Source organism: Streptomyces sp. NPDC041108 (genome assembly GCF_055592645.1).
Genome location: NZ_JBVIYK010000009.1, coordinates 225,843 through 282,606 on the forward strand (window position 1 = coordinate 225,843; position 56,764 = coordinate 282,606).

Genomic DNA, 56,764 nt, shown 5'->3' on the forward strand with positions numbered 1-56,764 from the left:
GCGCCCTCGGCGTGGAGGGCGAGGTCGCCGCGGTGGGCGCGCTGGGTGACCAGGAGGCAGAAGTCGAGGGCGGGGCCGCTGACCAGGTCGGTCGCCTCCTCGGGGCCGTACGTCCACAGCTCGCCGCCGGGGCTGGTGAGTTCGACGCGGAACTCCTCGAACGGCGGGGTGAGCCCGTGCACGCCGAAGGCGAAGTCGCGGGTGCGGATGCCGAGCCGGGTGATGTGGCGGAGCCGGTCGCCGGGGGCGATCCGGGGGACCCCGAGTGCGTCGGCGACGTCCAGTCCGTGGGCCCAGGTCTCCATGAGGCGGGCGGTCGCCATGGAGGCGGTGGACATGGGCGGGCCGTACCAGGGGAACCGCGCGCCCTCGGGTGCCGTGCGCAGGGCGTCCTCCAGGGCCGCGCGGCCGGCACGCCAGTCCGCAACCAGCCGCTCGGGTGGTTTCCCGGCCCCCTCCTCCGCGCCGCTGTCCACGAAGTCGCCGGGCGCCGTCAGCGCGCTCTCGACCTCACGGGCGAAGGCGGCCTGGTCGGTCACGGCCAGCACGGAGGAGTGGTCCGTCCAGGCGAGGTGGGCGATCTGGTGGGCGACGGTCCAGCCGGGGGCCGGCGTCGGGAGCGCCCACTGCTGTGGGCTCAACTCGGCCACGAGCAGGTCGAGTTGCTTGCTCTCGGCATGGAGGTCGTCGATCACGGGCGTTGGGTCGGCCATGGGGGGAGCATGGCAGCGAGGCCATAAACAATCAAGCGTGCTTGCATTTTTGAGGGGCAAGGCGAGGAGAAAGGCGCGGGCGTAAGCTGCAAAAAGGCCGAGATGCATGACTTAGTCCATTGCTGTGCACTTCAAAGTCACTCATACTGAACGATACGGCTCTCCGGCCCTGCTCCCCGCTCCGCACGCCCCGCTCTTCTTGGACGGCCCCCGTGACGCTCCCCCGCGCTGACCAGTCCGCCGCCGCCGTGCCCTCGCCACCGGCCGGCCTCGCCACCGGCGACACCCGCGCTTCGCGCGCTCCCGGCGGTCTGGGTGCCCTCGGGCCCGTCGGGCTGGTGCTGGCCGGCGGGATCTCGGTGCAGTTCGGCGGGGCGCTGGCGGTGACGCTGATGCCGCGGGCCGGGGCGCTCGGGGTGGTGACGCTGCGGCTCGCGGTGGCCGCGGTGGTGATGCTCGTGGTCTGCCGCCCCCGGCTGCGCGGGCACTCGCGCACCGACTGGGGCACGGTGGTCGTCTTCGGCGCCACCATGGCCGCGATGAACGGCCTCTTCTACCAGTCCGTCGCCCGCATCCCGCTCGGCCCCGCCGTCACCCTGGAGGTGCTCGGCCCGCTGGCGCTCTCCGTCCTCGCCTCCCGCCGGGCCGTGAACCTGGTGTGGGCCGGACTCGCCCTCTGCGGCGTCTTCCTCCTGGGCGGCGGAGGGGACTTCGGCGCCCTCGACCCGCTCGGCGTCGCCTTCGCCCTCGCCGCCGGGTTGATGTGGGCCCTGTACATCCTCTTCAGCGCGCGTACGGGCAGGAGGTTCCCGCAGGCCGACGGGCTGGCGCTGGCCATGGCCGTCGCGGCGGTGCTGTTCCTGCCGCTCGGCGTCGTCGAGTCGGGGGCGCGGCTCCTCGACCCGACGACGCTCGCCCTCGGCTCCGCCGTCGCCGTGCTCTCCTCCGTCCTCCCCTACACCCTTGAACTCCTCGCCCTGCGCCGCCTGCCCGCGTCCACCTTCGCGGTCCTGATGAGCCTGGAGCCCGCGATCGCCGCCACCGCCGGTTTCCTGATCCTCGACCAGGCCCTCGCCGCCACCGAGGCCCTCGCGATCGCGCTGGTCATCGGGGCGAGCATGGGGGCGGTGCGGACTCAGGTGGGGCGGGGGAAGGCGGGGCGGGGGAAGGCGGGGCGGGGGAAGGCGGGGCGGGGGAAGGCGGGGGTTCCGGGGTGAGGCGGACGAGACCGCACGCCGCACAGGACGGCCGCGCTGCCGGTTCGGGCAAAACTCGTTCGGGTCACTCGGGCGTGAACTCGTACTCCAGCTCGTAGAGATGGCCCGCCTTCACCATCACGGTCGCCTCGATCGGACGATCGTCGTCGCTGAAGACGACCCGAAGGGTACGCAGCACCGGCAGACTGCTCGGCAGATTCAAGGCCCGGTACTGGTCCTGGGTCGGAATTCTCGCGGAGACACGGTCGACGCTGCGGCGAGGCGGATGCCCCAGTGCCGCGAAGAGGGTGGGGGTACCGCCCTTGATCTTGCGTCGACCCATCAACTCCGTACCCCGGGCGATGCCCAACGGGTAGTAGGACCTGACGAGTTCGGCGGGCTCGTCGTCGATCACGAGCAGCTGGCTGCGGAGCAGGGCGGGTTCGCCCTCCGCAAGACCGAGGACCGCCCGGACGTCGGCGGGTGGACGGCACTCCACGACATGCAACAGGTCGCTGCGCGCTTTCGTACCGTGCTTGGCCGCCTCGTCCAGCCAACGGCAGGGACTCCCGGGCGCGGTCGGCGCCATGAGAACGGCGGGCCGCACTGCACGCTGCCGATGTTCGCGTACGGTGACCGCCGCTCCGGCCCGCCCCACGGCCAAGCCTTCGTCCTTGAGGAGTTGCAGTGCCTTCTGCACTGTGGCGTTGGAGGCGTCGAAGCGGGTCTTCAAGTGGGTGGTGGAGGGCAGTTTCGCTCCGGGCGGGAACTCACCGCTCATGATGTCGTCACGCAGGTCGGCGGCGATGCGCTCATGAAGGGATCGGCGGTCGGTGGCGTCGGGTTCAGCCTTGGGCATCGTCAACCGATCCCGTTGTCGACAGCGATTTCGTAGCGCAGTCGCTGGCTCAGCGCAGGCATGACCATACGGTCGACCTGGAGCGGTCGGCCATTTCGGTCGATGGTCACCCTGGTGAGTCGGAGCACCGGTTCGTCCGGTGCGGTCAGGAGTATTTCCCGCTCCTCGTCGTCCGGGTTGTCGGCGATCACGTCCTCGCGGACGACGGCGCCGACGTGGCCGAGCCGCGCGAGCAGAGTGACGGCCCCGCCGGGAATCTTGGCCGTTCCGGCGAGACCGGTACCGCGAGCGATGCCGACCGGGTAGTAGGTGTCGGTGAGTTCGTTCGGCCGGTCGTCGAGGAGGATCAGACGGCGGCGTACGACGACCGCCTCACCCTCGGCCAGACCGAGCAGCCGCGCCACGTCTGCGGGCGCCGCCACCTCACCGGCGTGCAGAATCCGCTGGGTGCCCCGGCGCCCCTGGGCCGCCGCGTCCGCACCCCAGGCGTCACCCTGCCCCTCCTCCCGTGGCGTCAGATACGGCATAGATGTGCTGACCCACCTGTAGGCGCCCATCGCGTCCTCCCGATCGACTGACGTGCCCACGGACCTTGCCGGTTTACACGGTAAGCGACTGAGTTCGTATGACTTACCGTCGAAACCTCTCTACTATTCCCGAATAGCGGTAAGGCTGTCCGCATGAATGCCCCAGAACAAAGGCATTGCCCCTCCGCTGCCCTGAAAACGAAGTCGGGCAGCGACACCCCTCGACGGCACATCACCGGAGTGCGCCTGTGAGGAACACCGACTGTGTTCCGGCAACCGCGACGTCAGACGTCCTGGCGCCGCCGACTGGGAACACCCCTTGCTGTCCTTGCGCTGTGGCTGCGACTGCCACGCAGGACGATCCGCTTCGGCACAGAAAGCCCCCGCGACGGGTGGAGCCGTCCGGGGGTGTGGTCATCGATGATCCGTGATGGGTGCCAATGACATGACCGACCTTATCGGACGCCTTCTCGCCTGGGCCGGCTTGCTCTCGAAGCCGAGCGGCAGACACCGTGCCGCTCCTGGCCCGCGTTCCCGGCCGATCGCCGCACCTCCCATCCTCGACACCTCACTGCCCGCCCACCGCAGCCCTTACGGCCTCCACGACATCCTCGACGGCACCACCACCATCGCCGTACGCCTCTACGTCACCGCCCATGAGCAACGGCAGCGGCGCCGCGAACTCGCCATGGCGGCCATGGGGTTCGACATGCCCGGTCCGTACTGGATCCATGGGACGGAGGTCGCGTGAGGGAACCGGGAGCGGAAGTCGGCACCGAAGCGTTCCAGCGATCTGAAGGCGAGGTGCGGCTGCTCCCCTGGACCGGCATCGAGGGCAAGCCGTGCTATCTCGTCAGCGACGGCCGCGGCGGACCGATCTCACGCCTCGCCGACACCACCGAATCCATCCAGCTCGGCATGGCCTCGGAACTCCTCGCCCATGCCCGAGGCATGCTGCCGAACGCCCTGCCCGGTGAACTCGGATTCCTGGCCGCCAGGTTGACCGAGGCTCTCGCCGACGCACTCCGAGTCGCCGAGAGCCGTGGCCAGCGCTTGGGTTCTTGAACTCGGACGACGCGTGCAGATCTGTCGAGTCCGGTGACTGCGGCGCTGTTCGTCGCGGTCACCGGGCACTGTTGTATAACCGCTCTGTGATCTACCACGTCGTCTCCCTGGATGCCTGGAACGCCCACCCCGACCAGCCGTACGCCCCCGCCTCGCTCCCGGCGGACGGGTTCGTGCACTGTTCTCCCGACGAGGCGACGACCCTGGCCGTCGTCAACGCCTTCTACCGGGACGCGCCCGAGCCGCTGCACGTGCTCGTCCTCGACGAGGAACGCCTGGCCGCCAGGGTGGAGTTCGAGGCGGCCGCCCCCGCTCCACCGCCGGGGGTCGGGGCGGACGTCCTGTTCCCCCATGTGTTCGGGCCCCTCGACCGCGACGCCGTCGTACGGGTCCTGGAGATTCGGTGGGACGCGGAGGGGCGGGCGGCGGGGCTCGGGGTGGGGGGCCCGGGGAGCTGAGGTATCTCCGGCGACCCGGCCGACCGTTCAGGGCGCGGTGCCCGTCGGGGGGAGGAACAACAGGCTGTCCCCGGAATGGAGGACCGCCAAGACGCCCGCCGCCGCGAGGACGGCGGCCAGGACGGGAGACAGGCCGGCCACCCACCGGCGACCGGGGCCGAGGGTGGGGAGGAGGGCCGCGGGGAGCGCGAGCAGGAGCAGGAGCAGGGCGAGCTGGGACAAGGGGTTGGTGGTGTAGAGGGCGGCTGCTTGGAGGGGGTGGTCCCAGGAGGGCAGGTGGCGCGCCCACATGACGGCTCCGGCGAGCGCGGCGGACAGCGGCGCTGCATACAGGGCGTCACCGAGGCCGGACGCTCCTTCGAGGGCGAGCAGGGCGGCCAGAGTGGCGAGTCCCGCGCAGGTCGCCGCCCAGCAGTCGAACTGGGTGGCGGACATGGAATCGCCCTGGGACAGCACCGGTTCGTACGCCCACCGAGCGGCCACCGCCGCGCCGGCTGCCGCAGCCACCGTCCACACCACGTACCGACCCGCCGTGGCCGCGGCGCCGGGCAGCAGGAGTGCCCGGTCGGCCCGCAGGGCGAGCCAGAGCGCGAACAGAGCGACAGCAGCCAGTCCCCACGCGGTGGAATCCGCCGAGGATGAGTACATGCCGCTGAGCGCGAGCGCGTCGACCGCCTTCCGCCAGCCGGTCACGTGGAGAAAGACGGCGCTTTCCTGCGCGATCCGCAGGGCGCCGGTGAACAGGACGAGGTTGACGCCGAGCGCTGCGCCCCATCCCCACCGTGAGCCGGGCGCGGCGCCGCCGCGACGGACCCACAGTCGGGCGAGAGCCGAACTCAGCGCACCCGCGCCCGCCACTGCACACGGCAGCGTCACGATCAGCGGCCACCTGCCTGAGGAACCGGCCCCGCTGAGGCCGGTGCTCTGCAACTGCGCCACGAGCCCCACAGGCGTGCTCGCTGCCAGGGCGAGCAGGGCTCCTCGGGGGAACGGCCCGGCACCGCGGTCGGCCGGAGTGCCGCGCCACACCGCGATGCCCCATCCGACCGACAGCAGCGATCCGGTGACCAGGGCGCTGAGCAGCTGCGCGGGCCTGCCGGTCAGCGATGTGCCGGTGAACCCGGCCTGAGCCAGATCGGCCACCGCGTTCATGACGATCGCGCTGAGCAGGCCGGTGATCGTGACGTCGAGCAGTGACACGGGAAGCGGCAGGCGCGCCTGCCGCACGGCGGCCAGTCGCCGGGCCGCCGTGGGGTGGGTCGCACGGGCGCGGTCCATCCACGACAGTGCCGGCGACGGCTGCCCGGTGAGCAGGGACTCCAAGGGCTCGTGAGTCCGGCCCCGCAGCGAGCGCAGGTCTGCTTCGTGCTCGCGCGAGCGCAGCACGTGTTGGGAGACCAGAGCGGCGGCGGTGAGCAGCAGCAGGGCCCGGCCACCGTACTCTCCCCAGAAGGACGTGCCGAGCACGGCGAACGTCCCCCGGTTGTCCTGGTACCGGTCCTGTACCGCGATGGTGACCGCCGGCACCAGCAGAACCGGCGCGAGCGCCCACCACACGCCGCGGGTCAGCCACACCAGGGTGACATCTCCCGCGGCCACATGTGCCAGCTCGTGCCGGAGGATCGCGTCGGCCTGCGCGGGCGGCAGGTCCCGTACCCCACGGGGCAGGACGATCCTGGTCCGACCCGGTCGGCCCGCGGTGAACGCTTCCTCAAGCCACACCGATCCCCACACCACGTCGGGCACCCGTCGGATGCCCATCTCCGACGCGGCCAGAGCCGCGCGGTGCTGCCACTCAGCCGGTGCCTTCACCAGCGGACCCGCCCGCCGCATCAACCGTCGGGGCAGCACCCACAGACTCGCCACCCCCAGGAGCAGCACCACGAACGACCCCGACAACGACACCAGGGCGAGTCGCTGCTGCACCGGCCGGGTGCAGTCCTGGACGTAGGTGTTGCGCGCGAAGTCCTGGCCAAGGCCCTGGCCGGGCACGGCCCGGATGGCCTCGTCGATACAGCGCAAGGTGGCCGACGCCCACGAGGTCCCCAGGAGTTGGTTGTGCATGATCTGCCCGGCGAAGGCGCCGGCGAGCAGCAGGACGGCCACCAGCAGCAGGTACCGGGCACCGGCCGGGGAGGTGACACCGGGCCAGTGCTGCGAGGTCGGGGGGCGGTCGGTGGGGGAGGGCGACGGTGCGGGAGGTCCGGAAGCTGCGACATCGGTCATAGGGCCTGGTCACCCCGTTGCCGTAGGACGTCCAGGATCGTGTCGGCAAGATCACGGGCCTTGGCCTCGTCCATGCGCATCCCCGCGGCCCAGGCTGTCAGCAGCGTGCGCAGTGCCCGTTCCTCGTCCGGGTCGAGCCCGGACGTGGGCGCCGTGTCGGTCACCACCGCCGCATCTGCCGCAGCTGTCTCCCCGTCCTGCGGAATCACCGGGGCCGCCGTGTGCGCGCGGCGTTGTTCGAGCAGACGGGTGAGCTTGCGGCGGGTGGCGTCGCTGATGACGTCGAGTGCGCCGTTGGCGGCCCGTTCGGCCACGACCCCCACCAGCAACGACACCAACGGCAACACGTAGGGGATGGCCGACTGCAGGACGACGCCGCTGCCCACCTTGGGCCTCAGCCGACGGGACCGCAGGAGGCCGTGGGGGTCCTTGCGGAAATCCGCCAGCATCGGGTCGAACTCGGCCCCGTCCTCGGGATGGGCCGAGTCGAACACCTCACGGCTGAACCGGGTGAACACCTCCCAGCCCCGCACGCTGTTCACGTCCGCATGGTCATCCGGCAACGGAATGCAGATCGTCGGCTGTTCGGCCCTACGCCATCGGAACACGATGCCCCCACTGGTTGCCCGTCAGCCCCCTTCCGGGCGCGACGGCGAATTTCGCGACAACGTAGCGACACGGACACCACCAGTGACGGCATTTCGGCAGAACTGCACCTGTAGCGGGCCTCCGCAGGGCAAGGGCCGGACCTGGCGCTCCTTGCGCATACCTCACACGCACGCGGTGACAGGCGTGACTGTTTGCTCTCCCGGCTGCGGGGAGATCTCGAAACCTCGGAGCAGTGGGTGCGGGGGCAGGTGCGCACGCTGGTGGAGCGGGTGTGCGCGTCCACGGACACACGGAGCCTCCCTCGGCGTGGGACACCCGGCACTGACCGCACGGCGTGGCGACCAGCCCGGGACAGGGGGCGAACGTCCCGCATCACCGGGCGCCCGCCCGGTGGCTCGGAGCGGCTCGGTGCTGCAGGAGCTGTTTCACCCGCGCTCCTCGTCCAGCCCTTCCGCCAGCACCTCCGCCAGGTGCAGCCCCCGTCTGCCCGCCAGCTGCTCCAGCTGTGTCCGGCACGAGAAGCCGTCCGCCAGGACGAGCGCGTCGTCGGACGCGTCCCGTACCGCCGGGAGGAGCTGGTCCTCCGCGCAGGCGACGGAGACCTCGTAGTGCCCCTTCTCGAAGCCGAAGTTGCCGGCGAGGCCGCAGCAGCCTCCGCTGAGGTCGCCGGTGAGACCGGCGGCGGTGCGCAGGCGGCGGTCGGGGGCGTCGCCCAGGACCGCGTGCTGGTGGCAGTGGGTCTGGCCGACGACCGGGCGGCCGATGACGGGCGGGGTCCAGTGCGGGGCGTGGCGTTCGAGCGCCTCCGCGAAGGTGAGGACCGAGGCGGCGAGCCGGTGGGCCCGGGGGTCGTCGGGGAGCAGTTCGGGCAGGTCGGTGCGGAGCGTCGCCGCGCAGCTCGGTTCGAGGACGACGACGGGCAGGGCAGGGGGAGTGGGTCCCCGGTCCTCGTCCGGCGGTCGACGCCGCGCCGCCGGGCTCGTGGGCGCGTCGAGCACGTCCAGCGTGTCGAGGGTGCGGCGCAGCACCGCGCGGGCCCGGTCGAGCTGGCCCGTCGAGATGTAGGTCAGCCCGCAGCAGACCCGGCCCGCGCGCGTCGCGAACGGCGGCCGGGGGAGCCGTGCCCGGGTGAGGGCGGCCTCCTCGCCTCCGGCCTCCCGTCGGATCGCGTCCGACCGCCGTGCCCGGGCGGGCCCCCTCCTCGTCGACGGCGCCGGCGGCACGATCACTCGCAGACCGGCCGCCTCCAGCACCTTCAGCGCCGCCTGCCCCACGGACGGCGAGAGGTGTTCCGTAAAGGTGTCGGTCCACAGGAGGACGGTGGTGGGTCCGGCCGGTGCCGCGCGCTCCTCGTCCGCCGGCTCCGGCCTCCTCCGCTCCCCGGGCGACCGCTCGTACCACCGCGTGAACGGCACCCTCGCGAGCCGGGGCAGCTCCCGCTCCCGCGCGATCCCGCCCAGCCGTTTCGCGAGCGCGGCCACGGGGCGCACACCGGCGAGGAGGTTGACCAGTGCGGCCGTGCGCGTGCGTGCGACCAGGCCGAGCCAGAGCGGCAGCCGGCCCATCGTGTGGTGGGCGGCCGGGCGGCGGCGGCCGGCGTAGTGGTGGTGGAGGAACTCCGCCTTGTACGTGGCCATGTCGACGCCGACCGGGCAGTCGGAGCGGCAGCCCTTGCAGGAGAGGCAGAGGTCGAGAGCGTCCCGGACCTCCGGTGAGCGCCAGCCGTCGGTGACCACCTCGCCGGCCAGCATCTCGTGCAGCAGGCGGGCCCGGCCCCGGGTGGAGTGCTCCTCCTCGCCTGTCGCGCGGAATGAGGGGCACATGACGGCTCCGGACGCCGGACTCACCTCGGTCGTCCGGCACTTGGCGACGCCCACGCAGCGCCGGACCGCCGCCGAGAAGTCCCCGCCGTCGTCCGGGTAGGCGAACTCCACCGGCACGGGTGTACGCGGCAGGACCGCGAAGCGCAGGTTCGCGTCGAGGGGGGCCGGGCGGACGAGCATGCCGGGGTTGAGGAGGTCGTCGGGGTCCCAGATCCCCTTCACCCGCTCGAACAGCCGGACCATCTCGGGCCCGTACATCGTCGGCAGGAGTTCGGCGCGGGCCTGGCCGTCGCCGTGTTCGCCGGAGAGGGAGCCGCCGTGCGAGGTGACCATTTCGGCCATTTGCTCGGAGAACCGGCGGAAGCGGGCGATGCCCGCCGGGGTCAGCAGGTCGAAGTCGACACGGACGTGGATGCAGCCGTCGCCGAAGTGGCCGTAGGGCGTGCCCCGCAGGTCGTGTGCGCGCAGCAGGCCCCGGAAGTCCTTCAGGTAGGCGCCGAGCCGGGCCGGTGGCACCGCGCAGTCCTCCCAGCCCGGCCACGCCTCCGTGCCGTCGGGCATCCGGGTCGCCGTACCGCTCGCGTCCTCGCGGACGCGCCACAGCGCGCGCTGGGCGGCGGGGTCCGTCACCACGAGCGCGCCGGCGGCCTCGGCCGCACGGACGATCGCGGCGGCGTGCGCCCGCGCCTCGGCGGGCGTGGCGCCCCCCGTCTCCACGAACAGCCAGGCCCCGCCCGCTGGGAGGCCGGCCGTCCCCGGCGGGACGAGGTCCGCGGCCATGCCCTCCACCGTGAGCGGGCGATGCGGCAGCAGGCCGGGGGCCGCCTCCGCCGCCGCGCTCTCGTCGGCGTACGCCAGGACGGCCAGGGCACGCGCGCGGGGTGCCTCGACGAGACGTACGACCGCTTCCGTGAGCACGCCGAGCGTGCCCTCGGAGCCGCAGAAGGAGCGGGCCACGTCCGAGCCGTTCTCCGGGAGGAGGGCGTCGAGGGCGTAGCCGGAGATACGGCGGGGGAGGTCGGGGAAGCCGGTGCGCAGGCGGGCCAGTTCTCGCTCCACCAGCGGGCGCAGGCCGGCCGGCGCGCCCGCCCAGCCCTGCCCGAGCCGCCGCGCCTCGCCCCTGGCGTCGGTCACCGACAGTGCGCGCACGCTGTCGGCCGTCGTGCCCCAGGCGACCGAGTGCGAGCCGCAGGAGTTGTTGCCGATCATGCCGCCGAGGGTGCAGCGGCTGTGGGTGGAGGGGTCGGGGCCGAAGCGGAGGCCGTGCGGGGCCGCGGCCTCCTGGAGCCGGTCCAGGACCAGGCCCGGCTGGACGACCGCCGTGCGCGCCCGGGGGTCGAGGGAGACCAGTCGGTTCATGTGGCGGGTGAAGTCCAGCACCACGCCCGTGCCCGTGGCCTGCCCGGCGATCGAGGTGCCGCCGCCGCGTGCGACGACCGGGACACGGTGCTCCCTGCACACGGACAGGACGGCCGCCACGTCGTCCGTGTCCCGGGGCGCGACCACGCCCAGCGGCACCCGCCGGTAGTTGGACGCGTCCATGGTCATCAGCGCGCGTGCCGTCACGCCGAAGGCGGCCTCGCCGCGCACGCCGGCCGCCCGCAGCGCGGCCGGCAGCGCGGCCCGCAGTGCCGCCGCGTCCGCGTCACCTGCCGTGTCCCGCGCGGCCGCGCCTCCCCCGCCCGTCCTGCCCCCGAGTTCCGTCATGCGTCCCAGGATGCACCCGACCACTGACAGTGACGGTGAGGCGACGGCGTGACGGGCGGAAAGGCGGCGCGCCGCTCACCGGGGACGTTGGCTTGATTCCGGAGAGCTAACCGGAAACCGGCCAACCCCCGTCACGAACTCCCATATAGTGACGCCCAATTGAGCACCAGACGTCGCTTCTCGTTCAGGGACCGACCGAGTTACCGAATCCAGGAACCGACTGAGTTACCGAGTTCAGAACCGACCGAGGACACCAGCCGATGACCGCGCCCAGCTCCCCTCGCTCACCAGGCGAACGCCCCGCCCCGCGCTCAGTCCTTCCCCTTCCCCTGGTGACCGCCCTGCTCTCCGTGACCGCCGCCGGGGCCGCGGTCGCGGTGGCGCCCCAGTCCGTGCGCCTGCCCCTCGCCGGGGGCGCCGGCGCGGCGGTGCTGCTGCTCACGGCCGCCGTCGCGGTCGCCGTGCACGCGCGCGTGTCGGTGCGCCTGCTGCGTCACCGGCTGAACGCCGTCTCCCAGGAGGCCGGTCTGCTGCTGCGGGAACGGGCGCGGACGGCCGAGGAGTTCGCGCAGGAACGAGGGCGGCTGACCGAGGAGTTCGTCCAGGAGCGGGCGCGGATCGCGGCCGAGTTCGCCCGGGAGCGGGTACGGCTGACGACGGAGTCCGAGCGCGAGCGCGCACGGCTGTCCGACGAACGGGACCGTACGGCGGAGGAGATCACCCAGGAGCGGGCTCTGCTCGCGGAACGCGCCAGACAGGCCGAGACCGAGCGGTCCGCCCTCCTCGCCGTCACCGCCAACGTGGCCGGCCGGATGCAGGCCCTCGCCACCGGCACGCTCGCCGACCTCCGTGCCATGGAGGAACGTCACGCCGACGAAGACGTCCTCGCCGACCTCCTCCACCTCGACCACCGCACCGCCCAGGCGGGCCGTCTCGCCGACTCCGTCGCCGTCCTCGCGGGCGCCCGTTCGGGCCGCCGCTGGGCGCGCCCGATCCCGATGGAGTCGATCCTGCGCGGCGCGATGGGCCGTATCGGCGCCTACCGCCGGGTCCGGCTGCACTCCTCCAGCGAGGCCGCCGTCGCCGGTCACGCCGCCGAGGGCGTCATGCACGCGCTCGCCGAACTCCTCGACAACGCGGCCAACTTCTCACCGCCGACCGCCGAGGTCCATGTGTACGTCGAGGAGGTCCCGGCCGGCGCGATCATCTCCGTCGAGGACTCCGGACTCGTCATGGGGGACGTCCAGCTCCGGCGCGCCGAACGCGCCGTGTCGGGCGAGGCGACCGAACTGGCGAGCCTGTCCGGCACCCGTCTCGGCCTCGCCGTCGTCGGCCGCCTCGCCCGCAAGCACGGCCTGCGGATCTCCTTCCGCCCGTCCGCGCGCGGCGGCACGGGCGTCCTGATGCTCATCCCGCAGGACGTCCTGGCGAGCACGATCCCCACGGCCCCCACGACGGCGTCTCCCACGAGGTCCGCGCCCCCGCCCCACGCGGGCGTGCGCGCCCCGCACGACCTGGACCCCGAGCCGACGCCCACCCACGAGTTCCCGACGGACGCCCCCGCCGCGCCCGTCGCCGACCCGGTGGCCGACGCCCTGATCGACTCGCTGTCCGGCTACCGGTACGGGACACCGACGCCCTACCCGGCCGCCTCCGGCACTCCGGACGCCTCGGACACTCCGGCCGGCCCGTCGACGTCCGGTTCCTCGCCGGGCTCCCCCTCCGGCTCACTGTTCGATGCGCCGTTCGGTTCCTCGTCAGGTTCGCCGTTCGGTTCCTCGTCGGGTTCCGCGTCGGGTTCGTCGTTCAGCTCGTCGCTCAGCTCCGAATTCGGCACCGGGGAGTACGAGTTCGGCTCCGGCAGCACGCCTGGGCCGGGCGCCCCGGACGTGACCCCCGCCCCCTCCGACGGCCTCCCCCGCCGTCGGCGCGGCCAGTCCCTCGCCGACGCGGAAGCCCGTACCCAGGCCGCCGCCGACGCGGCCGGCCGGCCGGTACGGGCCTCCCGGCCCGCCGAGGACGCCGGCAGCGGGGCGGTCCGCTTCAGCAGCTTCCGCCGCGCGGTGCGTGGCACGGGCGGCGGGCTGGACCAGGCGTTCGTCCAGGGAACGGCCGCTGGGGACGAGGACTCCCCCGACGTGCCCGACACATCGGCCGGACCGGAGCCGGCCGCCGCCCTGGAACCCGTACGGGACACCGCCCCGCCCGCCGAGACCGTGCGGCAGCCGGAGCTGGAGCCCGTACGGGAGCCCGAGTGGAACGCGGCGGCCGGTGCGGCGTGGGAGACCGGACCCGAACCCGTACCGGAGGCGGCCTGGGAGCCCGGGCCGCCCGTGCGGGAGACCGGATGGGCGCCCGAGCCCTCGCGGGGACTCGCGTGGGAGCCGGAGGCGGTGAAGGAGGCGGCCTGGCAGGCGGAGGCCGCCGCCGAGCTGCCCTGGGCGCCGGACCCCGCACGGGAGGCCAGATGGGAGCTGGATCCCGTACGGGAACCGGCCTGGGAACCCGTACGGGACGGCCGCCCCGCCCCGGACGGCGACACCGCCTCCGCGTCCCTCCCCGCCCCGTCCTACCCCGACCCGGACCCGGCCCCCGACCCGGCCGGAGAGCGGCTCCCCGCCCCGGACCCGCGCACGCACCCCCACCTGGAAGGCGACCACACCCCATGACCGGTACCGGTATCGGCACCACCGCCGACGACAGGCTCACCTGGCTCATGGAGGGACTGCTGGAACGCACGCCGGGTGCCCGGCACGCGCTCGTCCTCTCCCGGGACGGCCTGAGGCTCTGCCGTACACCCGAGCTGTCCGTCGACCGGGCCGACCAGCTCTCCGCGATCGCCGCCGGCATCCAGTCGCTCTCCCACGGGGCGTCCGTGGAGTTCGGCGACGGCAGCGGAGGCGTGCGCTCGGCGATGGCGGAGTTCCACGGCGGGGTCCTGTTCATCGTGGAGGCGGGCGAGGGCGCGCATCTGGCCGTGGTGACGGACGAGGACGCCGACCCCGGTCTCGTCGGCCACAACATGAGCGAGCTGATCGAACAGCTCGGCGAGCACCTGAGCACGAAGCCGCGTCACCGGGCCGGCGCGGGACCGACGAACACGACGATCACGGGCGGCGCCGCCGCTGCGCACACCGCTACGACGACCGCGGCTACGGCTCTGGCGCCCCGTACGTCATGAGCCGGCCCGGCAGGGACGACCTGCCCGACCGGCTCTACACGCTCACCGGGGGACGCAGCCGTTCGGCCTCCGGAACATCGTTCGACCTGATGACCCTGGTGGTGGCCGAGAGCCAGCCGCTGCCGGGCATGCAGTCGGAGCATGTGGCGATCCTGCGGCTGACGGAGCGGCCGACGGCGGTCGTGGAGATCGCCGCCGAGCTGCGGCTGCCGGTGAGCATCACGAAGGTGCTGCTCTCCGACCTCCTCGCGGCCGGCCGGGTCAGTGCCCGGCATCCGAACCACGCCACGCTGATCGATCCGGACATCCTGGAGCAGGTGCTAGTTGGACTTCGCAACCTCTGAGAACGGCGACGACCGGCCGTTCCCCACGCCTCCGCCCCCGCCGTCCGCGTCCGTCCCCGTCCCCCTCCTCGGTGCGCGCTTCCGGGGTGCGCCCGCCCCGCTCTACCGGGATCTGCGGCGGGAACACGGCGAGGTGGCCCCCGTACTGCTCGACGGGGGCGTACCGGCGTGGCTGGTGCTCGGCTACCGCGAACTGCACCAGGTGACCAGCGACCCGGAGCTGTTCAGCCGGGACTCCGGGCTGTGGAACCAGTGGCGGAGCATCCCGGCCGACTGGCCGCTGCTCCCCGTGATCAGCCCGCAGCAGCCCTCGGTGCTCGGCACGACCGGCGAACGGCACCGGCAGCGTGCCGCGCTGATCGGGGAGGCGCTGGAGGCGGTCGAGCCGCTCGAACTGCGCGGCCAGGTCGAGCGGTTCGCGGACGAGTTGATCGACGGGGTGTGCGGGGCGGGCGCGGCCGATCTGGTGGGGCAGTTCGCGGCGCCCCTGCCCGTACGGGTGCTGGCGTACCTCTTCGGTTTCCGGGAGGACCACGGCCCCGGTCTCGTGGCCGCGCTGAACGACATCCTCGACGGGCAGGACCGGGCGATGGCGGCGGAGGGATATCTGCGCACGGCGATGGACCGGCTGGTGTCGGAGCGCCTGCGGCAGCCCGGCGACGACGTGGTCTCCCGGCTGCTGGCGAGAGCGCGCGCGTACGAGGTGACGGTCGAGGAGGTCACCCACGACGTGATGGTGATGCTGGCGGTGGGGCACCAGCCGACCGCCGACTGGATCGGCAACTCCCTGCACCTGATGCTGACGGACGACCGTTTCGCGGCGTCGCTGTTCGGCGGTCGCAGCAGTGTGGCCGAGGCCATGAACGAAGTGCTGTGGGAGGACGCGCCGATCCAGAACGCGGCCGGGCGCTGGACCACCCGTGACACCCGGCTCGGCGGCCGGCTGCTCCGGGCGGGCGACCTCGTGCTGCTCGGCCTGCAGGGGGCCAACTCCGACCCGCGTGTGCGGACGCGGGGGGACGCGCTCACCGGGGGCAACAACGCGCACTTCTCCTTCGGCCACGGTGAGCACCGCTGCCCGTTCCCGGCCCAGGAGACCGCCGAGGTCATCGCCCGTACGGGTATAGAAGTCGTCCTGGACCGACTCCCGGACCTGGACCTCGCGGTCCCGCCCACCTCCCTGTCCCGACGCACGTCCCCCTGGCTCCGGGGGCTGGTGGAACTGCCGGTGCGGTTCTCACCGGGGAGGGTGCGCGGGGCTTGACGCCGGGTCTGTCGCCCCCGCCGCCCCTACCCGTCCCTCCTCCAGGGGCCGCGCCCCTTCGCCCCCCGAGCCGCGGGCCCGCACCCGCCCACGCCCACGAAACCCGCACCCCCGAGCTACCAGGCACCCGGCCCTGGCAGCGCGGCGCCCCGTCTCACCCGACGGACGACGTTTCGCCCGCGTTTCGCGGAGCCGCTAGGCTCCATGCCCGTGGCTGATATCCAGATCCCCGCTGACATCAAGCCCGCCGACGGACGTTTCGGCGCGGGCCCCTCCAAGGTGCGGACGGAGGCGCTGGACGCGCTGGCCGCGACCGGTACCTCCCTGCTCGGCACCTCCCACCGCCAGGCCCCGGTGAAGAACCTGGTCGGCCAGGTCCGCGACGGCATCAGCGAGCTGTTCTCGCTCCCCGAGGGCTACGAGGTAGTCCTCGGCAACGGCGGCTCGACGGCCTTCTGGGACATCGCGACCCACGGCCTGATCGAGAACAAGAGCCAGCACCTGACCTTCGGCGAGTTCAGCTCGAAGTTCGCCAAGGCCGCGAAGCTCGCCCCCTGGCTCGCCGAGCCGACGGTCGTCTCCTCCGACCCCGGCACGCACCCGGAGCCGGCCGCCGAGGCCGGCGTCGACGTCTACGCCTTCACGCACAACGAGACGTCCACCGGTGTCGCCGCCCCGCTGAACCGCGTGGCCGGCGCCGACGAGGGCTCCCTCGTCCTGGTCGACGCCACGTCCGGCGCCGGCGGCCTGCCCGTCGACATCGCCGAGACCGACGTCTACTACTTCGCCCCGCAGAAGTCCTTCGCCTCCGACGGCGGCCTGTGGATCGGCGTCTTCTCCCCGGCCGCCATCGAGCGCGCCGAGCGGATCCACGCCTCCGGCCGTCACATCCCGGAGTTCTTCAGCCTCCCCACGGCGATCGACAACTCCCGCAAGAACCAGACGTACAACACCCCGGCGCTGGCCACCCTGTTCCTGCTCGACCAGCAGCTGAAGTGGATCAACGGCCAGGGCGGTCTGAGCTGGTCCACGGCCCGCACGAAGGACTCCTCGACCCGCCTCTACACCTGGGCGGAGGAGAGCAAGTACGCGAGCCCGTTCGTCACGGACGCGGCCAAGCGCTCCCAGGTCATCGGCACGATCGACTTCTCGGACGAGATCGACGCCGCCGCCGTGGCCAAGGTCCTGCGCGCCAACGGCATCGTCGACACCGAGCCCTACCGCAAGCTCGGCCGCAACCAGCTCCGCGTGGCCATGTTCCCGGCCATCGCCCCGGACGACGTCGAGGCCCTCACCCACTGCGTCGACTACGTGATCGAGAAGCTGTAACACTGCCTCGTACGACACCGAAGGGCGCCCGGCAGCGTGTGCCGGGCGCCCTTCTCGTCACCGATACGGGGCGATGCCCGCGCCGTTACGGGGCGATGCTCAGCCTCGGAAGCCGAGTATGCCGTGCAGGGTCTCACCGCTCGTCGCGGCGTTCCCCGGTGCCGTGCCGAGCGTCGACTGCGCCGACTGCTCCGCGGCCGCCGGCTTCGGGTCGGCCAGCTTCTTGCAGGTGGCGTCGGCCGTGCCCTTGCCGTGCGGCACCTTGCCGTTGGTCAGGTACGTCGCCAGGTACTTGTCGAGGCAGCTGTTGCCGCTCAGCGAGATGCCGTGGTTGCCGCCGCCCTGCTCGACCACCAGGCTGGAGTTCTTCAGCAGCTTGTGGACGGTGACACCACCCTGGTACGGGGTGGCCGCGTCGTCCGTCGCCTGGAACAGCAGCGTCGGAGGCAGCTTGGAGTTGGCGATGTTCACCGGCTTCAGCGACTTGGTCGGCCAGAACGCGCACGGCGCGTTGTACCAGGCGTTGTTCCAGGCCATGAACGGGGCCTTCTCGTAGACCGCCCAGTTGTCCTTGGTCCACTTCTTCCAGTCACGCGGCCAGGACGCGTCACGGCACTGCACCGCGGCGTAGACGCTGTAGCCGTTGTCACCGGAGGAGTCGATGGCCGCGAAGTTCTGGTACGCCTCGACCAGCGGGTCGGAGTTCTTGTCCCCCACGTAGGCGGCGAACGCCTCGGCGAGGAACGGCCAGTAGCCGTTGTAGTAGCCGCCGGGGATGAAGGTGTCCTCCAGCTCCGAGGCACCCACCTTCACCGAGCCGCCCACCGGCTTCTTGGCGAGCGCGGCACGCATGGCGTACCACTGCGCCTCGATCTTCTTCGGGTCGGTGCCGAGCTTGTAGGTGGCGTTGTTCTTGGCGACCCACTTCATGAACGCCTTGTGGCGCTTGTCGAAGGCGTAGTCCTGGTCGAGGTTGTCCCGGTACCAGACACCCGTCGGGTCGACGATCGAGTCCAGCACCAGGCGCCGCACCCGCGACGGGTACAGCTTGGCGTAGACCGCGCCGAGGTAGGTGCCGTACGAGTAGCCGAAGTAGTTGATCTTCTTCGCGCCGAGGGCCTTACGGATCGAGTCCAGGTCCTTCGCGGCGCTGATCGTGTTGATGTACGGCAGGACGTCCTTGTACTTCGTGCCGCACGCCTTGGCGAAGGACTGGGCGCGCTTGACGTTGGCCTTCTCGATCGCGGACGTGCTCGGCACGGAGTCCGGACGCACCGGGTCGAAGTAGCCCGGCTTGCAGTCCAGCGCGGGCTTGCTCGCGCCCACTCCACGCGGGTCGAAGCCGATGACGTCGTACTGCGACGCCACCTTCTTCGGCAGCGAGGAGGCGACGAACGACGCCAGACCCGTACCGCTGCCACCGGGGCCGCCGGGGTTGACCAGCAGCGGGCCCTGGAACGTCTTCGAGGTGTGCGGCACGCGGGACAGCGCCAGCGTGATCTTCTTCCCGCTGGGCTTCGCGTAGTCGAGCGGCACCTTCACCGAGCCGCACTGCAGCGTCGGGGAGCTGTCGGTGGCGCACTTCTTCCAGGCGACCTTCGCGACGGCGGCCTGGACGGTGTTCGCGGAGGGCGACCCGCTGGCGTTGGCGGGTACGGCGCTGAGCGTCCCGGCCAGAACGACGCCGGCGCCGCACAGCACGGCTGCGCTTCTTCTCATGAAGTTCTCTCTGAACGATGGGGGGTGCAGGTCCGCGAGGTTCGCGGCCCAGGCCGCATGGTTCCTGAAGAGGGCGCCCCGCAATAACTCATTCGACCAAGACTTGACCGAATTGAGTCAATGCTTACTCTCAAGTGACTCACAGAAAGGGGCGGTTGCACCAATCCGGACAGTCATCGCGGTGCCCCACCCCGCCGTCGACGAGGGCGCCCGGTGGGTGCACCGAGCGCCCTCTCACCCCCCGCTCGTCACGTGGCCGTACAACTCACACTCGGCGCACCCCCGCCCCCGGGCGCGCCCCCGAAGCCGAAGCTCGCCGAGCCGCCCGCGGCGACCGTGCCGTTGTGCGCGGCGTTGGTCGCGGTGACCGTCGCGCCGCTCTGGGTGTACGACGCGTTCCACATGTTCGTCACCCGCTGGGAGCCGGGCCAGGTCCAGGTGACCTTCCAGGAGGAGAGGGCGGTGGTGCCGGTGTTGGTGACCTTCACCTCGGCGTTGAAGCCGCCGCCCCAGTCGCTGCTGACCGTGTACGCGGCCGTGCAGGCGGGCGTGCCGCCGCCCGGGTCACCGGGATCTCCCGGGCCACCGGGGCCGGTGCCCCCGCCCGGCGGGAAGCCCGGAGCCTTGACGCTCGCGAGATAGCCGTCCTTGACGGTGTCCACCGTCTGCCAGTCGTCCTTCAGGATGCCGCCGGTGTCACCGGAGTTGGGGTTCCAGGACCAGAAGGTCCAGTGGAAGGAGTCGTTGCCGTGGGCGGAGGTCGAGCGGAGGTAGGTGACCAGGGCGGCCAGCCACTTCTGGTCGGTCGTGGACTGGAGCGTCGTACCGAACTCGCCGACCCACACCGGGGCGATGTTCTGCTTGAAGATGTAGCCCCAGTACTTGTCCCAGATGCCCGGCATGTTGGCCGGGAAGGACGGATCGCTGAACCAGTCCTGCTGGGCGACGCTGGTGGCGTAGTCGTGGGCCGAGTACACCACCCGGTTCGCCACGTCGAGTTGCACCGGGTACTGCGCCACCCCCATCAGGTTGCCGCCCCACCAGCCCGAGACGCCGTTGAAGGTCTGGACGCCCTCGACGAGGATCAGCAGGTCGGGGTTGACCGACAGGACCGCGTTGCCGGCGCGCTGGGCGGCCAGGCGCCAGTCCCTGGCCGTGTCGCCGCAGCCCCAGCAGGCGGGGTCGTGGGGCTCGTTGTGGAGGTCGATGCCGACGACCGTCGGGTTCCCCTTGTAACGGGTCGCCAGCGCCTTGAGGTTGGTGATCCACGTCGTCTCGGGAACGGCCGAGGTGTACCAGAGCGCCGACTGCCCCGCCGCGTCCGGACGGTGACGGTCGAGGATGACCTTCAGTCCGCTCTGGCCGGCGTACGCGACGATCTTGTCCAGGACCTGGAGCGAGGTCAGGCCCTGGAGGTCGGCGTTCTTGCCGCCGGAGTGGTTGATGCTGTCGGGCATGGTGCCGGGTTTGAGGATGTCGTCGCTGTAGGGCATCCGGAGGGTGTTGTAGCCCAGCGACTTCATCTGGTCGATCATGCTCTTGTAGTCGCGGGACCAGAGGCCGTGGGGGACGTGGTTGGCGGTCTCGAAGCCGAACCAGTTGATGCCGGCGATCCGGACCGACTGGCCGCTCGCGTCCAGGATCTGGCGGCCGCTGGTGCGCCAGTAGCCGGCCCCGGCCTCGGCGGCATCCGACGCGGTGGCCGCCGACGCCGGGTGCGCGCCGCCGGCCAGGGGCAGCAGCAGGGCGGCGGCCGCGCACAGGGCGCCCAGGGTTCTCCGTAAGCTGCGGAACATGTCGCTGCTTCCTCCTCGGGAGGGGCGGGCCCGGAATCGATGGGAGCGCTCCCATCACCCGCACTCCCCATGGAAACAGATCACATGGACACGTCAAGGCGTCCGGCGCCACCTATGCGCCGGACGCCCCTCACGCATCCGCGGACCGTCCGTCGGATCAGCTGCTGAGCTTCCTGAAGCGCCGCACGGCCAGCGGCAGGAAGACCAGCGTCAGCACCAGCGGCCACACCCCGGCCATCAGCAGCGCGTTCCGCTCGACCCAGGCGTCACCGCCGCCGGCCGGCGTCCCGAACAGGTCGCGGGCCGCCGCGGCCGTGGAGGAGACCGGGTTCCAGGCGGCGACCCAGCCCAGCCAGTCGGGCATCAGCTGTGGTGCGACGTAGATGCTGGAGATCATGGTCAGCGGGAAGGCGACCGCGAACAGCCCGCCCGCCGCCTCCGGGTTGGGGACCAGCAGGCCCAGCCAGACACCGATCCAGATGAGGGCGAAGCGCAGCCACAGGAGCAGGCCGAACGCGGCCAGGAAGCCGAGGCCCCCGTCCGGGCGCCAGCCCATCGCGACCGCCGTCAGCATCATGATGGCCAACTCCGCGCAGGCGACGAGCAGATCGGTCAGACCGCGCCCGGCGACCACCGCGGACGGGGCCATCGGCATGGAGCGGAAGCGGTCGATGACCCCCTTGGTGGAGTCGTGGACCACCAGCGTCGCCGTGTTGATGAACCCGAAGGCCATCGTCATCACGAACATGCCCGGCATCAGGAAGTCCCGGTAGTCCCCGCCGCCCGGCACCCGCACGGCGCTGCCGAAGACATAGCCGTACAGCAGCACGGACAGGATGGGAAAGCCCAGCTGCCAGGCGATGTTGACCGGCTGGCGCCGGTAGTGGGTCAGGCCCCGGCGGACGATGTTCCAGACGTCGGAGAGCAGCCAGTACGTACGGCCGCGCCCGCTCGGCGCGCCCAGGTCGACGGCGGTCATGCGGCGTTCCCCTTCCCGGCGTTCCGGATGTCTGCCCCGCTCCCGTCCCCGCTCCCGGCGGTTCCCGGCTTCTCCGCGCGGTGACCGGTCAGGCGCAGGAACACGTCGTCCAGGCTCGGCCTGCGCAGGCCGATGTCCACGACCCGTACACCCTCGTCCTGGAGGGTGCGGGCCACCTCGGTGAGGGCCGCGACGCGGTCGGTCACCGGCGCGTGGACGCGCGACTCGGTGTCGTCCGACTCCGGTTCGCCGTCCGAGACCCGGGCGACGGCCTTCACCGCGCGCGGGATGTCGGCGCGCTCGGCGACGACGACCTCGACACGGTCGCCGCCGACCGCGCTCTTCAGCCCGTCGGGGGTGTCGTCGGCGATGGTCCGCCCCCGGTCGATCACGGTGATGCGCGAGGCGAGCCTGTCCGCCTCCTCCAGATACTGCGTGGTGAGCAGCACGGTCGTGCCACCCGCCACCAACGCCCGTACGGATTCCCAGACCTCGTTCCGGCCGCGCGGGTCGAGGCCGGTCGTCGGCTCGTCCAGGAAGAGGACGGCCGGGGTGAGGATCATCGAGGCGGCGAGGTCGAGACGGCGCCGCATACCGCCGCTGTAGGTGCCGACGCCCTTGTCCGCCGCGTCGACGAGGTCGAACTGGTCGAGCAGCTCGGCGGCCCGCGCCTTCGCCCGCCTCCCGCCCAGGTGGAAAAGCCGCCCGAACATCTCCAGGTTCTGCCGGCCGGTCAGCACCTCGTCCACAGCGGCGTACTGACCGGTCAGGCCGATCCTCGCCCGCACCTCGCGCGGGTGCCGGACCACGTCGATGCCGGCCACCTCCGCCCTGCCGCCGTCCAGGCGCACCAGCGTGGAGAGGATGCGGACGGCGGTGGTCTTGCCCGCGCCGTTCGGGCCGAGCAGGCCGTGCACCGTGCCCTCGCGCACGGCGAGGTCGAATCCGTCGAGCGCCCGCTTCTCCCCGTACCGCTTCTCCAGCCCCTCCGCCCGGACCGCGTGTCCCTCGGTCATGAGTCCCCCTTCAGACGCCGGACAAGAACTGGGTACACCGTACCCGATTACGCGTACGACGTACCCAGTTTTTTCGCGAGGACCTAGACTCGGCCACATGACAAGGGGCAGGAGCGGTACGGCGGGCGGCGCGGCGGGCGGGACCGCGGACGGTACGGAGACCAGCGGCAGCGGCGACATCGTCCGCACCCAGCAACTGCTCTGGGACACCGGCCCGCGCCCCAGCCGCGGCCCGAAGCCGGGGCTCACCCTGGACCGGATCGTGGAGGCGGCGATCCGGGTCGCCGACACGGAGGGGCTGCACGCCCTGTCCATGCGCCGGGTCGCCACCGAACTCGGCACCGGGACCATGTCCCTGTACCGCTACCTCCCCGGCAAGGGCGAACTGCTGGACCTGATGCTCGACCGAGTCCAGCGGCCCTCCGAGGACCCCGCCGACCTCGGTGACGGCGGCTGGCGCTCCGCCCTGGAGGCCATGGGCCGCACGACGCTGACGCACTACCGCCGGCACCCCTGGCTACTGCAGGTCAACCAGTCCCGCCCGGTCCTCGGGCCGAGCGCGCTCGACGGCATGGAGAAGGTGCTCACCCGCATCAAGTCCATGGGGCTGACCGACCCCGAACTGATCTCCGCGATCATCGTCGTGGACAGCTATGTCGTCGGCGCCGCCCGCACCCAGCTCTACGAGCGGGAGGCCGAACACCGCACCGGTCTCACCGACGCGGAGTTCTGGCAGGCCCAGGCGCCCGTCCTCGAACAGCTCATGCTCTCCGGCCGCTACCCCCTCCTCGCCGGCCTCTCCGAGGACGCCTTCGGCGCGGACTTCGACCACTTCGAGTTCGGCCTGCAGCGCGTCCTGGACGGGCTGGAGATGCTCGTGACCCGTCGGCGCGCGGGCGCGGAGGCCGGTGAGGCGGCGAAGGCCGCAGAGGCCGATGAGGACGCAGAGGACGGGTAGGTGACTCAGGAGGCCAGGAGGCCCAGGAGGATCAGCAGACCGAGGAGCCCCGGAGGATCAGGCGGATAGGAGGCTCAGGAGGAGGGGCGCCGCAGCCGCCTGAAGCCCCATACGACGACGACCCCGCCGGCCACGGCGAGCGCGCCGAACTTGAAGGTGGAGCCGGTCCCTTCGCCGTCCGCCCCGGTGGTGCCGGAATCCTTCCCGCCGGAGGACGACGAGCCGGAGCCGCCGCTCCCGGAGCCGCCGGGCACGTCCCGCGCGACGACCGAGCTGCCCGCCCCCTCGCTGCCGTACATGACCTTCGAGCCGTCGGTGGCGAAGGTCACCGACTCGCCCTGCCGTTGCAGGGGCACGTTCAGCCGCTCGGCCTTCTTGATCTTGCCGCCGTTCCAGTCGTAGAGGATGCCGCCGAAGTACGCGCGCAGGGCGAGCTGCTTGCCGTCCGGCGAGAACGCGCCGTCGGTGACCTCCAGGTCGGGGACGGAGGCGACCTTCTTGAACACGTTCGTGCCGGAGGAGGAGAGGTCGGCCGGGCCCTCGTACAGCGATCCGCCCTCCTCGTTCTTGTCCGCGATGTAGACCCGCCCGGTCTTCGGATGCACCATCAGCGCCTCCGCGTCCCGCGCCCCGTCCTCGTACTTGACCACGTACTGCGTGGCCTTGATCGTCTGGTCCTTCAGCTCCTTCGGCTCCGGGAGTTCGTAGATCCAGACGTACGCCCAGGTGCCGCCGAGGTTGTCGCCGATGTCGCCGACGTAGATCTTGTTGCCCGGGCCCATGGAGATCGCCTCGACGTCACGCGGGGTGCCGACGCCCGTCATCGTCACCGTTGCGACCGTCTCGCCCGTCTTGCTGTCGACGGCGTAGAGGAACGCTCCGTCGTCGCTGTCGTTGTGGGTCCAGTAGACCCCCGGATGCTGGCGCGACGCGGCGAGACCGCTCGACTCGGTGATCCGGGTGTCCTTCATCGTGAACCCGTCCTCGTCGGCGGCCGCGGGCGCGGCCGGGAGGGCGGCGAGCAGGACCGCGGCGAGACCGGCGAAGCCGGCGCGGACCGCGCGGGGCGCGCGGAACCGGCGGACGGGGTGAGGGTGGTTGAGGGGGCGACGGCGCATGGGCCCAAGCCTGCCATCTCGCTCCGTCGGGTGGGGTGGGGGAGCGCCGTGGGAGTGGGCGGAGCGCCGTGGGAGTGGGGGACGTGGTCGGGTGCGGGGTCGGTGGGGGTTTCTCGCGCAGTTCCCCGCGCCTCTGGAGGGCCTGGGGCCCACGTGGCGGGGTTCACAGGGGTCTTCTGCGTCGAGAGGTCGTACCGGTCGGTAGCGATCGTTCATGATGTGCGGATGCTCAGGTTCATGCCCGTAGGCGACTCCATGACGATCGGGAGCGCGGGCGAACACACGTGGCGCTACCGGCTCTGGCAGCACCTGCGCACGACGTACGACGGCCCCTTCAAGATCGTCGGACCGCGCGAGACGCTCCACGACAAGGCGACGGACGCGCCGACGTCGTACGAGTACGCCGGGACCGACCCCCGCTTCCCCCGCGCCCACCTCGCCGGCTGGGGCGAGGGCTGGCTCCACATGGCCCCGTTGATCGCCGACGCGGTCCGGGGCCACCGGGCGGACGTGCTCCTCGTCTCCCTCGGCCTCATCGACCTCGGCTTCTACACCAACGCCGAGCAGACCGCCGAGAACACCCGCCGCTTCGTCGAGGCCGCCCGCGAGGCGAACCCGCACGTCCGCATGGTCCTCCTGCCGGTCACCCCCAACGTCCGCGCCGAGTCCGACGCCCCCTTCGCCGCCCAGGTCGCCCGCTTCAACGAACTCCTCGCCAAGACGGCCGCCGACCTCGACGAACCCCGTTCCCCTCTCCTCCTTGCCTCGCCACCCCCGTCGTACGACATCCACTGGGACACCTACGACGGCACCCACCCCAACGCCTCCGGCGAACACAAGATCGCGGCGACGTTCGCGAACGCGATGTACGAGGCGTGGGACCTGGGGGGACCGTACGAGGAGGCGCAGGGCTAGGGTCTGTTGCGAAAGTGGCGCGGTCGCTCGAAGGGCGGCCACGCGGCAGGCGCCGCTTCGTATCAGGCTCTGGAGGGTTGCTGTCCCTGGGAGCCGTGGGCCGCGAGCGGAAGACTGCGCAGCGACAGTGCGCTCGGCGCCGGCAGCGCTCCGTGGGCCGCCTCGGCGCGGAACGACTGGAGCAAGTAGGCCACCAGACGCCGGGACGCCGCACGGTCACCCGGCAGTGCGGTGACCAGACCGCAGTGGGACAACAGGGCTACGGCAAGGTCGGAGGGGTGGAAGTCAGCCCGCAGCGCGCCCGCCGCCTGAGCCCTGCGGACCAGGGCCATGAAGTCCCGCTCGGCCTGTTCACATACTCGCGCGTGTTCTCGCGTGGTGTCCGGAAAGGCCGAGACGAACGCGGCCGGGAAGCCCCGTTCCTCCCGTTGTAGTTCGCAGACCGTCTCGACCAGCCGCTGGAAGCCCTGCCACGGATCGGGGTCGGCCAGCGCCTCGGTGAGCGCCTGAGCACAGGTGTCCGTCTGGTGCGCGAACGTGGCCCGCACCAGGGCGTCCCGCGTCGGGAAACGCCGGTACAGCGTCGCCACGCCGACACCCGCCCGCCGGGCCACGGTCGCCATGGGCGCGTCGATGCCGTGCTCGGCGAAAACCACGCGGGCAGCCGAGAGGATGCGCCGCCGGTTGCGCCGGGCGTCCGCCCGCAGACTGTCCTGCCCCGCGATCCGAGAGGATTCCCCCACCACTGTCTCTCACCTCCGGTCAACTGGACGATCTCGTCCGCTTGCCAGCCTACGCTCGGCGCCACGGTCCCCCCGCACGGCCACTGTGGCGAAGGTGAGAACACAACGATGGACGACCGCACGATGAGAGCCGTACTGTTCGACCGCTTCGGCGGCCCCGAGGTGCTGTACGTGGGCCGGGTGCCACGCCCCGGACCGGCACCCGGCGAGGTCCTCGTACGCGTGCACGCGTTCAGCGTGAACGGCGCCGAACTGGCCGCCCGTTCCGGTCGGCTCCGCCTCATCACCGGCCGAAAATTCCCGCAGCGCATCGGGCTGGACTTCACTGGCGAAATCTCCGCACTCGGCACCGGCGCGACTGGCGTAGCGGTCGGCGACCGGGTGTGGGGCGCCCTGGGCCGCAACTCCGGATTCGGCAGCGCCGCCGAGTACGTGACGGTACGGCCCGAGCGGCTCGGCCGGGTCCCGGACGGGCTGGACCTCGTGGCCGCCGCCGCACTGCCAGTGGCCACCACGGCCGTCACGGCTCTCCGCGACAAGGCCGCACTGAGCCCCGGCGAAGGGCTGCTCGTACGGGGCGCGGCGGGCGGCGTCGGCAACGCCGCCGTCCAGCTTGGACAGGCGTACGGCGCCGAGGTCACGGCCCTGGCCCGCGCTGCCAACCTCGACTTCGTCCGTACGCTCGGTGCCCACCACGCCGTCGACCACCGGAACGTGTCCCCTGCGGAACTGGGGTTGTTCGACGTGGTCCTCGACACGGCGGGCACCGACCTGCGTACCGTACGGCGGTTGCTGAAGCCCGGCGGACGCATGGTCACCATCGCCTTCGACCTGACGCGGCCCGCCGCCTCGCTGGGCTACATCGCAGCCAGCGCCGTCCATGGACGCGGCCGGGTGCGCTTCTTCAGCGGCAACCCCGAACGTGCGCTCTTCGACGACCTGGCCCGCCAGGTGACGGAGGGGAAGCTGCGGCCGGCGGTGGACACGGTCTTCCCGCTGGAAGAGACAGCATCGGCACACCGGGCGCTGGAGGCGGGCGGGGTGCGGGGCAAGTACGTGGTCAGGGTCGACTAGGGTTTGTTGGGAAGGTGCTGGTCACAGCCACTCGTTGAGGACTGCGACCAACACGGTCGCCTCGTAGCGGACGGCGAGCTTGTCGTATCTCGTGGCCACGGCCCGGTGGCGCTTGAGGCGGTTAATCCCGCACTCGACGGCATGCCGCTCGCGGTAGTCGGTTTTGTCGAACTTCGGCGGCCGACCGCCTCGGGCACCGAGCTTCTGTCGGTTGCGGACGCGGTCGGCGGGGACCGGGATGGTCGCCTTGATCCCGCGTCTGCGCAGGTAGGCCCGGTTGCGGCGGGAGTCGTACGCTTTGTCGGCCCGCACCCGCTCCGGCCGCCTGCGGGGCCTGCCCGGACCAAGGCGAGGTACCCGGATGGCTTCCAGGACCGGCTCGAATTGCGGCGAGTCACCCCGCTGGCCGGCTGTGATCACGACGCTCAGCGGCTTCTGCCCCTGCTCGACGGCAAGGTGGATCTTGGTGGTCAGGCCGCCTCGGGAACGTCCGAGACCACGGTCGGCTGGCTCAACGGCAATGCCGCCGGGCGGTTCCTTTTGCAGATCCCCTTTTTCGAGGCCCCGGCGGCGTGCTGGTGGGCCCGGCAGACGGTGGAGTCGATATTCACGTCCCAGGTGATCAGGCCCTTCGCGTCCGCCTGAGCTTGGAGCTGAGTGACGAACCTGGCCCAGGTGCATCGCGCTGCCAGCGCCGGAACAGGTCGTAGACCCGTTCCCAGGGCCCGTAGCGTTCCGGCACATCCCGCCAGGGAGCACCGGTACGGGTCCGCCACCGGATGCCGTCTATCAGCTGCCGTCGCGTCCACACCAGCGGACGGCCCGGCTTGATGCCCTGCGGCAACAACGGCTCAAGCCGGGCCCACTGTCCATTCGTCAGATCACCACGCCCCACAGGGCGTGATCATCCACGACCAAGATCCACTTTCGCAACAGACCCTAGGCCGCGGGCCCGGCACCCCGGAGGACCCCGCGGTTGATCGGCCGCGGCCCACTCGCTTGGATGTCCCGGTCGGAGGCAGCGGCGGCGGATGCGGGGCGGGGCGGATGGCGCGGGGCGACGGGCTGGGGCGGGAGTTCCGGTGGCTGTGGACGGCGTACACGGTCAGCGCGTTCGGTACGCGGCTGTCCTTCGACGCGTTCCCCCTGATCGCGGTGCTGGTCCTGCACGTCGGCCCGGCACAGGTGTCCGCGCTGGCGGCCGTCGGCCTGGCGGTGGGCGCGGCGGTGGCCGTGCCGCTCGGCCCCTGGGTGGAGTTCCGCCGCAAGCGCCCGGTGATGATGACGATGGACCTGGTCCGCTGTGCGGCCCTGCTGACCGTCCCGGCCGCCTACGCCCTCGACCTGCTCACCTTCTCCCAGCTCCTCCTGGTCTCCATGGTCGTCGCCGTGGCCGACATCACCTTCACGTCGGCGAGCGGCGCCTTTCTGAAGTCCCTGGTCCCCCCGGAGCACCTCGTCGCCGCCAACGGCCGCTTCGAGGCCACGACCTGGACGACCACGATGCTCGGCCCGCCGCTCGGGGGCGCCGCGATGGGCCTCTTCGGCCCGGTCATCACGCTGCTGATCGACGCGACCAGCTATCTGCTCTCGGCGGCGGGCATCCGGGCGATCGGCGACAGGGAACCACGGCCGGGAGGAACCACACCGCCCGCGCACGCCGTCGCGCCCCCGCCGCCCGAACAAGCCGTCGCACCCGAAGCACTCGCACAGGCCGTCGCGCCCCCGCCGCCCGAACAGGCCGTCGCACCCGAAGCACTCGCAGCGCCCGCCAAGGCCGTCGTGCCCGCCGATCTCGCCGAACCCGAGAAGTCCACCCATCTCGCCGAGCCCACAGCGCCCGTCCGGCCGACGGAGCCCACCACACCGACCGCACCCACCGCACCCACCGCACCCGTCGCACCCACCGCCCCGGTCGCACCCGCCCCGAAGCGCACCCCCACCCCCCGTCTGCGCCCCACCGACCTCCTCGACGGCTGGCGGTTCCTCCTCGCCGATCCCGTCCTGCGCCGCCTCTTCACCAACACCATCCTGGTCAACGCGCTGATCATGGCGCCCGCCCCGCTGCTGCTGATCCTCATGGTCGGTGAACTCGGCTTCGCCCCCTGGCAGTACGGCCTCGCCTTCGCCGTCCCCTGCCTCGGTGGGCTGATCGGCTCCCGTCTCTCCCGCCGTCTGGTCGCCCGGCACGGCCACGACCGGGTCCTGCGGGTCGCCGGGACCCTGAGGGCGTGCTGGCCGCTGGGGCTGGCGTTCGTCGGCAGCGGCCCGGCAGGTCTCGCCCTCGTCATGATCACCGAACTCGGCCTGATCACCTGCATCAGCGTCTTCACCCCCGTGCTCGCCACCCAGCGCCTCACCCGGACCCCGTCGGACCGCGTCGCCCGTGTGCTGACCGCCTGGTCGGTCACCGGCAAACTCACCACCGCCGCCACGACCGCCCTCTGGGGCCTCCTCGCCGCCCTCACCAGCCCCCGCACCGCGATCGCCGTAGGCGGCCTCCTCCTCCTGGCGACCCCTCTGTTCCTGTTCACCCCGGCACGTCCACGCCGGGGTTAGCGTGGCGTGGGCCCCGTTCCGCAAGTCCCCCTTGCCTAGAGCGCACTCCACCGCCTTGGCTGGACGGTCATGAAGTACACACAGCTCGGACGCACAGGTCTCAAGGTCAGCCGACTGGTCCTCGGCACGATGAACTTCGGTCCGCAGACGGACGAAGCGGACAGTCACGCGATCATGGACGCCGCGCTGGACGCGGGCATCAACTTCTTCGACACGGCGAACGTGTACGGATGGGGCGAGAACAAGGGCCGCACCGAGAGCATCATCGGCAACTGGTTCGCGAAGGGCGGCGAGCGCCGCGACAAGGTGGTCCTCGCGACCAAGGTCTACGGGAACATGGCGGCGTCCGCCGACTCCTGGCCCAACCACGACAAGCTCTCCGCGCTGAACATCCGGCGGGCCGTGGACGCCAGCCTCAAGCGGCTGCGCACGGACCACATCGACGTCTACCAGTTCCACCACATCGACCGGGCCACCCCGTTCGACGAGATCTGGCAGGCCGTCGACGTGCTCGTGGGACAGGGCAAGATCCTGTACGCCGGCTCGTCCAACTTCCCCGGCTACAAGATCGCCCAGGCGAACGAGACCGCCGCCCGCCGGGGCGGCACCATCGGCCTCGTCAGCGAGCAGTGCCTCTACAACCTCGCCGAGCGCCGCGCCGAGATGGAGGTCATCCCGGCCGCCCAGGAGTACGGCCTCGGGGTCATCCCCTGGTCGCCGCTGCACGGCGGACTGCTCGGCGGGGTCATCAAGAAGGAGGCCACGCAGGGCCGCCGCACCTCCGGCCGCAGCGCCGACGCCCTCACCGACCCTGCCGTGCGCGGCCAGGTCCAGGCGTACGAGGACCTGCTCGACAAGCACGGCGTCGAACCCGGCGAGGCCGCCCTCGCCTGGCTGCTCACCCGGCCGGGCGTCACGGGCCCGATCGTCGGCCCCCGTACGGCCGAGCAGCTCCGGTCGGCGATCCGCGCGAGCGAGCTGGAACTGAGCGAGGAGCTGCTGACGTCGCTGGACGAGATCTTCCCGGGTCCGGGCCCGTCCCCGGAGGCCTTCGCCTGGTGACCACCGGCCGCCCGTGAGCGGCGCGGGGAACTGCGCGACCGGCCCCCGCCCGCGGGCGGGCGGGCGAGAACGGTCCGCGGTTCCCCGACGGCCACCGGACCCGGCAGCCACCGCAAGGGGCGCCCGCAGGAACGAACGGTCACCGCAAGGGACGGCCGCAGGAACGGACGGTACCGGGACGCACGGTCACCGGAACCCTGCGCTCACCTACCGAGCGCCGCCGCGAGAGCGACCACCGCGAACATCAGCACAAGCACACCGGCCATGATCCGGTTACGGGTCTTCGGGTCCACCCCCCGAGCCTAACCGGCGGCCCGAACGGTCATCCGGCCGCCCCGAGCGGCCAGCGCCCCACCGCCTCGTACCGCGGCTGCTCCCCCGGAACCCCGGACGTCGGCAGGTTGCTGCGCACCAGTACGAGGTCGGCCACCGTCCACGTACGGCCGGCGAAGGTGTCGAGGACGTCGACGTACGGCCGTACGTCGACGTCCACCCGGCTGCGGGCCACCGTCAGGTGGGGCGTGTACCGGCGGTGCTCCCCCATCGGCACACCGGCCCTGCGCGCCGCCGCCTCCGCGCGGTCGGCCAGCAGCCGTAGCGCACCGAGGTCCCCCTCGGCGCCCGCCCACAGCGCCCGCCCGTGCCCGAACTGCCCGCCGCCGCGCACGGCCAGCGCGAACGGCTCGCTCCGCCGCGCGGCCCGCTCCAGGCGGCGGGACAGCTCCTCCACGCCGTCCTCCTCGACCTCGCCGTAGAAGGCGAGGGTGAAGTGCCAGCCGGGCGGTTCGGTCCAGCGCAACCGGTCCGCACCGGCCATGCCCTGCAACTCCCCTATCAACAGACCGAGTTGGTCGACGACGTCGGCGGGCGGCAACACCGCGGCGAACAGCCGCACGGTACTCATCGCACTCATGAGGGCCACCTTCGCAGGTCCAGGGCCCTTCTGACGGACCTCCGCGGGAGAAGGACCCTAGGCCGCCGTCCTCACGGGAACCGCCCGCTCCTCGGGCTGTCCCCCGGCCACCGCCCTGGGCACGAACCGCACCCGCGGGTGCCCGCCGTTCCACCCCATCGACAGTCGCAGTCCGCCGGCCCTGACGAGGATCAGGCCCACGGTGACGGCGGCGACGGCGGAGACGACACCACCGGCGACGAAGCCCGCGCGGGCGCCGTACGCGTCGGTGGCCCAGCCGGCGATCGGCGCGCCCAGCGGGGTGCCGCCGAGGAAGACCATCATGTAGAGGGCCATGACACGGCCGCGCATGACGGGATCGGTGTTCATCTGGATCGCCGTGTTGGTGGTGACGTTCACCGTCAGGCCGAACATCCCGATCGGCACCATGAGCAGGGCGAACATCCAGTACGCCGGTGCCAGCGCGGCCACGATCTCCAGCAGGCCGAAGGCGAGCGCGCCCCCGATCAGCACCCGCAGCCGGGCGGTGCCGCGGCGGGCGGCGAGCAGGGCACCGGCGACCGAGCCGACCGCCATGAGGGTGTTGAAGAAGCTGTACGAGCCGGCGCCCGAGTGGAAGACGTCGTCCGCGTACGCCGACAGCCAGACGGGGAAGTTGAAGCCGAAGGTGCCGATGAAGCCGACGAGGACGATGGGCCAGAGCAGCTCGGGACGGCCGGCCACATAGCGCAGGCCCTCGCGGAGCTGCCCCTTGGCGCGGGGAGCGCGGCGGACGGGGTGCAGCTCGCGGGTGCGCATCAGCAGCAGGCCGGCGATGGGGGCGACGAAGGAGAGGCCGTTGAAGAGGAACGCCCAGCCCGTGCCTACGGTGGTGATCATCACACCGGCGACGGCGGGGCCGACCAGACGGGCCGACTGGAAGTTCGCCGAGTTGAGGCTGACCGCGTTCTGCAGCTGGTCCGGGGTGACCATCTCCGACACGAACGACTGCCGGGCCGGGTTGTCGACCACGGTGGCCATGCCCACGGCGAAGGCGGCCACGTACACGTGCCACACCTGGACCTGACCGGAGAGCGTCAGGGCGGCGAGCGCCAGTCCCGTGACCGCCATCGACGTCTGCGTCAGGAACAGCAGCCGCCGCTTGGGGAACCGGTCGACCAGCACGCCACCGTACAGTCCGAACAGCAGCATCGGCAGGAACTGCAGCGCCATCGTCACACCGACGGCCGTGGACGAGCCGGCCAGGCTCAGCACCAGCCAGTCCTGTGCGATCCGCTGCATCCAGGTGCCGACGTTCGAGACGACCTGCCCGACGAAGAACAGCCGGTAGTTGCGCACCCGCAGCGACCGGAACATGGACGCGCGCTCACGGGGGACGGGGACCTGCGGGGCGGCCGGCGCGGCGGCCGGCGGGGAGTCGGCGGGGGTCACCGCCGGGACGGTGGCGTTCGCCGGTGTCTCGGGCGGTGCTTCGGCGGGCGCCTCGGTGGCGGTGGGCCGGTTCAACGGGCCGGTGGTATCCGGCGGTGCTTCCCGCACCTCGTGCGTGGGCGGGGTGGCGTGGGGGGTCGGTGGCGCGGGGACGGAAGCTGCTCCGGGGCCCGTACTCAAAGGGTTCGCCTCCTTGCGTGGAACGCGTGCGTGTCGTGCGGTTGCGTAAGCCTCACGACTCCCGTTCTGTCTGCTCTGGCTTCTTGTGCCTGCTTCTGGTCGTTCCCTGTACTTCTGTCTTCTTCTGCCTGCCGGTTCCCGGGTTCACCCACGCCCGCCTCCCGGCGGCGCGTGGGCTGTCGTCCGGGGCGCATCGATGGCCGGACCGGCGTACGCCCATGACCGTGGCGCGCCCGGCGTCCGGGCGGCGGGTCAGAGGTGGGCGAGCTTCTCCAGGACCGGCGCCGCCGCGCGCAGCTTCTCCCACTCGTCCTGATCGAGACCCTCGACCAGGGTGGCGAGGAACGCGTTGCGCCTGCGGCGGCTCTCCTCCAGCATCGCTTCGGCCCGCTCGGTCTGGGTGACCACCTTCTGCCGCCGGTCCTCGGGGTGCGGCTCCAGTTTCACGAGGCCCTTGCTCTCCAGCAGGGCGACGATCCGGGTCATCGACGGCGGCTGCACATGCTCCTTGCGGGCCAGCTCACCAGGGGTGGCCGTGCCGCAGCGGGCGAGGGTGCCGAGCACCGACATCTCGGTCGGGCTCAGCGACTCGTCGACCCGCTGGTGCTTGAGCCGACGGGACAGGCGCATCACGGCGGAACGGAGGGCGTTCACAGCGGCCTCGTCGTCGCCATGGTTCAGGTCAGGCATGTTCTTTAGCGTAACTCATTACTCTCGCTAAGGACCACCGGAACTCCACAGCGGTGCCCGTGAGCCCCACCACTCATGCCCGTCCGGGACCTCACATCACTCATATGAGTGACTAGTAAGCGGAACGTGACAGCCGGGGTCGTGGATACACGACTCTTGTACACATGGGGACCACTGTGCTCAGCCTGCGGATAGACGGGGAGCTGCTCGACCGGCTCCGGACCCACGCGGCGAAAAGGGGAATGAGCGTCCAGGACTACGTGATCGGGACGCTCATCCGGGACGACTTCGACGAGCGTTTCCAGACCGCCGTCGAGGAGACGGAGAAGTTCTACGGGGTGACGTGAGGCGGCCGGGAGCCGCTCACGTCAGCCCCAGCGCCGGCATCAGGTAGTAGAAGCCGAAGACCGCCGACACCACGTACATCGCCGCCGGGACCTCGCGTCCACGACCCGCGGCAAGACGCAGCACGACGAAGGTGATGAAGCCCATGCCGATGCCATTGGTGATCGAGTAGGTGAACGGCATCATCACCATCGTCACGAAGGCCGGGATCGCGATCGTGTAGTCGGCCCAGTCGATCTCGCGGACCGAGTTCGCGAGGATCAGGAACCCGACCGCCAGCAGCGCCGGGGTCGCCGCCTGGGAGGGCACCATCGTGGCGACCGGTGTCAGGAACAGCGCGACGGCGAACAGCGCACCGGTGACCAGGTTCGCGAAGCCGGTGCGCGCGCCCTCGCCCACACCGGCCGTCGACTCCACGAAGCAGGTCGTGGCGGACGAGGAGCTGGCTCCACCGGCGGCCACGGCGATGCCGTCGACGAAGAGCACCTTGTTGATGCCGGGCAGCTGGCCGTCCGCGTCGGTCAGCCTGGCCTCGTCGCCGACGCCCATGATCGTGCCCATCGCGTCGAAGAAGCACGACAGCAGGACCGTGAAGACGAAGAGCACGCCGGTCAGCACACCGACCTTCGAGAACCCGCCGAAGAGGCTGACCTGGCCGATCAGTCCGAAGTCGGGGCTCGCGACGGGGTTGCCGGGCCACGTCGGCGTCGTCAGCCCCCAGGCTCCGGCGGGCAGGTCGGCGGCGGCCTCGACGACGACCGCGAGCAGCGTCATCGCGACGATCGAGATCAGGATCGCGCCCGGCACCTTGCGCACGATCAGCGCGAGCGTCAGCAGCGCGCCGAGGACGAAGACCAGTACCGGCCAGCCGTCGAGGTGCCCGGTGGCACCCAGCTGGAGCGGCACGGTCGTGTGGGCGGCGTCCGGGATACGGGTGACGAAGCCGGAGTCGACCAGCCCGATCAGCATGATGAACAGACCGATACCGATGGAGATGCCCTTGCGCAGGCTCAGCGGCACGGCGTTCATGACCCGCTCCCGCAGCCCCGTCGCCACCAGCAGCATCACGACGAACCCGGCCAGGACGACCATGCCCATCGCGTCCGGCCACGACATGCGCGGCGCGAGCTGCAGCGCGACGACCGTGTTCACACCGAGGCCCGCCGCCAGGGCGATCGGCACGTTGCCGATGACACCCATGAGGAGCGTGGTGAAGGCGGCGGTGACGGCGGTCGCGGTGACCAGCTGGCCGTAGTCCAGCTGGTGGCCGTACATGTCCTTGGCGCTGCTCAGGATGATCGGGTTCAGCACGATGATGTACGCCATCGCGAAGAAGGTGGCGAAACCGCCCCGGATCTCGCGTGACAGCGTGCTGCCTCGCTCGGTGATCCTGAAGTGGCGGTCGAACACACCGAGGGTGCTGCTCTGCGGGGACATGCGGGACCTCATCCCCAACAGGCAGTCCAGTGCTGTTGGAGTTTTCTACGAACAGAAATGGTCAGACAGAAACCGTTTCAGTATGAACATATAATTCAACTCTCGCCATCTCCGCGCGTAGACCCATCCGCCTCGTAAGCTGTGCCCCATGGCCGCGTTTTTCTCGGGATCCCCCAAGCACGAGGCACCGGCGCCCCTGGAGGGGCCCATCGTGCCGACCATCATCGGCGGCACGATCCTGTGGCTCGTCCTCTTCGTCGTCCAGCTCCCCTTCTACGGCTGGTACGAGGACCACGGGCACACCTGGTGGATCTGGACCTGCCTCGCGGGCGGCGGCCTGGGGTTCATCGGCATCTACTACGTCCGCCGACGGGACACGGCGATCAAGCGGGACGCGGCTCGAAAGGCCGAGGAGGAGGCCGCCGAGCCCGGAACGGCCGAGTCCGGGGCGGCCGAGTCCGGGGCGGTGGGACCCACGAAGACCGGATCCGAGGCGGCCCAGTCCGAGGACGACGACGTGACCGCACGGCCCGCCACCAACTGAGCCCGGCGGCACAGGCCGGGGGCGACAGCCTCCGCAGGCCGACGGCCGGCACCCCGCGCGGCGCCCCGCGGCGGGAAACGTACGGCGCCGGCTCCGCGACCCCACCCCCTGCACGCCACGTACTTCCCCGGCATCACCGCACGGCCCGCCTCTCCTCCCCAGGTCGGATCTTTGGCGCACTCGGCGGGTGAACCCCCAAATCCGCACGTACCGTCGAATGCATGACGCACATCGACGCGGGTACCGAACTCGATCCTGTGCACCCCACCGCCGCCCCGGCCCGCCCGGGGCGGGCGCGTGGTCTGACGGCCGCCGAGGTCGCCGGCCGGGTCGCCCGCGGCGAGGTGAACGACGTACCCGTGCGGAGCAGCCGCTCCATGGTGGACATCGTCCGCGCGAACGTCTTCACCCGGTTCAACGCGATCATCGGCGTGCTCTGGCTGATCATGCTGTTCGTGGCGCCGTTCCAGGACAGCCTCTTCGGCTATGTGATCCTCGCCAACACGGGCATCGGCATCATCCAGGAGTGGCGGGCGAAGAAGACCCTCGACTCCCTCGCGGTGATCGGCGAGGCGAAGCCCACGGTCCGGCGGGACGGGGTCGCCGCGCCGGTCGGCACCTCCGACATCGTCCTCGGGGACCTCATCGAGATCGGCCCCGGCGACAAGGTCGTCGTGGACGGCGAGTGCGTCGAGACCGACGGGCTGGAGATCGACGAGTCGCTGCTCACCGGAGAGGCCGACCCGGTCGTCAAGCACCCCGGTGACCAGGTGATGTCGGGCAGCTTCGTGGTCGCCGGCGGCGGGGCCTTCACCGCGACGAAGGTGGGCCGGGAGGCCTACGCGGTCCAGCTCGCGGAGGAGGCGAGCCGCTTCACCCTGGTCCACTCCGAACTGCGCTCCGGCATCTCCACCATCCTCAAGTACGTCACCTGGATGATGATCCCGACCGCGATCGGCCTGGTCATCAGCCAACTGATCGTGAAGGAGAACGACTTCAAGGACTCCGTCGCCCGCACGGTCGGCGGCATCGTCCCGATGGTCCCCGAGGGCCTGGTGCTGCTGACGTCGGTCGCCTTCGCGATCGGGGTGATCCGCCTCGGCCGCAAGCAGTGCCTGGTGCAGGAACTGCCGGCCATCGAGGGCCTGGCCCGCGTCGACACCGTCTGCCTCGACAAGACCGGCACCCTCACCGAGGGCGGCATGGACGTCACCGAACTCCGCCCCCTCGACGGCGCCGACGAGGCATACGTACGCAAGGTCCTCGGTGCGCTCGGGGAGTCCGACCCCCGCCCGAACGCCTCCCTCCAGGCCGTCATCGACGCCTACCCGGACAGCGACGGCTGGCGCTGCACCGAGTCCCTGCCCTTCTCCTCGGCCCGCAAGTACAGCGGCGCGGCCTTCGGCGAGAGCGACGGCGAGTCCAGCACCTGGCTGCTGGGCGCCCCCGACGTCCTGCTCTCCGACGGCGACCCGGCCCTCACCGAGACCGACCGGCTCAACGAGGAGGGGCTGCGCGTCCTGCTGCTGGCCCGGGTGACCCGCGAACTCGACGACCCCGAGGTCGCCCGGGACGCCCGCCCCACCGCCCTCGTCGTCCTCGAACAGCGGCTGCGCCCCGACGCCGCCGACACCCTGCGCTACTTCGAGGAGCAGAACGTACGGGCGAAGGTCGTCTCCGGCGACAACGCGGTGTCGGTCGGCGCGGTGGCCGGGAAACTGGGCCTGAGCGGCGAGGTCGTCGACGCCCGTCGGCTCCCCGGTGAGCGCGACGGCATGGCGGACGCCCTCGACTCCGGCACGGTCTTCGGCCGGGTCACCCCGCAGCAGAAGCGGGACATGGTCGGCGCGCTGCAGTCCCACGGCCACACGGTCGCGATGACCGGCGACGGTGTGAACGACGTGCTGGCCCTCAAGGACGCCGACATCGGTGTGGCGATGGGCTCCGGCTCGGAGGCGACCAGGGCCGTCGCCCAGATCGTGCTGCTGAACAACAGCTTCGCCACGCTGCCGTCGGTGGTCGCGGAGGGCCGCCGGGTCATCGGCAACATCACCCGGGTGGCGACCCTGTTCCTCGTCAAGACGGTGTACTCGGTGCTCCTCGCCGTCCTGGTGGTCTGCTGGCAGGTGGAGTACCCCTTCCTCCCCCGCCATCTGACCCTGCTCTCGACCCTGACGATCGGCGTCCCGGCGTTCTTCCTCGCCCTGGCCCCCAACAAGGAGCGCGCGAAACCCCACTTCGTGCGGCGGGTGATGCGGTACTCGATCCCCGGCGGTGTGCTGGCCGCCGTCGCCACCTTCGTCACCTATCTGATCGCCCGGCATCACTACACGGGCGAGGGTGCGTTGGAGGCCGAGACCAGCGCGGCCACCCTCACGCTCTTCCTGATCTCCATGTGGGTGCTGGCCATCATCGCCCGCCCGTACACCTGGTGGCGCCTGGGCCTGGTCGCCGCGATGGGCGCCTGCTTCCTGCTGGTCCTCGTCGTGCCCTGGCTCCAGGACTTCTTCGCCCTGCGGCTGGTCGGGACGACCATGCCGTGGATCGCGGTCGCCGTCGCGGCCGGGGCGTCGGCCCTGCTGGAGTTCCTGTGGAGGTGGGTGGACCGCCGCTTCCCCGCGTAGGGCGGAAGCGCGCCGGAAACCGGACGGCTCCGGCCGGATGGTGATGGTGCCCTTGCAGCTCGCCGTCGTCGACGTGGTGATCTTGCAGGTGGCGAAGTCATCGCCGTAGAGCTGCGGGGTGTCCTCGTCGCCGAAGGTGCCCCGGTCGAGGAAGGGGTCGGCGACGAGGTCCTTCGGGCCTCGACCGACTTCGCGATCTTGAAGTTCGAGAAGCTGACATCGAGTGTGTACGGCGTGCCGCCCATCGCCGTCGAACCGGCGGCCCGCGCGGCCGGTGTCGCGAGGGCGGAACCCGCATTCGCCCCGGCTCGCATGTGGCCCGGCCATACGCACACTTGAAAGGCGTATACGCATTGCTCGGTGGGTCTCTTACGGACTTCCGCGGACTCGTACGGGAGTCGGAGTCGCTCCTTACGGAAAAGGGCGCCGGCCCGGGAGATCCCGGAGCCGACGCACCCACTTACTCCTGCGTCACGCCTACTTCACGTCGACGGCGTCGGCCGCCGAGGTCACGGCCGCCGTGGTCGAGGTGCCCGCGAAGACATAGCGGTACGTGCCGTCGACGGTCGCCTTGACCGTGGTCTTCAGGGCGCCCTTGGAGGATGACTTGACGGTCTTGACGTCCTTGTAGACGGACGTGCCCTTCTTCTTGAACTGCAGCTTCACGGACTGCCCGGTGTACGCCGGGTACTTGTTGGTGTCCCAGTTGGCGCGGGTCAGCTTGCTCGTGACCGTGATGGTCCTGCCCTTCCGGACGGGCTCGGGAGAGGCGTTGGCTCCCGTGAGCTTCGACAGGCGCTGGATCTTGGCCGTGCCCAGCTTGCCCTGCCAGGTCTCCTTCAGGTCTCCGCCGAGCGGGTCGCCCTGGAACGCGAGGCCGCCGACCTTCCAGGTGGTGGCCTGCGAGTTGACGAGAGACGCGCCCGGGTACAGCTCGATGGACGCCTTGCAGTGGGCGGTGGTCGACGAGGTGACCGTGCAGGTCGCCTCCTTCTCACCGAACTGCACCGGCTCGTCGAACTCGTCGAGCACCGAGCTGGGCATCGACTTGAGGTACAGGAACGGCCCGTTGGCGAAGTCCGCGTCGGTGATGTCGAGGTCCGCGGCGTGCGTGAGCGTGTAGGTGACCGGCACCGAGCGGTCCTTGGACGCGCCGACGACGATCGGCTTGCCGCCGTTCACCTTCATGCCGGAGAAGGAGACGTCGAGGTCCCCGTCGGCGGCGGTGGCCGCGCCGAACGCCGACGGCCCGCCGCCGGCGGTGACGGACGCCCACTGCGGAGAGGTGGCGATGCCGTTCGCCTCGTCCGCCGCGTACACGGCGGGCACGGCGAGGGCGGAGAGAGCGAGGGCGCCGGAGACGGCGATCGCGGTGGTGCGGATACGCATGTGTTCCCCCGGTGGAGAGTGGAGAGGCAGGGCCCGACGGTCGATCGTCACCCGGGGCCCCGATGACCGCGGGCCCGTCGACCCGCGTGTGCTACGCGCCGGGGGCGCCCCGGCGGAACCGGCGCGCCCCCTTGATGTCGCTGCTTGCTCGACGCCGCCGCTTACTTGACGTCGATGGCGTCGGCCGCCGAGGTCACGGCCGCCGTGCCCGAGCTGCCCGCGAAGACGAAGCGGTACGAACCGTCGGCGGACGCCTTGACGGTGGTCTTCAGGGCGCCCGTGGAGGACGACTTGACCGTCTTGACGTCCGTGTAGGTGGACGTGCCGCTCTTCTTGAACTGCAGCTTCACGGACTGGCCGCCGTACGCCGGGAACTTCTCGGTGTCCCAGTTGGCGCGGGTCAGCTTGCTGGTGACCGTGATGGTCTTGCCCTTCTTGACCGGCTCCGGAGAGGCGTTCGCGCCGGTGAGCTTCGTCTGGCGCTGGATCTTGAAGGTCTTGGCCGGGTCCTTCTTGGCGTTGTCGTCGTCGTTGGCCCAGGCGAAGATCCAGGCCTTCCAGGTGCCGGCGACGGAGTTGATCAGGTTCTTCTGCGTCTCGACGGTGAAGCTCGCCTTGCAGGACGCCGTCGTCGCGCTCACCTCGGTGCAGGTGGCGCGGCTGTCGGAGTTGCCGTTGGCCACGGCACCGCTGTCGGAGGTGTCCAGGGTCGCGCCGTGGTACAGGACCACGGTGACGTCGTCGAGGTCGATGCCCGCGTTGTCCGAGGCCTTGAAGGTGACCGTGACGGTCTTCTTGCCGGTGCCGACGACGACCGGCTTGCCGCCGTTGACCACGACGTTGGAGATCGTCGTGTCGCCGGCGGTCGGAGCGGCCTGCGCGGCCGGAGCGACGAAGGCGGTCAGGGCCAGGGCGCCGGTGACGGCACCCACGATCGCACGCTTGTGCAAAGTATTCCCCACGTGGAAGGGGGCTCACGGACGGTTCCGTCGCGCGAGCCCCGGTTCATCTCTGTCGAGCCGGTCGGGTTCCGGGAGTCGTGTGACTCCCGGGACTCCTGAGAAAGCCGTCGGCTCGGGTGATCAGATCCACGAGGCAGGGGAATGGTTGTACGAGTTCCGCGAATCCGGTGAAGATGTTGCCCAGATCACAGCGAGGCTCACGCCAACCCCGGCGCAAACGGGCGAAACCGCTAGACGCGCTCCATCGGGCGGTGCGGCCCGGCGGGAAGCTCCACGGCGATCCCGTCGCCGGGGCGGACGACCCCGCCCTGCCGGACGACCCCCATGATCCCGGACTTGAAGGTGAACTCCCCGGTCGCGGCGTCGAGTGCGAAGACCTCCTTCAGCAGCCCCTTGCGGAACGTGTTGATCTGGTCGCACGGATTGCGCAGCCCCGTGACCTCGACGACCGCCTCGTCGCCGAGGCGCAGCAGCGCGCCCGTGGGCAGCCCCAGCAGGTCGACCCCACGGGTGGAGACGTTCTCACCGAGCTGACCGGCCGCGACCGTGAAGCCCTTCGCGGCCAGCTCGTCGAACAGCTCCTCGTGGATGAGGTGCACCTGACGCAGATTGGGCGCGTCCGGCTCGTACGTCATACGGAACCGGTGCTTCACGGTCTTCCCCGCGTGGACGTCGCCCTCGACGCCGAGCCCGGTGAGCAGCGTGATGCTCGTCCGGTTCGGCTTGCTGAAGGAGTATGTCCCGTTCGCGCTCACTGCCGTGACCCGCGCCGTCATCGTGTGTCTGCCTCTCAGTCGAACCAGCGGTCCCGTGCCAGCTCCGCCGTCCTGGACGGGTCTTCGAGCAGGGCGGCCACCTCGAAGCGACGCGGCCACTGGCTCGCCGCCCAGGCGAGCCCGGCGGCGACGCCTTCCAGGGTGGCGGCGTGCAGGACGCCGTCACGGGTGCGGCGCCAGTCCAGCTCCACGCCGTCGACGACCAGTTCCTCGTGCTCCATGTACGAGGAGGGGGTCGCCGGGCCGAGCAGGACCCGTACCGCCTCCGGAACGTCGTGTTCCGTGCCCTCGGAGTCCACCTCGCCCGTCACCGACTCGCTGAGCCGCCGCACCTGGAACAGCTCGGCCAACTCCGCGGCCCGCGAAGGGCGTACGGGGAGCAGGGGCGTCCCGGCGGTGAAGGGCAGCAGGTCGGGGGAGTCGACGACGACGGCGTCGGCCGCGTCCACCACGGTCACCTCACCGTCCACCACCGCGCGCAGCTCGTCCGGCAGGGTCACCTGGTCGGGGTCGAGGTCCGCCAGCGCGCCGTACAGACCGTGGAGTTGGCCGGCCGACACCGGAAGGTCCGGGTCGGCCAGCCGGTCCAGCAGCTCGGCGGCGCCGCCCGGCTCGTCCAGCAGCGCGGCCACCGAGGTGCGCACGCCGAGCGCCCGCAGGACCTGCTCGTCGTCGAAGCCGGTGGCGTCGGCCTCGTCGTACAGGCCGCGCAGCAGCGGGTCGCCGCCGGCCGCGAGGAGGCCGGCGGGGCGGCGGCCGTCGAGGACCGGGTGCCCGCGCAGCCACCAGGCGGTGTAGGGGCGTACGACCTCGTGGGTGCCGTCCGGGAGCAGGACGCGGACCGGCTGGACGAGGGCGTCGCGCAGCGGCGGCTTCGCGAGCAGCGCGAGCGCCTCCGGCCAGCGGTCCTCGTCGACGAGGTCCAGGTCGCGCACGGCCACGATCTCCGTCGCGACCGGCGGCACGGGGCTGTCCGGGAAGCGGTCGAGGATGTCCTCGGACCACACGTCCACCGCGTCGAGCAGTCCGGCGTCGTCGGGTTCGGCGAAGTCCCCGTCGCGCGGCTCCAGTTCGTCCGGGTCGAGGACGACGTCGGTGGCGCGCACGAGGGCGAAGGTGGCGAGGACTCCGCAGGCCGCCAGGGGCTGTTCGCCCCAGCGGTCGGCCAGTTCGGCGTCCACGAGGGCGAGTTCGTCCTCGCGCATGACCCCGGCGAAGGGGCTGCCGGGGAGGACGAGTTCGCCGGCAGGGGCCAGTTCGCCGTCCTCGTCGGGCAGGGCGAGGGCGCCGAGCCAGGGTTCGTCGCCGGGTTCGAGCGCGGCGTCGCGGACCAGGGCGAGGACGAGGTCGGCGAGTTCGTCGGCGTCCGGCCGCCCGTCCTCCTCGTCCCAGACCCCGCCGTCGTCGTCCAGGGACGCGGCGACGGCGGCCCTCACCTGCGGGGTGGTGAGCACGGCGCGCGGGGTCGCGGGCAGGGCGCCCAGCTTCTCCAGCAGCGGATGCGCGGCGTCCGGGTGGGCGACCTTCAGCCCGAGACGGGCCAGGGTCTCGGGGCGGGCCGCCTGCGGGCCGTCGGGGGCCGGGAGGAGGATCTGCCGCGGCCCGATGGTGGTCCGCCCGTCCGCGAGCGGCACGGGAAGGCCGGACAGCCGGTCCGGGTCCACGCCCGCGAGGCTGTCGTAGAGCCGACGCCACCAGTCGGGCGCCTTCTCCAGGCCCGCGAGCCGGTCGATCACGTCCCCCAGCGGCAGGCGCGCGACACCCAGCGTACGCAGCTCCGCGCGCCGTTCGAGCCCGGCGGGCAGCAGGCTGGGCAGGACGTCGGCGAGCACCCGCACGGTCTCGGCACCGGCGCCCTCGACGACCTCGGCGTCCCGGGGGCGCAGGGCGGCGGGCAGGCTCTCCAGTTCGTCGTCGGGCTCGGGCGTCACGGCACGCGGCAGGAACGCGGTGCGCGGGAGCCGCTCCAGGATGGCCCGGCGCAGCGCGCCGTCCAGCTCGCCCTTGCCCAGCGGGCCGGGCACCAGGTCGATGATCCCCTCGGCCACCGGCTCCCAGGCTGCCAGCAGCCCGGCGTACGCGTCCGCCGCGCGCTCCACGAGGAAGTCGGTGAGCGGTCCGGGCGCCGCGTGCCGCCGGGTCGTGTCCAGGGGGAAGGAGGCGATGAGCAGGGCGGGGACACCGAGGGCCTCGTCGCTGGGGGTGGGCGCGTGCACGACGGCGGTGGTGCGCGGGCGTACCGGCGCGCCGTCGGGCCCGGTCGGCACGGCCCAGGTGACGGACCAGTGCGGCCGCAGCCGCTCCTCGACGGGCCGGTCGGCGAGCAGCGCGGCGTCGAGCGCCCCGTGCTCGGCGACGGTGCGCCAGCGCGTGACCCCGTCCCGCGAGTCCTCGACGACGACGTGCGCCCCCTCCACGCTCCGCCGCACCGTCCGCACCTCGTCGGCGCCGATCTCGATGACGACCTCGTCGAGGCCGGGCAGGGCGAGGAGCAGCGCGTCGTCGACCGCGTGCAGCAGCCGCTCGGCGAGGTCGGCGGCGGCGGTGTCGCGCAGCGGCAGGATGACGACGGTGTCGTACGACTCCGGGGCCGTGCCCTCGGCCGCGAACGGCAGCCGCAGCAGCGGCACATGGCCGTCCCGGCGACGGATCTCGTCCCCGAGGCCGGGGCTGTGCCGGGCGGTCTCGGCGGCGAGCAGCCGCGCCTCGGCGAGCGACCAGCGGATGCCGCCGTGCCGTCCGATGACGGCGGGCTCGTCGGTGACGGCGAGCACGGCGGCGAAACCGACACCGAAACGGCCCACCGCGCCGTCGTGGCCCTGCGCGTCCCGCTTCGCGGACGCGCGGAGCGTGGACAGCGACTCGACGCCGCCCGCGTCGAGAGGGGCGCCGGTGTTGGCGGCGACGAGGACGCCGTCGCGGAGGGTCAGCCGCAGCCGGCCGGGCACCTTGGCCCGCGCGGCGGCGTCGGCGGCGTTCTGGGCCAACTCCACGACGAGGCGGTCGCGGTAGCCGCCGAGGACGAGGTCCTCCTCGGCGTTGGCGTCCTCACGGAACCGGGCCGGACTGGTGGCCCAGGCGTCGAGCACGCCCCGGCGCAGCCGAGCCGTCCCGAACGGGTCCGCACCCTCGGCCGCCGGCTGCACGAACTTGCTCACGGTTCACTTCTCCCTGTCGCCTGGTGGACACGAAGGTACCGGGTCGCTGCGCTGCTTTGGCCTGGCGCCCAGGGGGTGGGGGGTAGCTGGTACGTGGGCGGGTGCGGGTGCGTGGGGCTTCTCGCGCAGTTCCCCGCACCCCTGAGCAGCAGGGGCCGCGTCCGCTGCTGCTCAGCCCCCTACGCCGGCCGTCCTGCAGGGCCACAGGGGGCCTGTCCCTTCCAGGTGGCCGCGAGCTGTGCGGCGCCCTAGGAATGCCCCAGATCCGCCTCGGACTCGGCCTCCTCCGAACCCACCGGCACCGACCCGGAGTCCGGCGACGGCCGCAGCGGGAAGGGGTCCACCCGGGTCTCGTCCAGCCGCGGCGGAGCCGGGCGCGGCGGGGCGGGCATGACCGCCGCCTCCGAGTGCCCCCCGCAGCCGTACGTCAGGGACACCATGCGTCCGTCCGCCGGAGCGAACTCGTTCGCGCACACCCCGAAGGCCTGCCCCAGCGAGCCGCCGATCGGGACGAGGAACCCGCAGCTGACGCACGCCGCCGGCGCGGCCTGCGCCATCGCTGTCTTCGCCCCGAACCCTTCCTCCCAGCGGTCCGCGGCCGTGTGCAGCCCGTACCGGGACAGCACCCGGGCGCGCCGCATGCCCAGTTCCTCGGCGACGGCGGCGATCGATCCGCGGGTCGGCGCGAGCGGCAGGTTCGCCGGGACCCTGGCGGTGACCTCGGCGTCCTCCGCCTCCACCAGCTCGGCCATGTCGTGCGAGACGGGGGAGTTCGGCAGGGGCTCGTCCTCGCCGGAGTACCCGGGCTCCAGGCGCAGGTCCTCGGCGTCCGTGGGCAGCAGGTCGCCGGGGCCCATGTCGCCCGGCCGGAGCCGCTCGCTCCACGGCACCCACTCCGGCGCGAGCAGCGCGTCGGGGCCCGGGAGCAGGACGACCTCGTCCAGCGTCACGAACTTCGCGCGTGAGGCGCGGGCGACGGTGACGGCCCAGCGCCAGCCGCGGTAGCCCATCTCCTTGCACTCGAAGAAGTGCGTCACGACCCGGTCGCCCTCGGACACGAGCCCCGCGTGCTCGCCGACCACGCCTGGTGCGGCGGCCTCCTCGGCGGCGGAGCGGGCGAGGTCGACGGCCTCGGCACACAGACGGTCGGGGGTGCGGCTTCGCGTTGTCGCTGCGCTCACAGGTATCGCTTCTCTCCTACGCCGTCTCACGAGTGCGCCTCCCTCGGCGGGGGGTGCGGACGGAGCGGACCAGGGGGCCGCGTCGACGTCCGCGCCCGATCGCACTCGGGCGCACCTATGTCATCCATTCTGCGGGATGAACGAGAGGCGCGCGGCCGAGAACAACCGCCGCAGGCGCGCTATGCACGCTACCTTCTCCGAGGCTCTGCGCCCACACCGACGTAGCGGTTCCGCGATTCCGCTGCGCTCGGCCGGGGTGGGGAGGGGGTGCGCGGGGGCTCACCGGGCACCCTCGGCAGTTGGCAGAAAACCACCGGGGCTGCCGCCCCGGACCCCGCCCCGGATTCGGATACGCAGAGGTCGCAGGCCGTCCACAGGGTCATCGTGGCTGATCGCGCGGTTCCCCGCGCCCCTGGCGGCCCGGGCCCCCGCCCCTCCTCGACCACAGACCGAGAAGCCCGGGCGCAGCCCGGCTTTTCAGGGGCCCGGGGAACCGCGCGACAAGTCCAGCACCACCCCCGGCACACAAAAAGCGCCCGGCCCGCATTCCAGGGGCGCGGGGAACCGCGCGACCACCCCCCACCGGCCCGCGGACACACGCCCCACCACCGGACCCCACCACACCGGGCGTCGGCCGTCGGGCGCTGGGCGTCGGACCTCGGGCGTCGGCCGTCGGGCGCGGGCGCCGGCCGTCGGGGCCATCCGAGCGGTAGGCGCACTACGGTCCCCCTTCTCGGGGCACTATGACGAGGTGACCGGCGCCGAGCGGAGCGGAGCGCGCGGATCGGGCCGGGTGAGCGGCGCCGTCCGCTCGGTCGGCCGCGCCCTGCACCTGCCGTTCACCGGCCCCGCCCGCGGCATCCGCAAGGCCACCCACGCCCACGGCGCCGGCGAATCCGGCCTCGGCAAACTCATCGAACTGCACGGGGTGAACGGCGCGGGCGACGTGATGATCACCGTCTCCCTCGCCTCCACCGTGTTCTTCTCCGTCCCCACCGACGAGGCCCGCGGCCGGGTCGCCCTCTACCTCGCCATCACCCTCGCCCCCTTCGCCCTCCTCGCCCCCGTCGTCGGCCCCCTGCTGGACCGCCTCCCGCACGGCCGCCGCGCCGCGATGGCCGGCGCCATGCTGACCCGCGCCCTCCTCGCCCTCCTCCTCGTCGGTGCCGTCGAGACCGGCAGCCTCCAGCTCTACCCCGCCGCCCTGGGCGTCCTGGTCGCGTCGAAGGCGTACGGAGTGGTGCGCAGCGCGGTCGTACCCCGCCTCCTCCCGCCCCGGTTCTCCCTGGTGAAGGCCAACTCCCGGGTCACCCTCTGCGGTCTGCTGGCCACCGGCGTCGCCGCGCCCATCGGCGCCGGACTGCAGATGCTCGGCCCGCGCTGGCCGCTCTACGGCGCCTTCGTGATCTTCGTCGCGGGCACCTTCCTCTCCTTCACACTCCCCGCGAAGGTCGACTCGGCGAAGGGTGAGGACCGGGCCCTGCTCGCGGCGGACCCCGAGCACCTGCACGGCCCGCACCGCAGCGGGACGCTGAAACGGCCGGGCCTGCGGACGGTCGGCCCGGCGGTCACCCACGCCCTGGCCGCCAACGCCGCGCTGCGCGGCCTCTCCGGGTTCCTGATCTTCTTCCTGGCGTTCCTGCTGCGCATCCACCCCCTGCACGGACAGAGCGCCGCCGTCTCCCTCGGCATGGTGGCCGTGGCGGCCGGCACCGGAAACGCCCTGGGCACCGCCGTGGGGGCCTGGGCGAAGCAGCGGTCGCCGGAGCTGATCATCGTGACGGTCGTCGCCGTCGAACTCGGTGTGGCGATCACGGCGGCCCTGTTCTTCAGCGCGTTCTTCATCGCCTGCCTCGCCGCGGTCGCCGGTTTCTCGCAGGCCCTGTCGAAGCTGTGCCTGGACGCCCTGATCCAGCGCGACGTCCCCGAACTCGTCCGCACCTCCGCCTTCGCCCGTTCCGAGACCCTGCTGCAGATGGCCTGGGTGGTCGGCGGCGCCATCGGCATCGCCCTCCCCCTCAACGGCACCCTCGGCATGGTCATGGCCGCCGCGATCGTCGCCGCGGGCTGGCTCACCACGGTGCGCGGGCTGCTCTCGTCCGCCCGTCACGGCGGCGCCCCCCGCGCCCGCGTGGCCTGACCGATTCCCCCACCGACCCGGCACGCCGTACCCCACGTAGGGGCACCCCCGGACGGGCCAGATAGCCTTCGCCCATGACCTTCCCGCGTTCCCGTCGCGCCGCAGCCACTCTCGGCGCTGTTTCCGCCGGACTTCTCGTCCTGTCGGCCTGCGATGAGCCGACGCCGATGGCCACCGTCACGATCGGCACCGACTCGATCAGCGCCGAGGCCGAGTGCTACCGGACCCTCGACGCCGCTCAGGCCAAGGAGTGCGCGAAGGAGAAGCCCTCCAAGTCGATCGAGCTGCCGGAGGGCAAGGCCCTGCGCATCGGCGTCGACCCGGAGGTGGCGAAGACGGGCTGGGCCCTGTGGATCAACGGGGAGCAGGCCACCAGCGACACGTTCGACAAGACGTACTGGTCCTTCGAGAACCCGGGCCTCTTCGCCACCCAGCCAGGTCAGCCCGCCCAGAAGTCGCTGACGATCAGCATCGTCGAGCAGAACGCCTCGGGCTCGGCGATCAAGGGCGTGTGGAACTTCAAGCTGAAGAACCCGGACGCCTGATCCCCTGCCGCCGCCGATGCGCATCCTCGTAGCCACCGCCGTCCCCGCCGAACGGGACGCGGTGGCACGAGCGCTCCCGGGCCCCGCCACCGAGGTACGACTTCCGGCGGGGACCCTCCACCGCTTCCGTGGCACCCCGCACGAGCACGACCTCCTCGCCGCCGGTGTGGGCCCCGCCCTCGCCGCCGCCTCCACCTCCGCCGCGCTGACCGCGGCGGCCCTGGCGGGCAGGCCGTACGGGCTGGTCGTGTCCGCCGGTATCGCGGGCGGCTTCCCGCCGGAGGCGCCGCTCGGCTCACTGGTCCTCGCCGACGAGATCACCGCGGCAGACCTGGGCGCCGAGACCCCGGACGGCTTCGTCCCGGTCACCGACCTCGGCTTCGGCGCCGTCACCCACCACCCGCCACGCGGCCTCGTCCGCGCCGCCGCGACCGCCACCGGCGCCCGCACCGGCACCGTGCTCACCGTCTCCACGGTCACCGGCAGCGCCGAGCGCGCGGCCGCCCTGCGGGCCCGGCACCCGCGCGCGCTGGCCGAGGCGATGGAGGGCTTCGGGGTCGCCGAGGCCGCCGCCGCGCACACCACGCCCGTCCTCGAACTGCGCGCCGTCTCCAATCCCGTGGGCCCGCGCGACCGCGCCGCCTGGCGCATCGGCGACGCGCTGACCGCACTCACCGAGGCCTACGGGAAGCTCACGCCCGTACTGGAGAGTTGGGACCCCCATGAGCCCTACGCGTCACATGAGCCCCACGAACACTGAGGCGGCACCCGTGAACCCCGCCACCACCCCCGCTGGGACCCCCGCGCTGCGGATGGCGTACTCGCCCTGCCCCAACGACACCTTCGTCTTCGACGCCTGGGCGCACGGCCGGATCCCCGGCGCGCCCGCGCTCGACGTGACGTTCGCGGACATCGACATCACCAACGGCATGGCCGAGCGCGGTGAACTCGACGTACTGAAGGTGTCCTACGCCGTACTGCCGTACGTCCTCGACACCTACGCGCTGCTGCCCTGCGGCGGGGCGCTCGGGCGGGGCTGCGGTCCGCTGGTGCTGACGCGGGAGCCGGGCACGGACCTCACCGGCCGTACGGTGGCCGTGCCGAGCGAGCGGTCGACCGCGTACCTCCTCTTCCGCCTCTGGGCGGCGGACACCCTGCCCGGCGGGGTCGGCGAGATCGTCGTACTGCCGTTCCACGAGATCATGCCCGCCGTGCGGGACGGCAGGGTCGACGCCGGACTCGTCATCCACGAGGCCCGCTTCACCTACCAGAACTACGGCCTCCACAAGCTGGCCGACATGGGCGAGCACTGGGAGGGGACGACGGGGCTGCCGATCCCGCTGGGCGCGATCATCGCGAAGCGCTCACTGGGCGCCGAGGCCCTGACCGGGCTCGCCGAGACGATCCGCGCCTCCGTCCGGGCGGCCTGGGACGACCCCGCGGTCTCCCGCCCGTACGTCCTCGAACACGCCCAGGAGATGGACCCGGCCGTCGCCGACCAGCACATCGGCCTGTACGTCAACGAGTTCACGGCCGGCCTCGGCGAGGACGGCTACGCGGCCGTCAGAGGTCTGCTCACACGTGCGGCGGCCGAGGGACTGGTACCGCCCCTCGGCCCGGACGCGCTCGAATTCCCTTAGGTCACCTGCAAAGTTGCCTGCGCTACACGTCCAACTGGTCGGCCACGGCGCGGAGAAGACCCGCGATCTTCCCGCCCGCGGCCCGGTCGGGGTAGCGGCCCCGCTCCAGCATGGGCGTGATGTTCTCCAGCAGTGTGGTCAGGTCCTGCACGATCGAGGCCAGTTCGTCGGGCTTCTTGCGCTGGGCGGCGGCGACCGAGGGGGCCGGCTCCAGGATCGTCACGGAGAGCGCCTGGTCACCGCGCTGACCGGCGACGACCCCGAACTCGACCTTCTGGCCGGGCTTCAGGGTGTCGACACCGGCGGGCAGTACGGAGGAGTGGACGAAGACGTCACCGCCGTCGTCGCGGGAGAGAAAGCCGAAGCCCTTCTCACTGTTGAACCATTTGACCTTGCCGGTAGGCACGTCTGTCCTCGTCCTCGTACTCGTCGGAAACTGCGTCTGAAAAGTGTTCTGAAGGTGTTCTCGGTGTGCGCAAACTGCTCTGGACAGCACTGCAGCGGGTCGCCGGACCCGCCGGTCCCCAGCCTATTGGTCCGGGGGCGGGTGACAAGACGTCGGCCGACTCTTCCCTCGCGCTGGGAACTACCCTGGTCGGGTGCGTGACAAAACCCAACCGAATTCCGCCGAACCCGGTGACCGGCTGATCCGTGCCGGGGCCATCGTGTTCTTCGTCGGCGCCGTGGCCACACTCGTCACCGTGGCCCCGCTCTTCCTCGGGACGGAGCCGTTCCCGACCTACATGTTCGTCCTGAGCATGCTCATGGGCGTCGGATTCCTCATCGCCGGCGCGGGAGTCCTGCAGTCCGTCGCGGCGGGGCGCAGAAGGGCGCGCGAGGCACGTCCCTGATGCCCTAGGGACGGTGGTGGCTCGTGAGCCACGCGGGGAACGCGGTCAGGTCCGCCAGGACGACGTCGGCGCCGGCCTCGCGCAGCTCCCGCTCGTCGCAGGGCCCGGTGGCGACGGCGACCGCGTACGCCTGCGCCGTGCGGGCGCCGCGTACGTCGCCGGTGTGGTCGCCGACGTAGACGCTCGCGGCGTGCTCGCGCAGCGCCGCCGCCTTGGCCTCGGCCCACAGGTCGCCCACCACCACGTCGGGCTCGATGCCGAGGTGCTCCAGGTGGAGCTTGGCGTTGGGCTCGTACTTGGCGGTGACCACGATCGCCCGCCCGCCGGCCGCCCGGACCGCCGCGATGGCCTCCGGCGCGCCCGGCATCGCGGGGGTCGCGGCGATCGCGATCGCCGGGTACATCGCGCGGTAGAGCTCCGCCATCGCCGGGATGTCCGCCGCCGGGAACCAGCACGCCAGTTCGTCCGCGAGCGGGGGGCCGAGCCGGGTGATCGCCAGGTCGGCGTCTATGTACGTTCCCGTCCGCGCCGCCAGCGCCTCGTAGCAGGCGTGGATCCCCGGCCGCGAGTCGATCAACGTCATGTCGAGATCGAACCCGACGGTGAGTGCGCGAGAAGTCATACCGCCCATTGTGGGGCGAGGGGGCGCGCAGTTCCCCGCGCCCCCGAACTCACCGGGGCCGTTGCGACCGCCAGAGCAGATACAGCGCCGAGGACACCGCCGCGACCCGAAGCATCCAGGGCCACGCCTCCGCCAGCGCCGCGTCCATGTGGCCCTCGGCGATCGGCTCGCCCCAGCGCCCGTCCGTGCGCCCCCACAGCCACACGACCCCGCCCGCGGCCACCGCCCCGGGAATCCCCATGACCGCCCACTTCGACTCGGCGGGCGTCAGCCTCCGTGACAGATAGGCGATCAACCATCCGAGCCCCAGCGGCACCAGGCTCCCCATGACCGCCCCCGCGACCAGCAACACGGCGGCCAGCAGCAGCAGCGGATTGCTCCACCCCGTGCCCGAGGCCCGCAGCCGAGGAAGCCGCAGCCGTCGCCGTCGCCCGCCGCTCTCCTCCGTGACGACCGCCGCGGCCGGCGCGGCCGCCCCTTCCTTCTCCTTCTCGACGGCCCCGCGAACCGCCTCCCCCTCGTCCCGCACCGGCGGCGGCTTCAGCAGTTCGGGGATCTCCACACCGCCGACGAACCCGGGCACGGAGTCCCCCAGCCCGAACCCGATGTCCGCGCCCCCGGGTCCCCCACCACCGCCGACCCGCCACCAGTCGGGCTGCGCGTCGCCGTCGCCCAGCTCGTGCAGCGGGGCGAGATGCGGCGGGGCGGCACCACCCGCCGGGGGCGGCGCGGTGCCGGCGTCGGCGGGGCGGGGGCGCGGAACGACCCTGCGCAGCCCCCGGGACAGCCCCTTGGCCGGTTCCCCGGCGTCGTCCGTGTCGTCCCCGTCCGCACCGGTCACCCGCTGCACCGGCACCGCGGCGGCCCGGGGCTCCGGTACGTCGCCGGGCCCCCCGGCCGCCTCGACGACCTCGCCGGGCGTACCCAGGCGGGCGATGATGCGCCGCACGGCGGCCGGGCTGTCGACGGGCGCCTTCGCCCGCCGCCGGTCGATCTCGTCCCGCAGCCCCGCCACCAGACGCATCCGCGTCGCCGAAGGCAGCTGCCGCTGCTGAGCCAGATCACCGACCCGGCTCAGATACTCGTAGACGACCTGGTCGCTCTCAATCCCCACGAAGCCCCTCCGGGGTTGGCGCGCGTGCTTCCCCCCGACGGTATCGCTTCCGGCTGAGCCGGGACCGCGCCCGAAAAGCCGAGGGCGCGGCCCTCGCTTTCCAGGGACTCGGGGAACTGCGTGACCGGCCCCCACCGGCCCCGCACCCACCGACGCCCCCACCGACACACCCGAGCCGAAAGGCCCGGGGCGCAACCCCTGCCTTTCAGGGGCGCGGGGAACTGTGCGAGAAGTCCCACCGGACCCGCACCCGCCGGCGAACCCGCACCCCCGACCCCCTGAGGCGCCCCGGCCCGGCGGAGCCCAGGCGCTAACGTTGGCCGGATGAGCACCCAGGAGCACACCCCCACGGAGGCGGCGCCTGCCGGTGGGGCCCCCCGTTCGCTGGCGGAGGCGCTGCGCGGGCGGGACGACCGTTCGCTCGCCGTGCTGCTCCGGGCGCGGCCGGACCTCATCACCCCCGTGCCGACCGACCTGACCCAGCTGGCGACCCGGGCGGGGACCCGCGCCTCGGTGGTGCGGGCCCTGGAGCGTCTGGACCGGTTCGCCCTGCAGACCGCGCAGGCCCTGGCCGTGGCGTCCGACCCGGCGTCGTACGGCGAACTCGCGGGACTGCTGGCCGGTGACGAGGCCGACCCCGCCGTCGGCGCCGCGCTGCCCCACGCGCTCGGCACCCTGCGCGACCAGGCTCTCGTGTGGGGCCCCGAGGACCGGCTGCGCCTTGTGCGCACGGCCCGGGAGCTGCTCGCTCCGTCCCCTCAGCACCCCTCCCCCACCGGTCTCGGCCCGACCGTCGCGGAGGCCACGGCGGGCATGTCCCCGGGGCGGGTGCAGGAGATCGTCGCGGAGGCGGGGCTGGCCAGCACCCACGACTCGGTGTCGGCCGTCACCGCCCTCAGCGGGCTGTTCCGCGACCGTCGCCGCATGGCCGCGCTCCTCGCCGCCGCGCCCCCGGAGTCGCTCGACGTCCTGACCCGGCTGGTGTGGGGGCCGCCGTACGGGCAGGTCACGGCCAGCCCGGCGGCCCATCTGCGCTGGCTGCTGGACCGGGGTCTGCTCCTGCCCACCGCCCCCGGCACGGTCGTCCTGCCGCGCGAGGTGGCCCTGCATCTGCGGGCGGGCCGGGCGCACCGGGAGGTGCGGCCGCTGCCGCCGCCCGTGGAGGCGTCGGGCGCGCACCGTCCACAGGTGGTGGACGCGACGGCGGCCGGTCAGGCGTACACCGCGCTGGCGACCGTGGAGGAGCTGCTGAAGGAGTGGGACGAGGGCGGACCGGGCGTCCTGCGCGCGGGCGGGCTCAGCGTGCGGGACCTGAAGCGCACCGCCGCGGCCCTGGACCTGCCGGAGCAGACCACGGCGTTCTGGGTCGAACTCGCCTATGCCGCCGGGCTGCTGGCGTCGGACGGCGAGGCCGACGAACGGTACGCCGCGACCCCCGCGTACGACGAGTGGCTGGAGCTTCCCGCCGCCGAGCGCTGGGCGCGGCTCGCCACGGCGTGGCTGTCGGCGACCCGTACGGCCGGGGTGATCGGCGAGCGGGACGCCAAGGACCGTACGTTGTCGACGCTGGGCCCGGGGCTGGACCGTTCGGCCGCGCCCGAGGTGCGCCACCGGGTCCTCGCGCTGCTGGCCGGGCTGCCCGAGGGCACGTCGGCCACGCCCGACTCCGTACTGGCCCGGCTGCACTGGGAACGCCCGACCCGTGGCGGCCAGCAGCCCCCGTCGGCGCTGCCCCAGTCGCCGGCGTCGCAGGCCCGTCAGGGGGAGGATCTGCGGGCCCGGATCGCCCGGTGGACCCTCTCGGAGGCCGAGTCGCTCGGGGTCACCGGGCGTGGCGCGCTGTCCTCGCACGGCCGCGCGCTCCTCGGCCTCCCCCATGAGGCCGCGGCCCCCGCCGGCCTGCCGGAGACCCCCGGCGACAGGCTCCCCGCCCACCACGTCTCCCTGCCGCATCCTCCGGCGCCCTCCCCCGACCCGGTCGCCGAGCGGGCCGCGGCCGCCTCCCGGGCCGCGCGGCTGCTCGCGCCGCTGCTGCCCGAGCCGCTGGACCACGTGCTGCTGCAGGCGGACCTGACGGCGGTGGCTCCCGGGCCGCTGAAGCGGCCGCTGGCCGACGCGCTGGGTGTCCTGGCGGACGTGGAGTCGAAGGGTGGCGCGACGGTGTACCGGTTCACGCCGGGGTCGGTGCGCCGGGCGCTGGACGCGGGCCGGAGCGCCTCCGACCTGCACGACTTCCTGACCGCGCACTCCCGTACGCCGGTCCCGCAGCCGCTCGCGTATCTCATCGACGACGTGGCCCGGCGCCACGGGCAGCTGCGGATCGGCGCGGCGTCGGCGTACGTGCGCTGCGACGACGACGCGATGCTCAGCGAGATCCTCGCCGACAAGCGCTCGCAGGGGCTCGGGCTGCGGCGGCTGGCGCCTACCGTGCTCGCCGCCCAGGCGGACCCGGCGACGCTGCTCGACGGGCTGCGGGCGATGGGCTACGCGCCGGCCGCCGAGTCGGCGGAGGGGGATGTCCTGATCACCCGGGCCCATGCCCGTCGCACTCCGCCCCGCACGGCCCCGGAGCCGGTCCCGGACGGGCCCCCGGCCCCGGACGACACGCTGCTGGGCGCCGCGATCCGTGCCATTCGCGCCGGTGACCTCGCCTCCACCGCGCCCCGCCGGACGACGGGGGAGCCGGCCCCGTCCGGCGCTCTGCCCCGCACGAGTTCCGCCGAGACCCTCGCGACGATGCAGGCGGCCGTCCTCACCGGCGAGGCGCTGTGGATCGGCTACGTCAACGCCGAGGGCTCCGCCAGTCAGCGCGTGATCGCCCCGGTCCGTGTGGAGGGCGGCTTCGTGACGGCGTACGACCACACGGCGGACGAGGTACGGACGTTCCCGCTGCACCGGATCACGGGCGTCGCGGAGCTGGCGGACGACGTGACCTGAGGGGGCCGCGCGGCCGCTCCGGTCCGCCTGTGTCGATCAAGTCGC

The 56,764-nt window shown here is 72.3% G+C and carries 47 protein-coding genes and 1 pseudogene (1 of these 48 running past the window's edge); 23 read left to right on the forward strand and 25 right to left on the reverse strand.

Annotated elements, in window-relative coordinates; genetic code table 11:
• A protein-coding gene (locus ACZ6BB_RS25760; RefSeq protein WP_471617527.1) for a TIGR03084 family metal-binding protein crosses the window boundary here: on the reverse strand, positions 1-713 show its 5' portion. 85 nt of this gene lie to the left of the window's left edge; the window shows 713 of its 798 coding nt (coding positions 1-713); the start codon lies at positions 711-713; its stop codon lies beyond the left edge, outside the window.
• 212 nt (positions 714-925) lie between these two features.
• Here ACZ6BB_RS25760 and ACZ6BB_RS25765 point away from each other — a divergent pair, with 212 nt between their 5' ends.
• Complete coding sequence (locus ACZ6BB_RS25765; protein WP_471617528.1) at positions 926-1,930, forward strand: EamA family transporter; 1,005 nt, start codon at positions 926-928, stop codon at positions 1,928-1,930.
• A gap of 64 nt (positions 1,931-1,994) precedes the next feature.
• On the opposite strand, the gene ACZ6BB_RS25770 is transcribed toward ACZ6BB_RS25765, so the two are convergent.
• Positions 1,995-2,768, reverse strand: a complete 774-nt coding sequence (locus ACZ6BB_RS25770; RefSeq protein WP_471617529.1) for a GntR family transcriptional regulator — start codon at positions 2,766-2,768, stop codon at positions 1,995-1,997.
• 2 nt (positions 2,769-2,770) lie between these two features.
• On the reverse strand, positions 2,771-3,325 hold the full coding sequence (locus tag ACZ6BB_RS25775; protein WP_471617530.1) for a GntR family transcriptional regulator: 555 nt from the start codon (positions 3,323-3,325) through the stop codon (positions 2,771-2,773).
• A 415-nt stretch (positions 3,326-3,740) separates the two neighbouring features.
• On the opposite strand from ACZ6BB_RS25775, the gene ACZ6BB_RS25780 reads away from it, so the two are divergent.
• The 3 genes from ACZ6BB_RS25780 to ACZ6BB_RS25790 all read left to right on the forward strand — a co-directional run bounded on the left by ACZ6BB_RS25780 (position 3,741) and on the right by ACZ6BB_RS25790 (position 4,818).
• A complete protein-coding gene (locus ACZ6BB_RS25780) occupies positions 3,741-4,046 on the forward strand; it encodes a hypothetical protein (RefSeq protein ID WP_471617531.1) in 306 nt (101 codons plus the stop codon).
• Positions 4,043-4,360 (forward strand): hypothetical protein, encoded by a 318-nt coding sequence (locus tag ACZ6BB_RS25785; protein ID WP_471617532.1) that lies wholly within the window; start codon positions 4,043-4,045, stop codon positions 4,358-4,360. Before ACZ6BB_RS25780 ends, ACZ6BB_RS25785 begins: the two co-directional genes overlap by 4 nt.
• Positions 4,361-4,446: 86 nt before the next feature.
• A complete protein-coding gene (locus ACZ6BB_RS25790; protein WP_471617533.1) occupies positions 4,447-4,818 on the forward strand; it encodes a DUF952 domain-containing protein in 372 nt (123 codons plus the stop codon).
• A gap of 27 nt (positions 4,819-4,845) precedes the next feature.
• Here ACZ6BB_RS25790 and ACZ6BB_RS25795 read toward each other — a convergent pair whose 3' ends face one another.
• The 3 genes from ACZ6BB_RS25795 to ACZ6BB_RS25805 form a co-directional block, all read right to left on the reverse strand.
• The gene (locus ACZ6BB_RS25795) at positions 4,846-7,044 is read right to left on the reverse strand and encodes a M48 family metalloprotease (RefSeq protein WP_471617534.1); all 2,199 of its coding nucleotides are present in this window, start codon (positions 7,042-7,044) and stop codon (positions 4,846-4,848) included.
• The gene (locus tag ACZ6BB_RS25800) at positions 7,041-7,586 is read right to left on the reverse strand and encodes a hypothetical protein (protein WP_471617535.1); all 546 of its coding nucleotides are present in this window, start codon (positions 7,584-7,586) and stop codon (positions 7,041-7,043) included. Before ACZ6BB_RS25800 ends, ACZ6BB_RS25795 begins: the two co-directional genes overlap by 4 nt.
• A 492-nt stretch (positions 7,587-8,078) precedes the next feature.
• Positions 8,079-11,183 (reverse strand): FAD-binding and (Fe-S)-binding domain-containing protein, encoded by a 3,105-nt coding sequence (locus tag ACZ6BB_RS25805; protein WP_471617536.1) that lies wholly within the window; start codon positions 11,181-11,183, stop codon positions 8,079-8,081.
• Positions 11,184-11,515: 332 nt separating this feature from the next.
• On the opposite strand from ACZ6BB_RS25805, the gene ACZ6BB_RS25810 reads away from it, so the two are divergent.
• The 5 genes from ACZ6BB_RS25810 to serC all read left to right on the forward strand — a co-directional run bounded on the left by ACZ6BB_RS25810 (position 11,516) and on the right by serC (position 17,301).
• Complete coding sequence (locus tag ACZ6BB_RS25810; RefSeq protein ID WP_471617537.1) at positions 11,516-13,852, forward strand: sensor histidine kinase; 2,337 nt, start codon at positions 11,516-11,518, stop codon at positions 13,850-13,852.
• On the forward strand, positions 13,849-14,364 hold the full coding sequence (locus ACZ6BB_RS25815; RefSeq protein ID WP_471617538.1) for a roadblock/LC7 domain-containing protein: 516 nt from the start codon (positions 13,849-13,851) through the stop codon (positions 14,362-14,364). Before ACZ6BB_RS25810 ends, ACZ6BB_RS25815 begins: the two co-directional genes overlap by 4 nt.
• A complete protein-coding gene (locus tag ACZ6BB_RS25820; protein WP_471617539.1) occupies positions 14,361-14,708 on the forward strand; it encodes a DUF742 domain-containing protein in 348 nt (115 codons plus the stop codon). The genes ACZ6BB_RS25815 and ACZ6BB_RS25820 overlap by 4 nt, the downstream gene beginning before the upstream one ends.
• Positions 14,689-15,972, forward strand: coding sequence for a cytochrome P450 (locus ACZ6BB_RS25825; RefSeq protein ID WP_471617540.1), 1,284 nt, complete (start codon positions 14,689-14,691; stop codon positions 15,970-15,972). The genes ACZ6BB_RS25820 and ACZ6BB_RS25825 overlap by 20 nt, the downstream gene beginning before the upstream one ends.
• Before the next feature lie 210 nt (positions 15,973-16,182).
• Positions 16,183-17,301 (forward strand): phosphoserine transaminase, encoded by a 1,119-nt coding sequence (serC, locus tag ACZ6BB_RS25830; RefSeq protein ID WP_471617541.1) that lies wholly within the window; start codon positions 16,183-16,185, stop codon positions 17,299-17,301.
• Between the two features lie 99 nt (positions 17,302-17,400).
• Here serC and ACZ6BB_RS25835 read toward each other — a convergent pair whose 3' ends face one another.
• From ACZ6BB_RS25835 to ACZ6BB_RS25850, 4 genes are all read right to left on the reverse strand, one after another.
• The gene (locus ACZ6BB_RS25835; protein ID WP_471617542.1) at positions 17,401-19,020 is read right to left on the reverse strand and encodes an alpha/beta hydrolase; all 1,620 of its coding nucleotides are present in this window, start codon (positions 19,018-19,020) and stop codon (positions 17,401-17,403) included.
• Between the two features lie 248 nt (positions 19,021-19,268).
• Entirely contained in the window at positions 19,269-20,816 is a 1,548-nt protein-coding gene (locus ACZ6BB_RS25840) for a cellulase family glycosylhydrolase (RefSeq protein ID WP_471617543.1), read from the reverse strand.
• A gap of 157 nt (positions 20,817-20,973) precedes the next feature.
• Positions 20,974-21,795: an ABC transporter permease gene (locus ACZ6BB_RS25845; RefSeq protein ID WP_471617544.1), complete on the reverse strand. Its 822-nt coding sequence runs from the start codon at positions 21,793-21,795 to the stop codon at positions 20,974-20,976.
• Positions 21,792-22,811, reverse strand: a complete 1,020-nt coding sequence (locus ACZ6BB_RS25850; protein WP_471617545.1) for an ATP-binding cassette domain-containing protein — start codon at positions 22,809-22,811, stop codon at positions 21,792-21,794. The genes ACZ6BB_RS25845 and ACZ6BB_RS25850 overlap by 4 nt, the downstream gene beginning before the upstream one ends.
• Positions 22,812-22,908: 97 nt before the next feature.
• Here ACZ6BB_RS25850 and ACZ6BB_RS25855 point away from each other — a divergent pair, with 97 nt between their 5' ends.
• The gene (locus ACZ6BB_RS25855; RefSeq protein ID WP_471617546.1) at positions 22,909-23,769 is read left to right on the forward strand and encodes a TetR/AcrR family transcriptional regulator; all 861 of its coding nucleotides are present in this window, start codon (positions 22,909-22,911) and stop codon (positions 23,767-23,769) included.
• Positions 23,770-23,843: 74 nt separating this feature from the next.
• Here ACZ6BB_RS25855 and ACZ6BB_RS25860 read toward each other — a convergent pair whose 3' ends face one another.
• Positions 23,844-24,887, reverse strand: coding sequence for a WD40 repeat domain-containing protein (locus tag ACZ6BB_RS25860; protein ID WP_471617547.1), 1,044 nt, complete (start codon positions 24,885-24,887; stop codon positions 23,844-23,846).
• A 225-nt stretch (positions 24,888-25,112) separates the two neighbouring features.
• Here ACZ6BB_RS25860 and ACZ6BB_RS25865 point away from each other — a divergent pair, with 225 nt between their 5' ends.
• Positions 25,113-25,802, forward strand: a complete 690-nt coding sequence (locus tag ACZ6BB_RS25865; protein ID WP_471617548.1) for a GDSL-type esterase/lipase family protein — start codon at positions 25,113-25,115, stop codon at positions 25,800-25,802.
• Between the two features lie 62 nt (positions 25,803-25,864).
• On the opposite strand, the gene ACZ6BB_RS25870 is transcribed toward ACZ6BB_RS25865, so the two are convergent.
• Entirely contained in the window at positions 25,865-26,545 is a 681-nt protein-coding gene (locus tag ACZ6BB_RS25870) for a TetR/AcrR family transcriptional regulator (RefSeq protein WP_046916906.1), read from the reverse strand.
• A gap of 108 nt (positions 26,546-26,653) precedes the next feature.
• Between ACZ6BB_RS25870 and ACZ6BB_RS25875 the strand changes: the two genes are divergently transcribed.
• Complete coding sequence (locus ACZ6BB_RS25875) at positions 26,654-27,619, forward strand: NAD(P)-dependent alcohol dehydrogenase (protein WP_366887341.1); 966 nt, start codon at positions 26,654-26,656, stop codon at positions 27,617-27,619.
• 21 nt (positions 27,620-27,640) lie between these two features.
• Here ACZ6BB_RS25875 and ACZ6BB_RS25880 read toward each other — a convergent pair.
• Positions 27,641-28,514 (reverse strand): annotated as a pseudogene (locus tag ACZ6BB_RS25880) (IS5 family transposase).
• 152 nt (positions 28,515-28,666) lie between these two features.
• Here ACZ6BB_RS25880 and ACZ6BB_RS25885 point away from each other — a divergent pair.
• Positions 28,667-30,178 carry an MFS transporter gene (locus ACZ6BB_RS25885; RefSeq protein ID WP_471617549.1) on the forward strand — a complete coding sequence of 504 codons (1,512 nt, stop codon included), beginning with the start codon at positions 28,667-28,669 and terminating at the stop codon, positions 30,176-30,178.
• Positions 30,179-30,247: 69 nt separating this feature from the next.
• Complete coding sequence (locus tag ACZ6BB_RS25890; protein ID WP_471617550.1) at positions 30,248-31,240, forward strand: aldo/keto reductase; 993 nt, start codon at positions 30,248-30,250, stop codon at positions 31,238-31,240.
• A 322-nt stretch (positions 31,241-31,562) separates the two neighbouring features.
• Here ACZ6BB_RS25890 and thpR read toward each other — a convergent pair whose 3' ends face one another.
• From thpR to ACZ6BB_RS25905, 3 genes are all read right to left on the reverse strand, one after another.
• A complete protein-coding gene (gene thpR, locus ACZ6BB_RS25895; RefSeq protein WP_471617636.1) occupies positions 31,563-32,135 on the reverse strand; it encodes an RNA 2',3'-cyclic phosphodiesterase in 573 nt (190 codons plus the stop codon).
• Positions 32,136-32,210: 75 nt separating this feature from the next.
• Entirely contained in the window at positions 32,211-33,509 is a 1,299-nt protein-coding gene (locus ACZ6BB_RS25900) for an MFS transporter (RefSeq protein WP_471617637.1), read from the reverse strand.
• A 507-nt stretch (positions 33,510-34,016) separates the two neighbouring features.
• A complete protein-coding gene (locus ACZ6BB_RS25905; RefSeq protein WP_471617551.1) occupies positions 34,017-34,454 on the reverse strand; it encodes a MarR family winged helix-turn-helix transcriptional regulator in 438 nt (145 codons plus the stop codon).
• A 164-nt stretch (positions 34,455-34,618) separates the two neighbouring features.
• Here ACZ6BB_RS25905 and ACZ6BB_RS25910 point away from each other — a divergent pair, with 164 nt between their 5' ends.
• Positions 34,619-34,801 carry a hypothetical protein gene (locus ACZ6BB_RS25910; protein WP_060884252.1) on the forward strand — a complete coding sequence of 61 codons (183 nt, stop codon included), beginning with the start codon at positions 34,619-34,621 and terminating at the stop codon, positions 34,799-34,801.
• A gap of 16 nt (positions 34,802-34,817) precedes the next feature.
• Here ACZ6BB_RS25910 and ACZ6BB_RS25915 read toward each other — a convergent pair whose 3' ends face one another.
• Positions 34,818-36,236: an NCS2 family permease gene (locus ACZ6BB_RS25915; RefSeq protein WP_471617552.1), complete on the reverse strand. Its 1,419-nt coding sequence runs from the start codon at positions 36,234-36,236 to the stop codon at positions 34,818-34,820.
• Positions 36,237-36,384: 148 nt separating this feature from the next.
• Here ACZ6BB_RS25915 and ACZ6BB_RS25920 point away from each other — a divergent pair, with 148 nt between their 5' ends.
• Positions 36,385-36,780, forward strand: coding sequence for a DUF2530 domain-containing protein (locus ACZ6BB_RS25920; protein WP_471617553.1), 396 nt, complete (start codon positions 36,385-36,387; stop codon positions 36,778-36,780).
• A 221-nt stretch (positions 36,781-37,001) separates the two neighbouring features.
• Positions 37,002-39,404, forward strand: coding sequence for an HAD-IC family P-type ATPase (locus tag ACZ6BB_RS25925; protein WP_471617554.1), 2,403 nt, complete (start codon positions 37,002-37,004; stop codon positions 39,402-39,404).
• A 477-nt stretch (positions 39,405-39,881) separates the two neighbouring features.
• On the opposite strand, the gene ACZ6BB_RS25930 is transcribed toward ACZ6BB_RS25925, so the two are convergent.
• The 5 genes from ACZ6BB_RS25930 to ACZ6BB_RS25950 all read right to left on the reverse strand — a co-directional run bounded on the left by ACZ6BB_RS25930 (position 39,882) and on the right by ACZ6BB_RS25950 (position 46,870).
• Positions 39,882-40,793 (reverse strand): hypothetical protein, encoded by a 912-nt coding sequence (locus ACZ6BB_RS25930; protein ID WP_471617555.1) that lies wholly within the window; start codon positions 40,791-40,793, stop codon positions 39,882-39,884.
• Between the two features lie 161 nt (positions 40,794-40,954).
• Positions 40,955-41,743: a calcium-binding protein gene (locus ACZ6BB_RS25935; RefSeq protein ID WP_471617556.1), complete on the reverse strand. Its 789-nt coding sequence runs from the start codon at positions 41,741-41,743 to the stop codon at positions 40,955-40,957.
• A gap of 242 nt (positions 41,744-41,985) precedes the next feature.
• Positions 41,986-42,531 carry an MOSC domain-containing protein gene (locus tag ACZ6BB_RS25940; RefSeq protein WP_471617557.1) on the reverse strand — a complete coding sequence of 182 codons (546 nt, stop codon included), beginning with the start codon at positions 42,529-42,531 and terminating at the stop codon, positions 41,986-41,988.
• 14 nt (positions 42,532-42,545) lie between these two features.
• Complete coding sequence (locus tag ACZ6BB_RS25945) at positions 42,546-45,689, reverse strand: sacsin N-terminal ATP-binding-like domain-containing protein (RefSeq protein ID WP_471617558.1); 3,144 nt, start codon at positions 45,687-45,689, stop codon at positions 42,546-42,548.
• Between the two features lie 248 nt (positions 45,690-45,937).
• Positions 45,938-46,870: a DUF3027 domain-containing protein gene (locus ACZ6BB_RS25950; protein WP_471617559.1), complete on the reverse strand. Its 933-nt coding sequence runs from the start codon at positions 46,868-46,870 to the stop codon at positions 45,938-45,940.
• Between the two features lie 793 nt (positions 46,871-47,663).
• On the opposite strand from ACZ6BB_RS25950, the gene ACZ6BB_RS25955 reads away from it, so the two are divergent.
• The 4 genes from ACZ6BB_RS25955 to ACZ6BB_RS25970 all read left to right on the forward strand — a co-directional run bounded on the left by ACZ6BB_RS25955 (position 47,664) and on the right by ACZ6BB_RS25970 (position 51,195).
• Positions 47,664-49,010 (forward strand): MFS transporter, encoded by a 1,347-nt coding sequence (locus ACZ6BB_RS25955; RefSeq protein ID WP_471617638.1) that lies wholly within the window; start codon positions 47,664-47,666, stop codon positions 49,008-49,010.
• Positions 49,011-49,084: 74 nt separating this feature from the next.
• Complete coding sequence (locus ACZ6BB_RS25960) at positions 49,085-49,555, forward strand: hypothetical protein (protein WP_471617560.1); 471 nt, start codon at positions 49,085-49,087, stop codon at positions 49,553-49,555.
• 16 nt (positions 49,556-49,571) lie between these two features.
• Entirely contained in the window at positions 49,572-50,315 is a 744-nt protein-coding gene (locus ACZ6BB_RS25965; protein ID WP_471617561.1) for a futalosine hydrolase, read from the forward strand.
• A 52-nt stretch (positions 50,316-50,367) separates the two neighbouring features.
• Complete coding sequence (locus tag ACZ6BB_RS25970) at positions 50,368-51,195, forward strand: 1,4-dihydroxy-6-naphthoate synthase (protein ID WP_471617639.1); 828 nt, start codon at positions 50,368-50,370, stop codon at positions 51,193-51,195.
• A gap of 22 nt (positions 51,196-51,217) precedes the next feature.
• On the opposite strand, the gene ACZ6BB_RS25975 is transcribed toward ACZ6BB_RS25970, so the two are convergent.
• Complete coding sequence (locus ACZ6BB_RS25975; RefSeq protein WP_005486266.1) at positions 51,218-51,601, reverse strand: cold-shock protein; 384 nt, start codon at positions 51,599-51,601, stop codon at positions 51,218-51,220.
• A gap of 193 nt (positions 51,602-51,794) precedes the next feature.
• On the opposite strand from ACZ6BB_RS25975, the gene ACZ6BB_RS25980 reads away from it, so the two are divergent.
• Positions 51,795-52,046, forward strand: a complete 252-nt coding sequence (locus tag ACZ6BB_RS25980; protein WP_013002706.1) for a membrane protein — start codon at positions 51,795-51,797, stop codon at positions 52,044-52,046.
• 4 nt (positions 52,047-52,050) lie between these two features.
• Here ACZ6BB_RS25980 and ACZ6BB_RS25985 read toward each other — a convergent pair whose 3' ends face one another.
• Both ACZ6BB_RS25985 and ACZ6BB_RS25990 read right to left on the reverse strand, forming a co-directional pair.
• Positions 52,051-52,668, reverse strand: a complete 618-nt coding sequence (locus ACZ6BB_RS25985) for an HAD family hydrolase (protein ID WP_409091059.1) — start codon at positions 52,666-52,668, stop codon at positions 52,051-52,053.
• 49 nt (positions 52,669-52,717) lie between these two features.
• A complete protein-coding gene (locus ACZ6BB_RS25990; protein WP_471617562.1) occupies positions 52,718-53,782 on the reverse strand; it encodes a hypothetical protein in 1,065 nt (354 codons plus the stop codon).
• 324 nt (positions 53,783-54,106) lie between these two features.
• Between ACZ6BB_RS25990 and ACZ6BB_RS25995 the strand changes: the two genes are divergently transcribed.
• Positions 54,107-56,719, forward strand: a complete 2,613-nt coding sequence (locus ACZ6BB_RS25995) for a helicase-associated domain-containing protein (RefSeq protein WP_471617563.1) — start codon at positions 54,107-54,109, stop codon at positions 56,717-56,719.
• Positions 56,720-56,764: the final 45 nt, after the last annotated feature.

What these genes read in the sequence shown, in the direction of transcription:
- ACZ6BB_RS25770 (WP_471617529.1), bottom strand. Translation starts at nt 2,768, where the DNA reads ATGCCCAAGGCTGAACCCGACGCCACCGACCGCCGATCCCTTCATGAG.
- ACZ6BB_RS25775 (WP_471617530.1), bottom strand. Translation starts at nt 3,325, where the DNA reads ATGGGCGCCTACAGGTGGGTCAGCACATCTATGCCGTATCTGACGCCA.
- ACZ6BB_RS25780 (WP_471617531.1), top strand. Translation starts at nt 3,741, where the DNA reads ATGACCGACCTTATCGGACGCCTTCTCGCCTGGGCCGGCTTGCTCTCG.
- ACZ6BB_RS25795 (WP_471617534.1), bottom strand. Translation starts at nt 7,044, where the DNA reads ATGACCGATGTCGCAGCTTCCGGACCTCCCGCACCGTCGCCCTCCCCC.
- ACZ6BB_RS25805 (WP_471617536.1), bottom strand. Translation starts at nt 11,183, where the DNA reads ATGACGGAACTCGGGGGCAGGACGGGCGGGGGAGGCGCGGCCGCGCGG.
- ACZ6BB_RS25815 (WP_471617538.1), top strand. Translation starts at nt 13,849, where the DNA reads ATGACCGGTACCGGTATCGGCACCACCGCCGACGACAGGCTCACCTGG.
- ACZ6BB_RS25820 (WP_471617539.1), top strand. Translation starts at nt 14,361, where the DNA reads ATGAGCCGGCCCGGCAGGGACGACCTGCCCGACCGGCTCTACACGCTC.
- ACZ6BB_RS25835 (WP_471617542.1), bottom strand. Translation starts at nt 19,020, where the DNA reads ATGAGAAGAAGCGCAGCCGTGCTGTGCGGCGCCGGCGTCGTTCTGGCC.
- ACZ6BB_RS25840 (WP_471617543.1), bottom strand. Translation starts at nt 20,816, where the DNA reads ATGTTCCGCAGCTTACGGAGAACCCTGGGCGCCCTGTGCGCGGCCGCC.
- ACZ6BB_RS25845 (WP_471617544.1), bottom strand. Translation starts at nt 21,795, where the DNA reads ATGACCGCCGTCGACCTGGGCGCGCCGAGCGGGCGCGGCCGTACGTAC.
- ACZ6BB_RS25850 (WP_471617545.1), bottom strand. Translation starts at nt 22,811, where the DNA reads ATGACCGAGGGACACGCGGTCCGGGCGGAGGGGCTGGAGAAGCGGTAC.
- ACZ6BB_RS25855 (WP_471617546.1), top strand. Translation starts at nt 22,909, where the DNA reads ATGACAAGGGGCAGGAGCGGTACGGCGGGCGGCGCGGCGGGCGGGACC.
- ACZ6BB_RS25860 (WP_471617547.1), bottom strand. Translation starts at nt 24,887, where the DNA reads ATGCGCCGTCGCCCCCTCAACCACCCTCACCCCGTCCGCCGGTTCCGC.
- ACZ6BB_RS25865 (WP_471617548.1), top strand. Translation starts at nt 25,113, where the DNA reads ATGCTCAGGTTCATGCCCGTAGGCGACTCCATGACGATCGGGAGCGCG.
- ACZ6BB_RS25875 (WP_366887341.1), top strand. Translation starts at nt 26,654, where the DNA reads ATGGACGACCGCACGATGAGAGCCGTACTGTTCGACCGCTTCGGCGGC.
- ACZ6BB_RS25885 (WP_471617549.1), top strand. Translation starts at nt 28,667, where the DNA reads ATGGCGCGGGGCGACGGGCTGGGGCGGGAGTTCCGGTGGCTGTGGACG.
- ACZ6BB_RS25890 (WP_471617550.1), top strand. Translation starts at nt 30,248, where the DNA reads ATGAAGTACACACAGCTCGGACGCACAGGTCTCAAGGTCAGCCGACTG.
- ACZ6BB_RS25900 (WP_471617637.1), bottom strand. Translation starts at nt 33,509, where the DNA reads ATGTTCCGGTCGCTGCGGGTGCGCAACTACCGGCTGTTCTTCGTCGGG.
- ACZ6BB_RS25905 (WP_471617551.1), bottom strand. Translation starts at nt 34,454, where the DNA reads ATGCCTGACCTGAACCATGGCGACGACGAGGCCGCTGTGAACGCCCTC.
- ACZ6BB_RS25910 (WP_060884252.1), top strand. Translation starts at nt 34,619, where the DNA reads ATGGGGACCACTGTGCTCAGCCTGCGGATAGACGGGGAGCTGCTCGAC.
- ACZ6BB_RS25915 (WP_471617552.1), bottom strand. Translation starts at nt 36,236, where the DNA reads ATGTCCCCGCAGAGCAGCACCCTCGGTGTGTTCGACCGCCACTTCAGG.
- ACZ6BB_RS25920 (WP_471617553.1), top strand. Translation starts at nt 36,385, where the DNA reads ATGGCCGCGTTTTTCTCGGGATCCCCCAAGCACGAGGCACCGGCGCCC.
- ACZ6BB_RS25925 (WP_471617554.1), top strand. Translation starts at nt 37,002, where the DNA reads ATGACGCACATCGACGCGGGTACCGAACTCGATCCTGTGCACCCCACC.
- ACZ6BB_RS25930 (WP_471617555.1), bottom strand. Translation starts at nt 40,793, where the DNA reads ATGCGTATCCGCACCACCGCGATCGCCGTCTCCGGCGCCCTCGCTCTC.
- ACZ6BB_RS25940 (WP_471617557.1), bottom strand. Translation starts at nt 42,531, where the DNA reads ATGACGGCGCGGGTCACGGCAGTGAGCGCGAACGGGACATACTCCTTC.
- ACZ6BB_RS25960 (WP_471617560.1), top strand. Translation starts at nt 49,085, where the DNA reads ATGACCTTCCCGCGTTCCCGTCGCGCCGCAGCCACTCTCGGCGCTGTT.
- ACZ6BB_RS25965 (WP_471617561.1), top strand. Translation starts at nt 49,572, where the DNA reads ATGCGCATCCTCGTAGCCACCGCCGTCCCCGCCGAACGGGACGCGGTG.
- ACZ6BB_RS25970 (WP_471617639.1), top strand. Translation starts at nt 50,368, where the DNA reads ATGGCGTACTCGCCCTGCCCCAACGACACCTTCGTCTTCGACGCCTGG.
- ACZ6BB_RS25985 (WP_409091059.1), bottom strand. Translation starts at nt 52,668, where the DNA reads ATGACTTCTCGCGCACTCACCGTCGGGTTCGATCTCGACATGACGTTG.
- ACZ6BB_RS25995 (WP_471617563.1), top strand. Translation starts at nt 54,107, where the DNA reads ATGAGCACCCAGGAGCACACCCCCACGGAGGCGGCGCCTGCCGGTGGG.